Here is a 54,523-nt window from a genome sequence, read left to right as displayed (position 1 = left end):
ACCGTTCGGGTGGGGTCCGGTCAGTTCCGGGTGAGGGACGCGTCGATCAGGACGAGTTCGTCCTCGTGGAGCGGGCGGCGCAGGTGTGAGAGGTTGCGTTCCACCTGGTGCGGGCTGGCCGATCCGATCAACACGGACGTGACCTGGGGCTTCGCGTCGAGCCAGGCCACGGCGAGTTCGGCCAGCGGGCGGTCGAGCTTGCGCGCCAGGGTGAGCAGTTCCTCCACCCGGGTCAGCGCTTCGTCCGTCGCGCCCGCCGCGAAGTACTCGGATCTGTCGAACCGCGAACCCTTCGGGAAGGCCGCATTCCTTCGGTACTTGCCGGTGAGCAGCCCGGCCGCCAGCGGGTAGTAGGGGATCACGCCGAGGCCGTGCTCCTCGCAGGCCGGCACGATCTCGTCCTCGACCTCACGCGCGAGCAGGTTCCACTCGATCTGCGCCGCACTGAACCGCGCGAGCCCGCGTTCGCGCGCGGCGGCGTCCGCCTGCCCGATCTCCTGCGCCGAACCGTTCGAGCACGCGACGTGGCGGACCTTGCCGGCCCGCACGAGTTCGTCGAGGGCTTCCAGGGTGTCCTCGATCGGGACGCCCGGGTCGGGGGCGTGCTGGTAGTAGAGGTCGATGTGGTCGACGCCGAGCCGTCGAAGACTGGCCTCGCACGCACGCCGGATGTACGCCGGTGACGAGCCCCGGTCGTCGGCACTCATCGGCGCACCGAATTTGGTCGCGACGACGGCGCGGTCCCGGCGACCGGCAAGCGCCGCGCCGAGGATCCGCTCGGACTCTCCGGCGGAGTAGACGTCGGCGGTGTCGAAGAACGTGATGCCGTTCTCGAATGCCGCATCGACCACCTCGCGCGACGCGGCGGCGTCGATGCGGGAGCCGAAGTTGTTGCAGCCCAGGGACACCTTCGAAACGACCAGATCGGTGCCGGGAAGAGGCGAGTACTGCATGGCGGTGGACATCGAACTCCTGACGGTGGCACGTGTGCGGGTCCGGTGGGGGACCCCGAATCCGGACAGTACGCCGCGCACGGCGCGGCCCCGAGGCCGAATTCCGCTGTGTGGTAGCAGAAGACGGGCTCGGGGCCGGGTCGTGCACAGTGCTGCCGGATGCGTGCCGGCGACCGTCAGCGGTTCAGCGTCGTGTGCAGGAGCAGAACGTTGTAGTTCGAGTGGACGGTGGTCAGGAAGTAGAGGTCCGGCCCGGTCGACCACGGGTGCATGTAGGCGCCGTACGCGGTCGGCAGCTCCCGCGCGTCCAGCAGTACCTCCGGCGGCCCCCACGGACCGGTCGGGCTCGGCGACCGCCGCATCACCACGGAGTTGAAGTTGTCGGTGGTGAGCATCAGGTACTGGCCGAGGAACTGGTTGTACTGCACCGACAGCTCGCCCACGCCACCGAACACGATCGGCGCGGCCGCGTTGACGTCACCCTTCTTCCACTCGGTGCCGTTCCAGTACTCGTACGCGCCGAGGTCGCGGATCTGCTTCTCCGGTACCCGTGCGATGTACGCGAGCCCGCCGCGTCCGGGCGGGGTGCCGTACTGGTACACGAAGCCGCCGTCCTTGAGGAAAGCGCTCATCTGGAAGTTTCGGTTGCCGCCGTCGCTGGGGCGGATGGTCTCGGGCGCCATCGCCCAGTTCTCGCCGTTGTCGGTGGAGAACGCGAGCCCGGAGTTGTTGGTCTCCCAGTGTCCCGGTTCGCCCCAGTGGTTGACCGACATCATCGACATGTACTGCACCCCGTCCACCGCGACGCCTGCGGTGGGGATGTGGCTGATCTCCACGTAGGGGATCTTCGGGCTGGGGATGAGCTCCTTGGACTGGCCGAGGAAGTCACGCGGGGAACTGTCGAAGGTCATCCCGTCGGCCAGCGTGTGGTCCGCGCTGCGGAAGAGTGTGTTGCTGCGCCACGACCACAGGCTGCCCGCCAGCAGGTTCGGAATGCCGAGGCCGGCGGAGTCGCCGAACGCGGTAAGGATCTGGCCGTTGCCGTTGTCCCACATGATGCCGAGATCGGTGCCGAGCACGTTGTCGTCCTGGGTGCGATTGGCGCTGAGCAGCCCGGTCATCTGCGCCACCGCATTGGTGCGTCCACGCAGGTCGGGCAGGCCGTTCGTGCCGTTGAGCCCGGGAATGGGATTGACTGTGTTCGGATCCGCTGCGGCAGGGCCGGCGAGCGCGACCAGCGCCGCCATGCTGACGATCGAAGCCTGTACGACTGACTTGGTACGTCCAACCATTACACGTATCCCCTCGACGGCTGTCGTGTTGTGCCGTGTCTTGTTGCCCCGTGCGTCCTGCATCGAGCCCACTTCTATGGCCGGCCGCAATGCGGCCGACCCTTGTCGATATTAGTGATTTCGTACATAGAACGACAGTATTTTTTGATATCGGTGTGTACGTGTGGGGCGGATGGGGTAATTGCGAGGGTTGACGCGACCGATTCGTGCCGGTTTCGCCACGCCGGAGCGTCGGCGGGTGATAGGAACCGGACCGCAAGGTCTGCTGCGGACGGCGTCATCGCGCGGGGACGCGCACAGTACGGTGTCGGGTGAGGAGTTCGTGTGTTTCACCCGAGCATCCGACGAGAGAGATATAGAGGAGAAACAAGCAAATGGGTGCAGTGATCGCGAACTCCACGGAGCTTCGTCATTCCGCGATCCTCGGTCTCGGCGTGTACCGGCCCGAGCGGGTCGTGACCAACGACGAGATCTGTGAACTCATCGATTCGAACGACGAGTGGATCCAGTCTCGATCGGGAATCAAGAACCGGCGGTTCGCCGGACCCGACGAGAGTGTGCTCGCGATGGCGATCGAGTCCGGCCGCCGCGCGCTGGCCGCGGCCGATCTCACCGGCGAGCAGATCGGCGCCGTGATCGTCGCCACCTCGACGTACCCGGTCCAGACCCCGGCCGCCTCCGCTCTGGTCGCGGATGCGCTGGGCACGCGCGGCGCCGGCGCGATCGACGTCGCCGCAGGCTGCGCCGGCTTCTGCTACGCGCTGGGCCTGGCCTCCGACATGGTGCGCGGGGGGACCGAGGAGCACGTGCTGGTCATCGGTGTCGAGCGGATGAGCGACTCCACCGAGCCCACGGACCGGTCCGTTCGCTTCATCTTCGGCGACGGCGCGGGTGCTGTCGTGGTCGGTCGCGGCGACGAGGCCGGCATCGGCCCGGTCACCTGGGGTTCGGACGGCGCGCAGGGGCGGGCCATCCGGCAGGAGCCGGACTGGGTGGACTTCGCCGAGAACCCGACCCAGAAGCGGCCGTGGATCAAGATGGAGGGCACCTCGGTGTTCCGCTGGGCGGCGTTCGAGATGGGCAAGATCGCACAGCGGGCGCTCGACCGCACCGGCCTCACGGTCGACGATCTCGACGTCTTCATCCCGCACCAGGCCAACGCCCGCATCACCGAGGTGATCGTGCGGAGCATCAACCTGCCGGAGACGGTCGCTGTGTCCAACGACATCGCCGAGACCGGCAACACCTCCGCGGCATCGATTCCGCTCGCGATGGAGGAGATGCTGCGCAGCGGCAAGGCGAAGCCGGGCGACACCGCGCTGCTGCTCGCGTTCGGTGCCGGACTGGCCTACGCGGGCCAGGTCGTGAAGATGCCGGTCCTCGCCGAGAGCTGAGTTCGACCCGTACAACGGCTGAAGGTGCCGCTCCGAGACTCGGAGCGGCACCTTCAGTGCTGTGTGGGGTGGTTCGCCGCGGTCAGCGACCGAACAGGTTGCCCAGCGACCCGGTGCCGCCACCGGTGCCCGGCGTCGACGGCTCGGACACGTTGACCACCCGGGCGTCCGAGGACGAGCCGAGGAAGCCCGGCGCACCGCTGTAGACCGCCGTGACCCCGTGCGCGCCGACGGTGGCGAAGGAGTGCGAAAGGGTCGCGACCCCGCCGGTGACCGGGACGGCGCCACCGATCGCGGTGGTGCCGTCGAAGAACTGGACCGTTCCGCCCGCCTGACCCGGAGCGACGGTTGCGGTCAACGTCGTGGCCTGGCCGGGTGCCGCGGTGTCCGGGGCTGTCAACGAGGTGGTGGTGACGACCTCGTTCGGTGCGGGCACCGACACCTCGACCGTCTTCGCCGCAGCAGTGGAGGAACCGAATCCCCGTGCACCACTGAAGGTTGCGGTGATCGAGTGCGAGCCGGCGGAGTCGAAGGTGTGGGCGAGGACGGCCACCGAGCCCGCCACTGCGACCGGCGCGCCGACGGGTGTGCCGCCGTCGAGGAACTGCACGGTACCGCCGGCCGGAGCAGGCGACACGGTGGCGGCGATGCTCACGGCAACCCCGGTCTTGGCGTGGGTGGGCGTGGTCAGCGCGAGCGTGGTGGCCGCCTCGACCGTGGACACCGCTACGGTGCGGGCCTGCGACGTGGACCCGGCGAAGCCGGGCGCACCGCCGAAGACCGCGGTGACGACGTGGGCACCGTCGGTGTCGAATGCGTGCGAGAGTGTCGCCGACGCGCCGGTCAGTGCGACGGGGTTGCCGATGTTGGCGTCACCGTCCTTGAACTGCACGGTGCCACCCGCGGGAGCGGGACTGATCGTGGCCGTGAGATCCACGGCGGCACCGTTGTTCGCGGTCGCCGGGGCGGTCAGCGTGGTGGAGGTGGTGGCGTCCGGCGGGGCGGTGACGTTGATCGTTGCGAGCGCGCCGCCACCGGCGTTCAGCGGGACACCGCTGCCCGGGGCGGTCCCGTTCTTCGGCACGCACCGCGTCGCCGACCAGTAGGAGACCCCGGCGACGGGATCCTTCTCACGGACGAGCGAGGTGTAGAAGTTCTCGTCGGCCTTGTAGTTCGCCGCGTTGCCGGTGGTGCGAACCTTCGGGGTCACGGCGGTGCCCGCGGCGCCGGCGACCGCCGTCACCTCCACGGCGGGGAGCTGGAAGTTGCTGTCCCCGGTGCCTCCGGTCGAGCTGCCGTCGAGGTTCAGGTGGGCGGCGTTGACGACGATGCCCGCCTCGGATCCGTCGCCGGTGCTCGGACCGTTTCCGATGGTCTCGTTGTTGCCGGACAGTCGCAGGAACGGTCCGTTCTGGTCCGGACTGCCGTTCTCGGCGATCCGGGTGATGGTCGGCACCGCACCGGCCAGGTTGATTCCCGTGCCGGGAACAACTGTGGCGGAGACGAACTGGGCGCCTGCGGGAATCTCGTAGTCGAACTTGATCCGCGAGAGACTCGAGCGGGTGCGCAGGTTCTCACCCTTGTGCGGCAACGCCATAGGCCTCGGCTGCAGCCGGTAGGTGAAGGTCTGCCCGGTGACGACGGTGGCCGGGGCGTCAACGGTGACGCCGGTGGCGATGGACTTGTCGGTGGTGTCGAGCAGGCTCTTGAACTTGCCCCAGCAGGCGGCGTCGAAGGCTGTGGTGGTCGGTGCTGCAACCGCGGGAGCGGCGAGCAGCAGCCCGCCGGCGGTCAGTGCGGCGGCCGCGAGGGCCGCCGTTGCGCGCGTGGACGCGTGCGTCATGGGAACTCCTGGATCGATGGTGCTGCGGTAACGAGTGATCACGAGCCGGAGGGGAACCCTCCGGCGCTACCGGTGCCGCCGGTCTCGGCCGCGTTCGCGGTGACGGTGAAGGCCGGAGACGTCGAGGCGACGAAGCCGGTCGCACCGCTGTAGACGGCGGTGATCGAATGCGCGCCGGCCGTGGTGAACGTGTGCGGGGCGATCGCCACGCCGTTGACCACCGGGACGGCAGTTCCGATCGCGGTGGTGCCGTCCTTGAACTGGACGGTGCCGGTCGCCGCAGCGGGGGAGACGGTCGCCGAGAGGTCGATCTTGCTGCCGACGGTCGCAGTGGTCAGGGCGGTCACCTTGGTGACGGTGGCGACGTCGGACGGGGCCGGGGCGGTGACGTCGACGGTGGTGGATGCCGACCCGGACGGCGCGAATCCGATCGTGCCGGAGTACGACGCGGTGATGTTGTGATGACCGGCGGTCGTGAAGGTGTGCGCCAGCGTGGCCACACCGCCGACGACCTCCACCGGCGCACCGATCGGGGTGCTGTCGTCGAGGAACTGGACGGTGCCACCCGCCGGCGCCGGTGCGACCGTCGCGGACAGGCCGACCGCGGAGCCGGTGGTCGCGGTCGCGGGCAGGGTCAGCGTGGTGGCGGTGGGTGCCGGGACCACGGTCGCCGGCTGCACGTCGACGGTCTGCGGCGCGGATGCGGAGCCGGTGAAGCCGGGGGCACCGCTGTAGACGGCGGTCACGGTGTGCGGGCCGGTGGTGCTGAAGGTCTGCGACAGCGTCGCGGTGCCTGCGGTCACGGCGACCGGTGCGCCGAGGTTGGTGTTGCCGTCCTTGAACTGGACGGTGCCGCCGGAGGGCGCGGGGGCCACGCTCGCAGACAGGATGACCGCGGCGCCGGCGGTGGCAGTTGCGGGCACGGTCAGGGTGGTTCCGGTGGCGACGTCGGCCGCGGTGACCGCGACGGTGGCCAGCGCCCCGCCGCCCGCGTTGAGGCCGGCGGCGTCCTTGCTGTCCTTCGGGGCGCAGTTCGTCGGCGCCCAGACCGTCCCGACGAAGGGCGCGTTGGCCTTGGCCAGCGAGGTGCTGTAGTTCTCGGCGTTGTTGTAGTTGGCGGCGTTGCCGCTGACCCGCAGCTTCGGCGTGATGGTGCCCGCGTTGCCCGCGACCACCGTGACGTCGACGGCGGGCAGTTGGAAGACGCTGTTGCCGCCGGAGTTGGCGGTGCCGTCGAGGTTCTTCTTCAGCTTGGGTGCGCGGATGCCGCCCTCGCTGTTGCCGCTGGAGGCCGGGCTGTTGCCGATCACCTCGTTGTTGCCGGACAGGCGCAGGAACGGGCCGGCCGCATCGACGCTGCCAGCACCGTTGATGCGCAGCACGTTCGGCGCCACGTTGTCGATGTTCTTACCGGAGCCCGCGACCACCGAGGCGTTGACGAAGGTGGAGTTGGCGGGGATCTCGAAGTCGAACTTGAGGCGAGAAAGGTTCGTCGTCGTACCGCCGGACTCGGAGTCCGGGTAGGAGCCGGGGCCGGGCTGGATCCGGTAGGTGAAGGTCTGTCCGGGGGTGACCGTCGCCGGGGCGGTGACGGTCGCGGACGCGGCCACGACCTTGTGCTGGGGACCGGCCAGCGAGGTGGAGGGGGTGGCCTGGCAGGCGGTCTGGAAATTGACGGTGTCCGCGGTGGCGGGGGAACCGATCAGGGCGAGCCCCGCGGTCAGGGCGACGACGCCGATGGGCGCCGCGCAACCGCGCAGGGTGGATCGAGGCATGGATGAACCGGGTCTCTCATGAGGAAAATGGGCACAGATCGCCGGTAGTAGAGCACGTGAACGTGGGATGAACGGGGTAAATCGGTCAGATATATTGGACGATGGTCCAGGGGGGACGGTCTCGACCGGCGGGGCCGTCGTGACCTGGGGTTTCCGGATACGCCGAAGGGCGCCTCCGCGAACGGAGACGCCCTTCGGTTGTCAGGTGGAGACGCCGATTCGGCGCGCTCCGACGAGACTAAGTCGCTCAGATGGTGCGAACGCCGGTGGCCTGGGGGCCCTTCTGGCCCTGGCCGATCTCGAACTCGACGCGCGCGCCCTCGTCGAGGGTCTTGAAGCCGCTGCCCTGGATCTCGGAGTAGTGCACGAACACGTCGGGTCCGTCACCGTCCTGCTCGATGAATCCGAATCCCTTTTCGCCGTTGAACCACTTGACGGTGCCCTGTGCCACGTTATTACTCCTGTTACTGCGAGCGGGTCCTCAGGTCGAGAACCCTGGTCTCGGGTGTACAGCCTGCCAGCTCATGGTCGCAATGTCGACAGCGGGGTCTACACTAGGCGGTTCTCCGGCCCTAATCGCGGCGCCACGCGGGTGTTGCATCGGTCCTCGCAGCGGCGAAGGATTGAACCCGCAGTGGTCGCGGTCGTGGGCCGCCCGGTGTCGTCGCGGCGGTGGACCGCGATGCGTCGACCGCCGAAGGTTGCTCGCCGCGGGTGCGCCCGCGGCAGGAGGCGACACGATGTTCATTCAGCTCATTCAGGGGAAGGTCGCCGACGAGGCAGGCCTACGTCAGTGCATGGATCGCTGGCAGGACGAACTGCAGCTGGGGGCGACGGGCTACCTGGGTACGACCAGCGGCATGTGCTCGGACGGCACGTTCATCGCGCTGGCGCGGTTCGAGTCCGCCGAGGCGGCGGCGCGGAACAGTCAGCGTCCCGAACAGGCAGCCTGGTGGTCCCAGACCGAACGATGCTTCGACGGCCCGGTGACGTTCATGGACTGCGCCGACGTCAGCGAGTGGATGGGCGGCGGATCGGACGCCGCCGGATTCGTCCAGGTGATGGAGGGCCACAGCCGGGACACCGGACGGATGCGCGAGCTGCTGACCCAGGTCGAGGGCGAGGTGCAGAAGGTTCGCCCGGAAATTCTCGGCGGGACACTCGCCACCGACGGCAAGGACGGGTACGTCGAGGCCGTGTACTTCACCTCCGAGGCCGAGGCTCGGGCGCACGAGCGGATCGAGATTCCCGACGACCTGCGGTCGCTGTTCGAGGAGGAGAACGAACTGATGGGGGAGGTGTCCTACTACGACATTCGCGAGCCGATGATGACGTCCGCGCGGAAGTGAGGCGAACACACGGGCGCCATCGCCCTTCGGGGCCGATCGACAAGTCGGCCGAATTCGCGTGCCCGGCTGTGGGGTGCGGGGCGGTCGGCTTCGCCTCGGCACAGTGCGGCGGCGTCCTTCGCTGCTCGGGCTCGGCACGCGCGCCACGGTGGGGTTGACACCGACTGGAGGCGCACCTAGCGTCGAATTCATCGATTGATGAATTGTTGCGGGTCCGTCCACCCGCCGGCCACCGGGGAGTCCCCATGCGCGCCATGATCGTCAAGGAGTTCCGCGAACTGGGTCGGGATCGCCGAACCCTCGCCATGCTCGTCGCGTTGCCGCTGCTGTTGCTGATCGTCTTCGGATTCGCGGCGAACTTCACCGTCTCCTCGCTGCACGTCACGGTCGTCGGACCGGGCGCGGCAGCGGTGGCCGAGCAGCTCACCACCGCCCCGCAGGTGACGCAGGTCTTCCACATCGACGCCGTCGACCCGACGGGAACCGACGCGACCGCCCGCGACTCCCTCCGAGACGACGTGTCCGACCTGGCGATCGTCACCGGAGCGGGGAAGCCGATGGTGTACATCGACGGATCCAACCTCTTCGCCGCCCAGTCCGCCAAGATCGCCGTCGCGAAGATGGGATCCGCGGTCGACTCCGAGGTGCTCTACAACCCCGACCTGAAGACCTCCTGGGTGATGGTGCCCGCGATCATCGGCCTGATCATGACGTTCATCGGCACCATCATCACCAGCATCGGACTGGTCAAGGAGCGCGAGGCGGGAACGCTGGAACAGCTTGCCGTGATGCCGTTCTCGTCGGCCGAGGTGATCCTCGGGAAGATCACGCCCTACTTCCTGCTGGCCGCGATCGACATGATCGCCGTGACCGTGCTCGGCATGTGGATCTTCTCGGTACCGTTCAACGGAAACGTGTTGATCTTCGCGCTCGGGGCGGCGATCTTCCTCTTCGTCGTGCTCGGCCTGGGCGTGTTCATCTCGACGATCTCCAAGACCACCGGTCAGGCGATCCAGGCGGCGATGATGGTGCTCCTGCCCCAGGTCCTGCTGTCGGGCATGATCTTTCCGCTCAGCGCGATGGCCGCGGGAGTCCGCTGGATCGGGTACCTGCTGCCACTGACCTACTTCACCAAGATCTCGCAGGGCGTGATGCTGCGGGGGGCCGGGCTGAGCACCCTGTGGGTCCCGATCGTGGTGCTCCTCGCGATGGCGGTGGTCATCTTCGGTGCGGCGGTCATCCGACTGAAGCGGTCCATCTCGCCGGCCGGGCGAGCGGTGGTGCGCAGTGCGAGCGAGTGAGGGCGCATGGGGCGCCGATGCGCTGACCGTGCACCTCGGGGGGCGTCGCGCGCTGGACGCGGTCACCGTCGACATACCCCGTGGGGAGGTCACGGCGGTCGTCGGTGGCGACGGCGCCGGCAAGACCAGCCTGCTCGGGGCACTGGCCGGGCGGGTACCGATCGCCGACGGAACCGCCACGATGCCGGCGAAGACCGACGTGGGATTCCAGCCGAGCACCTCGGGCGTGTGGCGGGACCTGACCGTCGACGAGAACGTCGAATTCGTCGGCAGTGCCTACGGAATGAGTTCGGCATTGCTCGCCGACCGGAGGGAGCGACTGCTCGGGCCCGCTGGGCTCGGGGATGTCGGTGGCAGGCTCGGCGGCCAGTTGTCCGGCGGCATGCGGCAGAAACTCGGCTTCTGCCTGGCGATGCTGCACGAGCCCCGGATCCTGCTGCTCGACGAACCGAGCACCGGCGTCGACCCGGTGAGCCGGGTCGAGTTGTGGCGGATGGTCGCCGAGGCGGCGGCGACGGGCACCGCGGTGCTGCTGTCGACGACCTACCTCGACGAGGCCGAACGGGCCCACCGCGTGCTGGTCCTCGAGGACGGCGGCGTCCTCGGGCTGGGGACGCCCGACGAGGTGATCGAGTCGGTGCCGGGCACGATCGCGGCGATGCCGATTCGTCCCCGGGATTCGCGATCGAGTCGGACCTGGCGGCGGGGCAACACTTTTCGGGTGTGGGATCCGGACGGGCAGCGAGAGAACGGCGAAGCGCCCGACCTGGAGGACGCGGTGATCGCACTCATGCTGGCCCGCGACGAGCGGCGGGAACGGAGCGGGGAGGTTCGGCATGGCTGAGCGGGCAGCAATCGACGCGCGCGGGGTCTGGCGGAACTTCGGGTCGTTCACCGCGGTCCGGGACATGTCGCTGCAGGTGCATCCGGGCGAGATCGTCGGCCTGATCGGCGCCAACGGGGCAGGCAAGACGACCCTGATCCGGATGATCCTCGGACTGGAACCGGTGGACCGGGGGACCGTCGAGGTGTTCGGCGAGCCGCCGTCGCGGGGTACTCGCCGTCGGCTGGGATACATGCCGCAGGGGCTGGGGCTGTACCAGGAGCTCTCGGTCCGGCAGAACGTGGAGTTCGTGGCCGAGGCGTTCGGGACGACCGCCGCGACTCTGCCCGCTGCGCTGGAAGCCGTTGCCACACGGCAGGTCCGGGCGATCGGGTTGGGCCTGCAACGACGACTCGCATTCTACTGCGCACTGCTGCACCGGCCGGAGGTGCTGGTGCTGGACGAGCCGACGTCGGGAGTGGACCCGCTGGCCCGAACCCGCCTGTGGGACACCATCCACGACCAGGCCGACTCCGGATGCGGGGTACTGGTCACCACGCACTACCTGCAGGAGGCGCAGCAGTGCACCAGATTGGTCATCATGGCCCACGGTCGACTCGTCGCGTACGGGAGCCTCGAGGACATCATCGGCGGGCAGAGCGCGGTGGCGGTACGAGCACCGCAGTGGGCACGCGCCTTCGACGCGCTGGTCTCGGCGGGTCTGCCGGTGACGCTCGCCGGACGGCAGGTGCGGGTGGCGGGAGTCGGCGGCGGGCAGGTGCGGGCCGCACTCGACTCGGCGGGTGTTGCGGCGACGGTGACGGAGGTGCCCGCCACCCTCGAGGAGACGATGGTGCTCATCGACCGAGGCGCGAAGATCTCGTCGTGATGGTGGCGGGACGACGCAGCGGGCGACGGCCGGGCAAGCAGGGCACCCGGGACGAAATCCTCGGTGCAGCACGGCGTGCATTCGCCCAGTCGGGATACGACGCCGCGACGATTCGCGCCGTCGCCGAGTCGGCCGGCGTGGACCCGGCGTTGGTGCACCACTACTTCGGCACCAAGGAGAAGTTGTTCCTCGCCACGATGGACGCCCCGGTCGACCCGAGGCGATACGTGGACAGGATCATCGACGGTCCCCGCGAGCACCTGGCCGAGCGGCTGCTGCGCACCGTCCTGGCGCTGTGGGACTCACCGAGGGGATCGGCCGTTATCGCGTTGCTGCGCAGTTCGATCGCGCACGAATGGAGTGCCAAGCTGCTCCGCGAGTTCCTGCTCGAGCGGGCCCTGCGTCCGATCGTCGAGTCCGTCGAGCAGGACCCCGACCTGGCCAGGTGGCGCGCGAACCTGGTTGCCGCCCAGCTGATGGGCCTCGCGTCGATGCGGTATCTGCTCGTCCTCGAACCGATCGCGTCGGCGCCGCACGAGCGGATCGTCGAGCTGATCGGGCCGAATCTGCAGCGCTACCTCACCGGTGGGCTGGGGTATTCCTGACGGCCTCCCGGTCTGTGGGAGAACCTGGGCCCGGTTCGAAACCTCGACCAGGGGGGCCGACAACGTCGCCGGCCCGGAAGCGATCACTGGCGCCGAGCGGAAGATGACCAAGAGACTGGTGTTCGACTTCGGCTCGCTCGGGATGGATCCGCAGTGTGTCGAGGGAATGACCTGGGGCCCGAGGCTGCCCAACGGCGATCGGTCTCTGGTGCTGGTGTCGGACAACAACTTCGGTCTCGCCGGCCGGACCAGCTTCCATCTGCTGGCGGTGGCCGGAGGGTAGGAGTCTGGTTGCCCCGTCGGCACCTACGGGAGGGAGAGGGTGTGGGTGTGCGATCGGACCGCGTGCTGTAGGTCCCGACGCGACAGGGTCCGCGCGCCGCACGCACATCGGACGGGCATGGCGTCGTCCTCGAACTCGGAGGCTTCGAGCAGGTCGACGAACTCGGAGCCGAGGCTGTCGCCGTGGTGCGCGGTGTCGACGAAATCGCGCGAGCCGTGGGTGTGGGGTCCTCCGGACACGACCGCGGGACCCTCGGCGGTTCGGTAGACGGTCGCCACATGATGACTTGCCGGACAGGTGACCCGCACCAGAGCGTGATCGCTGCGTTGGCGGCCCAGGGCATCGACAGCGGTCCGCGCGATCCGACGGCGTTCGGACGGAGGGAGTGTCTTGGTGTTCATCACTTCATTCCACACCCGGAACGGCCGCGGCAGAAGGGTGGATTCTGGGTGCGCCGGTTCAGATCGGGCCGACGTCGGCAGGGGGCGGATTGCCCTCCGGGTCGTGCCACACGTACAGCGCCGCGTCCTGCTCGTGAGTGGTCCATGCGCGGGTGGGTGTCGGGCGGGGAGATCCGCCGGCGCTTCTGCCGTTTCCGTCCCAGCGCCAGCGGTGGATCGGGCAGTCGATGGTGTCACCGACCACGGCACCGTAGCTGAGGTCGCCGCGCATGTGCGGACAGTAGGCGTCGAGGATCTTGACTTCGCCGTTGCGCACCGCGAACGCCACGAGCTTGGTGCCGAACGCCTCGATCGCGTGCGGCTTGCCGTCGCGGAAGTTCTCGGCCGGACCGAGGTAGTGCCATCCGGGGGACGAGTGCCCCTGGCCGGAGGTCCGGATCTCGTCGATGTCGTCGCGGGGACCCACGGTCACGGCGGTCCTCTCGTTTCTGGTGGGCAACCTGGGGTTGTCGGGCCACGTCACTGTGCCAGTGCGGAGGACACGCGTCCATCGTGAGATCCGCTCAGCGGAACACGCGGTCGCTCCGGTGGCCGCGCGTCACGACCGCTGTGCCGGGCCTGCCGCGTGCAGGTTCCTGGCCGTGGGCGAGGTCGCGACCGAGTCGGGGTCCGGGTCGGTGCCCAGCATCCGATCGGCGGTGCCCGAGGTGGTGACGGTGAACCAGTAGTGCTCGTTCTTGAAGTGGTGATGCCGGTGGTTTCGCCACACCGCGCGGTAGAAGCGGGATCGTGGTCGGTAGTCGGTGTGGATGAGGTAGTGCGTCCACTCGTAGACGAGGCCGAAGGCGCTCACCGTCATGAGGAATGTCAGCCCCAGGCCCAGCCGTGGGAAGGCGAGCAGGCCGGCGAGGATCAGGACGGGAAGCAGCCACGTCAGCGTCTGCCACGGAATGAAGATCAGCGGCACGTCGCGCGGATCGGCATGGTGCTCACGGTGTTTGCGTGCGAGCAGCGAGTCGGCGGTGACGCCGAGTACTCGCCGGGGCCGCCAGTGCAGGACACAGACGTGAATCACCCACTCGACGAATGGGAACACGGCGAGCGCCACCAGTGGCACCACGAGGTCGGTCGGCTGCCAGTCGCCGACGACGGTCCTCGCGAGGGTCGACGCCACGAGTGCACCGCCGATCATCCACGGCGAGGGGTGGCGCACGAACTCGGCCGCCGCGTCGCGCAGGTCGATCGTCTTGCGGCGGGGATGCTGCGCGCCGGATCTGGTGGTCATGCGGGGTCCTCCTGACGCTGCAGTTGGTCGATGACGGCGCTCAAGGCCGCCGAACCGAGGTCCAGGAGCGCGGCGGCGGCACCTTCGGCGGCGTCCTCGTCGTGGGAGGTGATCGCGTCCGCGAGTTCGCGGTACCGGTCGGTGCTGCCGACCTCGGCGACCATCACCGCGGCGACCGCCTTCATCGTCGGTTCGTAGGCATTGCGCAGGCTGTTGAAGACGAGCCGGAACGCGATCGAGTCCGCGGTGTCGACCACGTGTTCCCAGAACGCGAGCGCCGCGACCTGCATGTCGACCGGGTCCGCGGCGTCCGCGAGGGAGTCGACCGCGCTGAGCAGCACGGGCGTGGTCTCCGCGGTGGCCCGGGCGGCGGCGAGGCGTGCGACCTGGGCGCCGATGAGCCGGCGGGCCTCGAGGACGCTCCGGGCGACGGTCCAGTCGGGTCGTCCGTCGCGCACGAGGAGTTGGGAGAGCAGTTCCGGCCCCGCCTGGCGCCGGAAGTCCCGCACGGACGTCGCGTCGCCCTGGCGAACCTCGACGAGCCCCGCCTGCGCGAGCTTCTGAATCGCTTCCCGCACAGCAGGTCTCGAAACGCCGAACGCCTCCGCCAGACGCCGCTCGCTGGGCAGGTCCGCCCCGGACGCCAGCTCCCCACCCAGCACTCTGGCGCTGATCTGGTCGAAGACCTCGCCGGAAGCGGACTTACGCGCGATCGGCTCGAACATCATGATGTCGACCGTAGGCCCGGGGAAGGTAAGAGGTCAAGTGGTAAGACCAGTTACTGCGGGCCCTTCGGGAGCGGCTGTGCCCGTCACGCCAACTCCCGTCGAACGAGTGGATCGCCGGCCGCGTCGGCCGCCGCGTCCTCACCAGTTCCAGCGGGGTACCTCCTGGCAGGGGTGCAGTTCGACGTCGTCGGTGGCATGGGAGTTCTGCACCGCCACCTCGGTGCCGAATCGAAGGTAGTCGAGCAGTGCCGTGCGAAACCGGGCGTCGGTGGGCAGCCCGGCGTCGTCGGCCGCGGCGAGGAACAGGTCGACGAATCGTTGGCGCTGGTCCTCGCTGATCCGCTTCCCTCGGTGAGCCTCGAGCAGGGCCGGAAACCCTCCCAGCTGGTCGGTGTAGACGGTCGGCCCGCCGAACACCTCGCCGAGGAAGTCCGTGAGGTGGTCGATGTGGCTGGGGCTGCCCGCGCCGAACAGGGGTTGCAGGAGCGGATCGGCGAGGACCCGCGGATACCAGGTCGCGACGAGTCGGTGCAGTCCTGCTCGGCCCCCGACGTGTTCGAACAGCGATTCGGTGGAGTTACCGCTTGTTGTCATGACGCTCCTCCCCATACGAATTACTCGATTACATGATTACAACCGTAGTCCGCCGGCGGAGTGCGCGTCGGACTACTCGTGGTGCTCGCGGTCGGGATGGCCTCCGGCGTCGAGGATCTGCCCGGCGAGTTCGCGCGCGGCGGCCGCGGGATCGGTGTCGGGCCGGGTGACTCCTGCTGCCAGTGTGCCGTCGATGAGCAGGAGAAACTGATCGGCCGCCTGCGCGGGCCGCGGGTGCCCGAGCTGGACGAACTCGTCCTCGAGGAGTGAGTGCACGCGGCGACGGTAGTCGCGGGTCACGGCGTGCGCGGGATGGTTCGGGTCGGCGAGCGCGAGGTCGGCGGCAAGGTAGCGGCAACCTCGGAAGCCCGGTTGGGCGATGACCTCGGCGAGCCTGTCGAGGACGGCCGTCAGGCGCGCGCGCGGGTCGTCGCCAGCTTCCTGCATCGTGCGCCGGTAGTCGGCCTCGTCCTCGGCGGTGCTGCGCTCGAGCACCGCCGCGATCAGCCCGTCCTTCCCGCCGAAGTGCTCGTACAGCGACCGCCGCGCCACGCTCGCCGTCTTGAGGAGGGCGTCGACGCCGACGCCCATGCCCTGGCTGTAGGTCAGCTCCTGGGCGGCGTCCAGCAGCCGCTCTCGTGGCCCGGAGGTGGTGCGGGTGCTCATGGGGCCAGCCTTCCAGGCGTTGACGAGTAGATCAACCGTTCTATATATTCCCCTAGACCGAACGTTCTATCTACTGATGGGATTGTGATCATGTCGCTCCGCACCACCACCGATGTCGTCGACCTCTTCAACCGAGCCTTCATCGACTCCGACCCCGGGCTCCTCACCGATCTGATCGGCGAGGACTGCGTGATGGAGTCGGTCCAGCCCGCCCCGGCCGGAGAGCGCGTCGAGGGCCGCGCGGCCTGCCTGGCCTGGTGGGGCGCGCTCGTCGCGGACCGCGCCACGCAGTTCCGGCCCCAGGAGGTGGTGGTCGCCGGGGACCGGGTGACGATCCGCTGGCGGTACCGCTTCGGCGACGGCCCCGCCGACTGGGTGGAAGGGGTGAACCTCATGCGGGTCCGGGACGGACTGATCGTCGAGGCCCTCGGCTACAGCAAGACCGCCGGCGAGGTTCCGCTGGCCGCCGATGCGGGAAGCCGGCGGGAGAACGCCGATGCGTAGCTACCACGTCGACGAGGGGGCCGGGATCGACGGCCTGACGATCCGCTCGCACGAGGTCCCGGTTCCCGGCCCGGGACAGGTCCTGGTCGCGGTGCGTGCCGTCTCGCTCAGCTACCGCGAGCTGCTGGTGCTCCGCGGCGACTACGTGCTGCCCGTGAAGCCGGACGTGGTGCCGGTCTCGGACGGGGCGGGCGAGATCGTCGCGGTCGGCCCGGGGGTCCGCGCGGCGCGGGTCGGCGACCGCGTGGCGGCCACCCTGTTCCCCAGCTGGCAGGACGGGCCGTTCGGCGTCGAGCACCTGCCCCAGCGGGGCGGCTCGCTGGACGGCATGCTCACCGAGTTCGTGGTGCTCGGCGAGGACGAGTTCGTGCCCGTCCCCGATCACCTGTCCTTCGAGGAGGCGGCGACGCTGCCCTGCGTCGCGGTCACCGCGTGGAACGCCCTGACCGGAGACGGGATCGGCCTGCGGCCCGGGCAGACCGTGGTCGTGCAGGGATCGGGCGGGGTGTCGCTGTTCGCGCTCCAGTTCGCGAAGGCGCTCGGGGCCCGGGTGATCGCCACCACCAGCGGCCCGGCCAAGGCCGCCCGCCTGGTCGGGTTCGGGGCCGACGCGGTCGTCGACTACCGGGCCACGCCCGACTGGGCCAGCGAGGTCCGGGACCTGACCGGCGGGCGAGGCGCCGACCGCATCGTCGACGTCACCGGTTTCCTGGAGCAGTCGCTGAGGGCGGTGGCGATCGCCGGCCACGTCGCCTGCGTTGGCTTCGTTTCCGGGGATGCACCGCCGCCCCTCGACGCCCGGGTGTTGTTCGCCTCCGGTGCTACGGTGCGCGCCGTCGCGGTCGGCAGTCGCGCGCAGTTTCTCGCGATGAACCGCGTCGTCGAGGCGTACCGGATCCGCCCGGTCATCGACCGCGTGTTCGCCTTCGACGACGCCCCCGACGCCTATCGCCACTACGCCTCGGGCGCGGCGCTGGGAAAGGTCGTGGTCACTCTGTGAGCGGCGGCTCCGGGGATCAGGATGCCTCGCCGGGCTCCCGGGTACCGGGCCCGACCTCCCGCACCACCGTGTAGGTGGGGATCCCGCTCATGCGGGGCTCGGCCTTGCCGGTAATCCCCTCCAGGGCTGCCCGGATCGCCGACATCCTGCCCTCGGTGTCGGAGGTCGCGACGAAGTTGCGGTAGTCCGTCTCACTCGCCCAGTGCACGATGTTGTACACCCGGGTTCCGTCGGTGCTCACGTGGAATCGGGCGGAGACGAAACCGGGATAGAAGCTCACCCAACGGATCTGGAGCTCGGCGAAGGCATCGACGAGTTCTGTCTGGGTTCGGGTTCCGTCGACGGTGTAGTCGATGATCGAGTAGAAGCCGGTGTCGGTACCCATGGCGGTTCTCCTTGTCGAGGGTGGTGGCTGCGGCGAGGTCAGGCCGTGATCGGCGTGGTCTGCGCGGAGTCGATCAGCCAGCGGTCGCCGTCCTCGACCATCACGTAGGTGAGTTGCCCGGAGGTGGCGGGCAGAGCTGGTGCGGCGGAATCCCTTCCGTCGAAGACGTGCTTGACGCAGGCCACGATCGCCACGTCGTTGCGGAGGAATCGGATGTCCTCGATGTCGACCGTGGTGGTCACCTCGGACAGGGGAGTCGCCAGGGCCTGCTGCATGGCCCCGGCCAGCGCGCCCCGGCCCGAGACCCGGCGTCCGCCGAAGTTGACGATGTTCACCTCGGCGGTGTGCAGCGGGATGAATCGCTCCACGTCGTTCTGGAACTCCACGGCGTCGGCGACGACGCGGCGGATGGCGGTGAGTGCGGGTGAATCGGTGCTCATGTCGGTACTCCTCGTGTCGGTAGTCGGTAGTCGGTAGTCGGTAGTCGGTAGTCAGGGTCAGGGCAGGTCGGTGCGACCGTCCAGGTTGGCGACCATGCGCCGCAGGACGTTGACGGTCGCGACATAGTCGGCGGTCGGCACCTCCTCGCGCATCTGCCGGTGTGCCTGAGCGTTCCGATCGTGGGCGCGCTGCCTCCCGGCCTCACCGTCGTCGGTCAGGGTCATGGTGCCGGCGTCCTGGTCGACGCGGAGCCATCCCCGGCCGACAAGGTCGTCGAATACGGCGTCGAAATCGGTTCCCGCATCGGCGAATTCGGTGAGACGTTCGGCCAGCGTCGTACGGGTCCAGGTGTCGGGGGAGCCGCTCACGTGGTTGAGGGTCCACCAATGCGGCTGGGTGAGCTGTTCGACCGCGAGCTGTCCGCGCAGGGCACCGATGATCGTGCGGGCGGCCAGGTCGGTCCAGTAGCCCATCGGCTGGGCGGCGATCACGTCGTCGGGGTAGTCGGTCATCGTCATGTCGCGGTCCTCTCGGTGCGTTCGTGGGGATCAGTAGGCGGCGGTGAACCGGGCGCGGTGATGCATCGGCCGCTCCGCCTCGTCGAGCAGCGCGACCGCGAGGTCCTCGACGGAGATGACGGAGGCACCGTCGGCGTCGACCAGCAGATCGTCCGCGCCGAGCCGGAACCGGCCGGTGCGCGTGCCGGGCTCGAGCAGGGCGGGCGGGCTCAGGTAGGTCCATTCCGCGGCCGTGTCGGCGCGGCATACCGCGAGCTGATCGGCGCAGGCCCGGGCGATGCCCCGAAGTTCGGCGGGGAAGTCGGGCTCGTCCATCACCGTCACACCAGCCGTGCCGGGCACGGTCAGGGTCGCGGCGCCGCCGACGACGAGCAGTCGCACCCGGGTGCGGGCCAGACCCGCGAGCAGCACCTGCGTGGTCGCGACCAGATCGTCTTCCCTGCCCGGCACCGGCCGGGTCGCGCTGATGACGAGGTCCTGGCCGACACTCAGGTCGACGACGTCGTCGATGTTTCCCGCGTCGCCGATGCGGACCTCGGCCCCGGCCGGCACCTCGTGGGTCCGGGACGGGCTCCGCAGCACGGCAGTCACCTCGTGACCGCGGTGCAGGGCCTCGGCCACCGCACGGCTGCCCACCTGTCCCGCTGCTCCGAAAACTGTGATGCGCATGGTTGTTTCGCTCCTGTCGGATTGGTTCGTACGGTGGTATCGCGCGATCGGGTCGCGCGGGTCAGGCGGTGCGAGCGCTGCTCACGCGTTCGGCGAGCCACACCAGGAAGGTGGCGAGGGCCAGCGCTCCGCCGGCGGCGCTCACTCCGGCCCAGCCGCCGTGCACCCAGGCCATGGCGGTCAGTGCAGAGCCGGCGACCCCGCCGACGAAGAAGGCCGTCATGAAGGCGGAGTTCAGTCGATTGCGGATCTCCGGCGCGAGGGCGTAGATGACGTTCTGGTTGCTGTTGAGTACGGACTGCTGCGCGACGGTCAGCGCGATCGCACCCGCGAGCAGCCACCCCAGTGACGTCCCGCCCGCGCCGATCGCCAACCAGGACACCGCCAGCAGTGCGGTGCCGATTCCCGCTACCCAGTGCACATAGCCGCGGTCGGCGAGCCGGCCGGCCACCGGGGTGGCGATCGTCCCGGCGACACCGACGAGGCCGAAGAGCCCGATGACCGCCTCCGACCACTGGTAGTGGGGGCCGACGAGCAGGAAGGTGACCGACGTCCAGAACACGTTGAACGAGGCGAACGACAGCGCGGCGATGGCCGAGCGCCAACGCAGCACGGGTTCGGTTCGCAACAGGACGACGGTCGACCGCAGCAAGGCGGGGTAGGACATTCCGGCGGGGGTGTGCAGCCGCGGCAGGACCCGCCACAGCAGCACTGCGACCGCGGCAAGCAGGACCGCGTTCACCCAGTAGGCCGTTCGCCAGCCACCGAACTCTGACAACGCACCCGAGACCGTCCGCGCCAGTAGCCCTCCCAGGAGGAGCCCGCTCATCACGGTTCCGACCACCCGGCCGCGGTGCTCGGGCGAGGCGAGGGCGACCGCGAAGGTCACCAGCACCTGCGCGGACACGGAGGTCAGCGCCGCGAGAGCGGTACCCACCAGCAGCACGGTGCCGTTGGGCGCGGCCGCCGACATCAGCAGGAACGCGGCGGTGGCCCCGAACAGCGCCACCGTGAGGCGCCTGCGCTCGAGCAGATCCCCCAGCGGGAGCAGCAGGATCAGACCCACGGCGTAGCCGGCTTGGGCGGCGGTGACGACCATCGCCGCGGTCGACGTGCTGAGGTCGAGGTCCCGGCGGATCACGTCCAGCAGCGGCTGCGCAAAGTAGTTGCCCGCCACCACGAGTCCGGTCGCGACCGACATGAGAAGCAGCAGCCCTCGGCTGAGCCCGGCGTCGGCGGCCGGGGCGCGCTCCGCGGTTCGGGTCATCACGTTTGTCATGCCTGAAAGCTTGGCCAATCAGGATCAATGAGTCCAACACATGTTTGTCACTCCAACAATCGTGATTCAAGATAGATGGATGGAGCTGCAGCAGATGCGTTACGTCATCGCCGTCGCGGAGACGATGAACTTCACCCGCGCCGCCGAACGGTGCCTGGTGGTCCAGTCCGCGCTGAGTCACCAGATCGCCCGCCTGGAACGCGAACTCGGCGCGAAGCTCTTCGATCGGACCAGCCGGAGAGTTCAGCTCACACCCGCCGGCGAGGCGTTTCTCCCTGCCGCCCGGCAGAGCGTGGAGGCGGCCGAGCGGGCTCGCGCGGAGGTCACCGCCGCCGCGGGGGAGATCGGGGGAACGCTGGCGATCGGCGCCATCCCGACCGTCGGCGCGATCGACCTCGCCGGGTCCCTGAAGGAATTCCGCGCACGCCATCCACAGGTGCAGATCAGCCTGCGCATGGGTGCGAGCGGTGACCTGGTCGACCAGGTCCGACAGGGCGCACTGGACGTCGCCTTCCTCGGGTTGCGGCCAGGCGTGGAGCCAACGGGGGTCCGCGGGATCGAGTTGGGGCGTGGCGAACTGGTCGCGTTGGTGCCGGTCGGGCACCCACTGGCCGAGGAGCGTGCGGTGGACCTGCGCAGGCTCTCCGACGAGACCTTCGTCGACTTCCCGGCCGGATCCGGTGGCCGCGCTCAGTCCGACGAGGCCTTCATGGCGGCAGGCGTGCGGCGCAGGGTCGCGTTCGAGGTGATGGCCGTGGACTTCTTTGCGCGACTGATCCGGCAGGGTCTGTGCATCGGCCTGCTGCCAGCCGCCGTCGTGGCGGAGTTTCCCGACCTACGCGTCGTCGAACTGCTCGACCCGCCGACCCGGGTCGAGCACCTGGTGTGGAGCCGACTGCGACCGGCGCCCGCCGCAGCGGCGTTCCTCGCGGGCCTGGGGGTCGGGTCGGACGGATCGCCCTCGCCTCGAACGTGACCGGGCCGCAGGGAGACCCGCGGGTCCTCGGTGGGTCCTCTCCGGCGTCAGACGAGTCGACGTTCGAACGCCACAGTCGCCTTCGAGGTGGCGACGTCCACCGTGTACACCCGGGCGGTGACGGAGTCCGACGCGAGGTCCATCACCATGAACCCGACGTCGGTGAAGTTCTGGAACAGGCTCCGGCGGTTGACCTCGGGACCTGCCTTGCCGTGGCTGTCCTTCGCCGCGGCGCCGGAGACGATCTGCCGGGTTCCCTTGGACGCCACGGTCGGTTCGAGGATCTGCAGCGAATGGTCGTGTCCGGAGAGGATGAACTGGCACCTCCCGACGACGTGGTCCTCGAAGAACCGCTTCGCGTGTACGCCGTTCATGGGCTCGAGCGGGATCCCGTCGTATGCGCCGGCATCGCCGTGGGAACCGTTGTTCAGGTACGGGTGATGGGTACACGCGACCTTCCACTTCGCCGTCGACGAGGAGATCGCCGCGTCGAGCCAGGCGCGTTGCTCGTTCATGAACTGTCCGTCGGGTGCCCAGTACGGCGCGAGCAGCGGCGGCAGGTACGCGGCGAGCGGATTGAGGTCGAGGACGAAGAACTCGACGATCGGGTTCTTCTCCGGCACGCGCACCGAGTAGTACCGGCTGGGCATCCACCACCGCTTCGATCGGCGGTGGTAGTCGACCTCGTCGTTGCCGCGCAGCAGCCAGCCGCCGTCGCCGGGAAAGATCGAGCTGGTGTCGTGGTTGCCCAGGGCCATCACCCACGGAAAGTCGAGTCCGCGGTTCGGATCCTCGAACTTGGTGGTGAACTGGACGTCCTGGTCGCCGTTGGGGCCGAGTTCGTAGATGTTGTCGCCGAGGCCGAGCGCCATGGAGAGGGGTTCGCGGCGATGAAGGTCGCGGATGGCGTCGGCCACCGCCCACTGAGCCGGAGTGCCTGTTCCCGCGTCGCCGGTGACGAGCACACGCAGGGTGGATCCGGTGGGGAAGGCGAACTTGTCCGTGGTGGCGGGGGCCGCCGCTGCGCCGGCCAGCGCGGGCGTCAATGCGGCGAGCGGAACCGCGGCACCAGCGGCCGCTGCGCCGGCCAGGAATCGGCGTCGATCGATTCCGTCGAACTCCGTCATCGTGTCCTCGTTCGTTCGGGTGGGCGGGCAACGACAAGGAGCAAACCCGAATATGGACAATCGTTCAACTGGGCGCGCGGAATGTCGCCACCTGTTCACGCAGATTTCGGCCGGGTGGGATGCGGTGAATCCTGCGTGAACACCCGCCGTGACCTGGCCCCTCGGGTTGAACGACCGTCCAGATTCCGCTGCGATCGGATTCGGTGTTCGGGCCTCGCCCGCGACGGACCTCGAGTCGGCACCCGCGGGCGTCGCGCTCGTGACGCGATCACCACGAAGACGAGTTGGGGCCACGGCATGGGCTGGACACTGAGAATCGGAATTCGCTCGAGCGCGGTCGCCGCGGCCTTGGCCGTGGCGCTGGTCGGCGGGACGGCCACCGCCCGCGCCGAACCCGCGCCGATCGATTCCGTTCGAGCCGGGGGCACGACCTGCGTGGGGTCGAATCACGCAACGCTGGGCGCCGTCTTCGATGCAGTGCTGCAGGCCTCGAAACCGATTCTGCCGCAACCCTTCCTCGACAGCTACGACGAGATCCGTGCCGAGGGGCACCGGCGCCTCAGCTCCACGGGTATCAGCACCCTGACGGTCTCCAACCCCGCGGCGACGCAGTCCGCGGATCCGAACGCGGGCATCAACAAGTACGGCGACCCGATCACCCGCTACCTCGTCACCCAGTTGACGAACGTCAAGAACGGCCAGGAGTCGGCGGTCATTCGTGCCGAGAACCTCACCCTCGGGCAGGCAGTCGAGACCGCGTACTTCCTGATCTACACGACCGCCCTGGTGCCGGCGAACATCATCGCCGGGATGATCCCCTCGATGGTCACCCTCGGTCCGGTCAGCGCGGGGATGCTCATCAGCCTCCCGATCAAGCTGGGGGCGAAGGGATTCGCCCTCATCTACGACGCCGCGCAGGGCCAGCTCGAGCGCAGTTGCCTGGTGTGGGCGGATCGAGACGCGATCGCGGCGGCCGGCCGGCCGGACCCGGAGGTGGACCTCGGATTCGAGGCGCCCGCGTTCGTGCGGGAGATCGCCGCTGGCCTCTCGGTCGCAGGCGCGGGCTGCCCGCCCGTCGCCGATCTGACCCTCGCGCAGGTGCTGGCGCGGACCGGGGACTACCTGCGCGCGACGAATCCCGGTCCCGACAGCGTGCGGCAGGTCGAGGACCAGCAGGCGCGGCTGGCGTGGATCCTCGAGCACGCGATGGTCCCGGTGGGGCTGATCCCCGCCCATCCGGACGACTTCTCCACCATCGAGACGCTCCTGTCGACCGGGCTCGGTCTGGTGCCCACCGTCGGTGGTGCGGCGACGGAGGCTCTGGTCGGCCTCGTCCACGACGGCTTCGCGGGCAGGGACTTCGCCGAGGTTCAGCCGCTCGGCGCGGTGCGGGTCGGTGACGCACTCACGGCCTCGTACTTCGCGTACGCGCTGACGACGCAGGTCATGGAGATCGGATACACCGCAGCCACCGACGCGCTGTCCGCGGCGTGGATTGCGGGGTCGGGCGGGGCCGGCGCCGCGGTCAACCCCTTCGACTGGATCCCGTCGCCCTTCCCGCTGATCAACGCGCCCAACACGTATGGGCTGCTGACCTACCGGCACGTCCTGAGTTCGGTGTGCCTCACCGACGGGGCTGCGGCGCAGGGGTGACGGCGTTTTTCCGTACACATAGTTCAATCAAGTGATTGAACTATGTGATAGACACGAGCGGAGGTTTGCCGCCGGCTGACCCGGGCCGGAACCGATCCGAGGAGATGACAATGACGTGGACCGCCGACTCGTTGAAGTTCGGAGCGTTCCTCGCTCCGTTCCACCCGCTGAACGCCGATCCCGCGCTGCAACTGCGCCGCGACATCGATCTCATGCAGCACCTCGACCACCTCGGCTTCGACGAGGCGTGGATGGGCGAGCACCATTCGACCGGCGCCGAGATCGTGCCCGCCCCCGACGTGTTCATCGCCGCGGCGGCCGAGCGCACCGAACGCATCCGGTTCGGCACCGGCGTCGCCTCACTGCCCTACCACCACCCGCTGGTCACCGCGGACCGCATCACCCAGCTGGACCTGCAGACCCGCGGCCGGCTGATCTTCGGCACCGGCCCCGGCAAGATCCCGCTGGACGCGCACATGATGGGCATCGACCCCTCGGACCAGCGTCGCATGCAGGGTGAGGCGCTCGAGGCGATCCTGGCGCTGCTGCGCGGCGAGGTGGTGAACATGGAGACGGACTGGTTCACCCTGCGCGACGCCCGCGCCCAGCTGCCGACGTACAACCCGGCCGGCATCGAGATCGCGACCGCGTCGACGATGTCGCCGAACGGCTCGGTGCTCGCCGGCACCCACGGCCTCTCGCTGCTGTCGCTGGCCGCCAGCTCCCCCAGCGGATTCGAGGTCCTCGACCGCAACTGGGGCGTCTACGAGACGGTCTGCGCCGAGCACGGACACGTCGCCGACCGCTCGCGCTGGCGCCTGGTCAACCCGATGTTCCTCGCCGAGAGCCAGGCCGAGGCCGAGAAGGCCGTGAGCCGACGGATCCAGTCCATGTCGTACTACGCCAACCGGCAGAACGGCCGCTACCCGGACTGGGGGCAGACGCCGCAGGGCGTGATCGATCACTGGCGCAACGACACCCTCGGCGAGTTCGGGCAGGCCATCATCGGCACCCCCGATCAGGCGATCGCGCAGATCGAGCGACTGATCGAGAAGACCGGCGGGTTCGGCACCATGCTGATCCTGCACGTCGACATGGCGAACTGGGAGGACACCAAGCGCAGCTACGAGCTGTTCGCGTCCGAGGTGATCCCGCACTTCAAGAACCGCAACCGTGGCCGCGAGGCGAGCCTGCAGTTCGCCGAGGACAACCGCGACTACCTCATCGGCGGCCTGGTGGGCGCGATCACCAAGGCGCACACCGACTACTACGGCCAGCCCACCCAGGCGGGGGTGTAAGCATGCGCGCGGTGCAGTACCACGAGGGTGAGTTCATCCTCACCGACGTACCCGAGCTCCCGGCGTTGGGCGAGGGGCAACTGCGCATCGAGGTCGTCGCCTGCGGCATCTGTGGCAGCGACCTGTCGATGTCGAAGGACCCGTGCCGGTTCGTCGAGGTGATGGACGCGGCCCGGTACCCGTTGGCCCAGTTCGACACCGAGCGCCCGGTGGTGCTCGGGCACGAGTACGCCGGACTCGTCGCCGAAATCGGCTCCGGTGTAGACGATTTCGCCGTCGGTGATCGGGTCTCGGGACTCGGCATCGTCACCGACACCGCGACCGGCATCCCGAAGATCATCGGGTACTCGAACGAGTATCACGGAGGCTACGGCGAGTACGTCGTCGTCGACAGCGTCTGGGTCCGCCACGTCCCGGACGGGCTCTCGCTCGAGCACGCCGCGCTCGCCGAGCCGCTGCACGTGGGTGAGCTGCACATGCAGCGCTCGGGGCTCACCTCTGCAGACTCGGCTCTGGTGATCGGTTGCGGCACCATCGGTCTCGGTGCGATCGTGGCTGCGAAGGCGCGGGGTGCACACACGGTCGTCGCCTCCGAGCCCTCGCCGAAGCGGCGCGAGCTGGCCAGGCTGATGGGCGCCGACATCGTCGTCGACCCGGCCGAGCAGGACCCGATCGCGGTGTGGGAGGAGCGGGTCGAGCAGGGTGGGGGCGGCGAGGGAATCCTGATCGCGTACGAGTGCAGCGGCCGCGCCGGCACCATCGACATGCTGCTGCGTTCGCTGCCGTCGGGGTCCCGGATCCAGGTTCTCGCCGCGCCGTTCGGCGACGAGTCCATCATCCCGGCGATCGGCCAGCTGCGCCGGATCGCGATCAACTTCGGCCACGGTCCGACCGAGCGCGGCTACGAGATCGTCCTGCAGCGCCTCGCGGACGGCGAGATCGACGCCGACGCGATCATCACCGGCCGGGTCGGGTTGGAGGGGGTCGGTGACGCGATCGCCGCTCTGCGCAACCCGGACGAGCACGTGAAGATCATGGTGCTGCCGAAGGGAACCCGGGACGCGTAACGCGCCCCCGTCCAACCGGGGCGTGTGCCCAGGCAGCGGGGTCGCTGCCGGGGCACACGCCTCGGGTCGGACGTTGTGGGACAACCTGTCCCGTCGGTCCGGTGCGATCAGAAGTGCCGGGTCAGCCAGTCGACCATGATCTCGGTGGTGCCGTGCGGGTCCTCGAGCTGAGTCCAGTGCCCGGTGTCGATGATCCGCCGTTCGAAGTCGTCGAAGTACTGCAGCAGGTTGTCGGTGAGCTGCGGGGCACAGATCGGGTCCCCGCTCGCGGCGATCAGCAACGCCGGCACGAAGGCCCGTGGCACCACCCCGTCCGCGAACCGTTCGGTGTGTACCTCCCAGTTGCGCAGGATGCTGCGATACCAGCTCAGGCCACCGCCAAATCCGCGGCGTGCGTAGGCAGCTGCGTAGTACTGAAGCTCCTCGGAGTCCATCACGACCTCGCCCGGCCACGTCGACTCGTCGTCCCTGAGCCAGTGGATGTACGCCATCGACTCCGGATCGTGTCGGCCGGTCCGAGACAGGTTCGTGCCGGAGCCGGTGTCGCGACGCATGAAGAAGCGGAAGGTGCGCGCGGGATCCTTGTCCAGCAGCTCCTCGCACTCCTGGGTCTGGAAGTAGGCGACGTAGTTCTCGGGACCGTACGCCTGCTCGTACTTGTCGAGTGGGTTCTCCGCCGAGTACCCGAACGGCGTGTTCAGGGTGATGACGCCCGCGACCGAATCGGGCTGCAGGTACGGCATGTTCCACGACACCATCCCGCCGAAGTCGTGGCCCACGACCACGCCCTTCTCGTAGCCGGCGTCGGCGATCACGGCGGCGACGTCGGCGGTCGTCTCGGCGATGCTGTACCTGGTCGGGTCGGCCGGCCCGTCGGATAGTCCGTAGCCGCGCATGTCGGGGGCCATCACGTGAAAGCCCGCGTCGGCGATCGGCTGCAGCTGGTGGCGCCACGAAGCGGCGAGTTCGGGGAATCCGTGGCACAGCACGACGCACACGTCGCGCTCGCGCCGCTCGGGCTTCGCCTCGAAGACGGCGAGGCGGGCGCCGTCGGTGTCGACGTAACGGGGTTCTGGCAACACGGTCATCGATCCTTCCGAAAGGGAGAATTCTATCGACTGATTGGATCAGGTGATTGATCCTATCGGTCCCTTCCCGGGTCGGCTGGAATACCGCGGATCGAATCCCGAACGGCCGTCAGGTGCTTCGCGGGTGTTCGGATACGCTCCCTCCCATGGCCCGGACAACACAGACCAGACAGGGCGATGCCACCCGCAACCGGCTGGTCAAGACCGCCGAACGGATGTTCGCCGCTCAGGGGGTCGACGCGGTGTCGATTCGAGCGGTCAATGCAGCGGCCGGTCAAGGTCCGGCGGCCGTGCACTACCACTTCGGCTCCAAGGAAGATCTCTTGGCGGCCGTCCTGCTCGACCTCGGTGCCGACCTGTCGCGGCAGATCGGGGCGAACATCGATCGCCTCGCCGCGGCGACGGAGGCCCCCGCACTGGGCGAGGTGGTCCGCGCCCTGACCGATCCGTATCTCGACCTCCTCCGCACGCATCGAGTCCGGGGGATTCGCTGGGTGAAGATCGTCGTCCAGGTTTCACGTGAGGGCCGACCCGCGGTCACTTCCACCGGCCAGGACGAACTTTCGCTTCGGCTCCGCGAACAGGTGCGTCGGGCGCTGCCGGACACCGCCGCGGATCGAATCGATCGGCGATGGCCGATCGCCGTGATGAGCTTCCTGCAGTCGCTCAGCCGCGTCGACGACTGGGCGGCCGGCGGAGGCAAGGTCACCGAGGACGAACTCGTCGAGTACTACGAGGATCTCGTCACCTTCGTCACCGGCGGGGCCGAGCACATGTTGTCCTGAACCCGTCGGGCCGACGGCTTCCGGTCGACCGGGTGATCCGCGGGCGTCAGACCTCGGATTCGCCCAGCGCCGCCCGCAGTGCGTGGTGCATGTCGTCACGCGTGCGGTCCGAGACCGTGGGACCGGGGATGGCGTTGGAACCGTGGAAGGTCCCTGGCCGGTGGTGCAATTCGACCGGTACCCCGGCACGGATCAAGCGAAGGGCGTAGTCGAGGGCCTCGTCGCGCAGGGGGTCCAGTTCGCAGGCGGAGATCCACGCGGGAGGCAGGCCGATGAGGTTCTCGGCGCGGGCCGGGGCCGCGTACGGGGAAGCCTCGGATCGTGCGTCCCCCAGGTAGAAATCCCACGCGAGGGCCGCCTGGGCGGTGGTCCACAGGGGCGTGTCCGTGAACTCCCGGATCGAGTCGGTCTGCATCCGGTCGTCAAGCATCGGATTGTCCAGAACCTGACAGGCCAGGGCCGGGCCCATCTCGTCGCGTACCCGCAGCGCGAGGCCCGCCGCGAGTCCTGCCCCGGCGCTGACGCCCCCGATCGCGATGCGAGCGGGATCGACCGCCAGGTCGTTCGCGTGCTCGACGACCCACATCAGGGCGGTGTGGCCGTCGTCGAGGCCGGCGGGGTACGGATTCTCCGGTGCGAGTCGATACTCGACGCTCACGACGAGGCAGCCGACGCTCTCGGCGATGGCGACGCAGGATCGCTCGCTGCTCGCGATGTCGCCGAACACGTACCCACCGCCGTGGAACCACACGAGAGCGCCCATCGGACGGGTCGGGCCGGTCGGGGTGTACAGGCGGATCGGGATGTCGGCTCCGCCGTCGCGGGCGGGAACCTGGCCGTCGGTGACCGCCACACCGTCGGGGCGTTCGACCGCAGCCGCCAGCATGGCGGCACGCAGGCGCTGGCTCTCCCGGAAGGTGGCAGGGTCCGCGATGTCCACGTGGGGCAGTGCCGGCAGCAGCGCTCGCAATTGCGGATCGATTCGATTCTGCACGGCAATCCTCGGGGAATCAGGTGGTCGGTGTCCGAATTCCCGAAGCGTAGAAGCCGTGGAGGCGCCCATGAAATGCGTTCTCCCGCATAACGGGAGGGTGTCAGCCGACCGGCTCGGCGTGCGCGGGGCGTCCTAGAGGTCGATCGGATCCCGGTCCCTCGCCTCGCGGAGACGCTGGCCCGTGCGGTACAGCTCGATCAGAAGTGGACGAAGTGCTTCACCGCGTGGGGTCAGACGGTAGACGGTGCGCGACGGAAATCCGGAATGGATCCCGCGTTCGACTATGCCTTCGTTCACCAGGTGGGTGAGTCGGTCGGTGAGCACCTTGTCGCTCAGCGCCGGAAGGGAGTTCGAGAGTTCGGAGAACGAGGCCGGCCCGTGCATCACATTGCGCAACACCAGGGTGGTCCAGCGGCCCGCGATGGCGTGCAGAGCGATCTCGACCGAACATGCCGGGTCCGGGACAGCCGTCCGCCCGTTCGGGGTCGGGACGAGCTCCTCGTCCCACTGCGTTCGACTAACCGTTTGGTGAGCCGCGGAACCGCCTGGTGTGCTCGTCCTCATGCCGACATCAAACACGCACGGCCAGGCCGGTGTTCCCCTGACGCGTGATCCTCACGATCACCCGCACGTCTTCGCGGCGGCGTTCAATACCGGTGACGCCGACATCGTGGACAGCGTCTACGAGCAGGACGGGCTGCTCGTCGACAGACCCGGGCACGTGACGAGCGGTGCCGAACGGCGTGCGGCGAATGCTCGGCTGCTGGCGCTCGGCCTGCCGATCGAGGTCTTTCCGAGGCACGTCTACGTCATGGGGGACATCGCGTTGATGATCGTGGACTGGGTGATCGCGGGGACGTCGGCTGCCGGTGACTCGGTCGATGTCCGCGGGACGGCGACCGATGTCGCGCGCCGTGGACCGGACGGCCACTGGCGCTACGTGATCGACAATCCTTTCGGGACGGCGACGCCGTAGTCGGGTACGCCGCGGCGCTTCGCCCGGTGAGACTTCCGCGACCGTCCCCGACGGCAGCGTGACGTCGCGGACCTCACGCCAGGAGGATCATGCCGGCGTCAACGCTCGGGCGGCCCACCGTCCGCGGTGCATGCTGATCTCGATGCTGTGCTCGAAACAGTCGCTGACCTGGTCACTGGTGAGGACCGCCTCGATCGGTCCCTGCGCGAGGACCTCGCCACGGCGAATGAGGATCGCATGGGTGGTGGACGCGGGGATCTCCTCGATGTGATGCGTAACGAGAATGCTGGCCAGCCAAGGATTCTCGCGCCGGACCTGGTCGAGGGCCGTCAGCAACTGCTCCCGTGCCGCGAGGTCGAGACCCGTGGACGGCTCGTCCAGGAGGAGGAGTTGCGGCTCCGGCATCAGCGCCCGGGCGATCAGCACTCGCCCCCGCTCGCCCTGGGACAGGTTCGGCCACCGAGCGTCGGAACGCTCGGCCACCCCGAACGCCGCGATCAGGGCGTCGGCTCGGTCGAGCTGCTGGGGCGTCGGTGTCCAGCGCTGAACCAGTTCCGTGGTGTTGGTGAGACCCGTGAGCACGACTTCGCGCACGGTGAGCGGGGACTGCAGGGGATGCCTCGGGTTCACGTGCCCGATCGCGGCACGCAGGCTGCGCATGTCCACGCGGCCGAGCCGATGGCCGAGCACCCGCACGATCCCGCGCGTCGGATGCGTCTGCGCCCCGAGCAGGCTGAGCAGGGTGCTCTTCCCCGCCCCGTTGGATCCCAGCAGCACCCAGTGCTGACCGCGTTCGACGGTCGCCGAGACATCCGAGATGAGGGCTCGCCCGTCACGGACGACCGTGACGGCGTCGGTGGCAACGATCGGCGACATCAGGCGTCTTCCTCCATCTGCAGGGTGGCGATCACGGAGTCGATGTTTGCGGCCACCGCGGCCATGGCCGCGGCGGCGTCCTGCGCTTCGATCGCGCGCAGGAGGTCGTCGTGTGCGTCCGAGGTGTCGGGGTGCTCGGGTTCGTCCCGCTCGAGCTCGACAAGTGCGTCGTGGAGCAACGGACGGACCGAGGTGAACAGAGCTGCCAGGACGGCGTTTCCGGCGAGGTCCACGACGGCGGCGTGGAAGTCGAGATCGGCGCTCACGAACTCCTCGATGCCGGTCCCGTGCAGCGAGTGCCGGGCCTCGAGTCCGATTCGCAGGGCGGCGAGGTCGTGCGGTCGGGCGCGTGTCGCGGCGAGCCGGGCGGCCTCGACCTCCAGCGCGCGCCGCACCTCGAACACCTCGAGCAGTCGGGCGCGGCGCAACAGGCGGGGGAGGTCGGAGGCGCTCGACGGCGTGGCTGCGGATTCGCTGACGAAGGTGCCGACGCCGTGACGCACCGTCAGCCGGCCGTCCTGCGCCAAGAGTCGGACCGCCTCCCGGATCGATGATCGGCCGACGCCGAGTTCGGCGGCCAGGTCCGCCTCGCGGGGCAATCGTTGACCCGGCGCCCAGTGTCCGCTCGAAATACGTTCGCGCAGTATCCGTTCCAGCTGTGGAACGAGCGGACCGCTTCTCAGTTCGGGGCTCACGGCTGTCCTTTCGGCGACTGCGGCCAGGCTACCAGAGAGATCAGACCTCTGATCTCTCTGTGGCTCACCTCGTCGCGCGCAGTGGCACCACCTCGCTGGTCGCACGGCGGTCCTGATCTTCGGTGCGGTGATGCTGATCATTCGGCTGTTCCGGACCGACCGTCGGAGCGGCAGGTGTCCATCCGCCCATGCGATCCGGCGTCGCCGGAAAGAAGTTCGGCAGGCGTGTCGATCCGCGACCTTCCCCGTTCGACCTGTGGATGAGAGGGTTCCAGAGAGAGGACCCGGACAACCAGGGAGACGACAGTAATGAAGTACATGCTGGTCATGCGCGCCACCGACGAGGCCTACGCGGGGATGATGAACACCGACTTCGACGAGATGCTCGAGACCATCGGAAAGTACAACGACGAGATGATCCGGGCCGGGGTGCTGCTCGCCGCGGAGGGACTCGACGACGCCGCCGGGGGCGTGGTCGTCGACCATTCCTCCGAGCAGCCGGTGGTCACCGACGGCCCGTACGGCGAGACCAAGGAGCTGTTCGGGGGGTTCTACCTCCTCAACGTGGCGTCGAAGGAGGAGGCCGTCGAGTGGGCGAAGCGGTCGCCGGTCACCGGCCCCGGGTTCAAGACCGAGATCCGTCGGGTCACCACGATCGACGAGTTCCCGCAAGACAACGAGTGGATCAAGAAGGAGCGGGCGTGGCGCGAAGCCACCGGCCAGCTCTGATCTGATCGACGGGCGATGGCGGATCCCACCGGCCGAGAGGCCGTCGCCGCGGTCTGGCGGATCGAGTCCGCGCGGATCGTCGGTGCCCTCGCGCGGTACACCGGCGAGTTCGCGCTGGCCGAGGACCTTGCTCAGGAGGCGTTGGCCGAGGCGCTCGTGACCTGGCCCCGTGAGGGCGTGCCCCGCAACCCCGCGGGGTGGCTGCTGACCGTCGGCCGGCGCCGCGCGATCGATGCGTTCCGCCGGCGCTCCGCACTCGACGAGCGGTACACCGCCCTCGCCCACGACCTGGGCGAGGGCGGCGCCGTGACGGGGAGCGCACCTGTCGATCCGGCGCGGGACGCCGGGGACGTGCTGTGGGATCCGGACCGGATCGACGACGACGTGCTCGCGCTGATGTTCATCTCCTGCCACCCCGTGCTGTCGCGGGAGGCGAGGGTCGCACTCACCCTGCGGGTGGTCGGCGGTCTGACCAGCGACGAGATCGCCAGCGGGTTCCTCGTTCCCACCGCGACCGTGCAGGCCCGGATCACCCGGGCGAAGAAGACCCTCGGCGCGGCCCGCGTGCCGTTCGAGGTGCCGTCGGCGCCGGAGCGGAAGGAGCGGCTCGGCTCGGTGCTCAGCGTTGTCTACCTGATCTTCACCGAGGGCTCCTCCGCCAGCTCCGGCGACGACCTGATCCGGCTCGACCTCGCGAGCGAGGCGCAGCGCCTCGCGCGGGTGCTGGCCCGGCTGGTGCCGGACGAGCCCGAGGTGCACGGCCTGCTGGCGCTGCTCGAGCTGACCTCCGCGCGCTTCCCGGCGCGCACCGGGCCGGACGGCGAGCCGGTGCTGCTCGAGCACCAGGACCGCCGCCGCTGGGACGTCGCCGCGATCGGGCGGGGACGAGCCGCACTGGCGCGCGCGGAGCACGTCGGCCGGGGCCTGGGCGCCTACGGACTGCAGGCGGTCATCGCCGAATGTCATGCCCTCGCACCGTCGGTCGCCGAGACCAACTGGGAACGCGTCGTGCTCGTCTACGAGGCGCTCGGCCGGCTCGCGCCGTCACCGGTGGTGGACCTCAATCGCGCGGTGGCGGTCTCCATGGCGCAGGGACCGGCTGCGGCGTTGCCGATCGTCGACGGTCTGATCGCTTCCGGAGCGCTGTCGCACTCGCACCTGCTGCCGAGTGTTCGCGGTGAGTTGCTCACCCGACTGGGCCGCGCCGAGGAGGCTCGCGCCGAACTGGAGAGCGCAGTTCGCTTGTGCCGCAACGAGCGTGAGCGAGGGGTGTTGCAGCGAAAGATCGCCGATCTGCCCGCGCCAGGCTCCTGAACTCTTGACCGAATCCAGAAAGATGAGTCATTGTATTCGTGTGCCCTCGACGAGGGAATATGCCGAGCAGATGCGCACGGCTGAGCTGCGCGCGACCCGGACTCGGGTCGCGGCGCTGGAGGCTGCGCACGACGTGCTGACGGCGCTGAATCCCGAAGGTCTGGTCCGGCGTTCCGTCCGAGTGAGCCCCGACCGCTCGACAGCACCGGTCTCGCGACCACATCCGCGGTCGCGCTCCGTCACATCCACACCCGGAAGGAATGGCCGACGTGTCCAACAGTGAAAGTGAAAGCCCGGCAATTGGCTGCCCGGTTCCTCATGCACATCGACCGATGACCAACCAGGACTGGTGGCCGAATCAGCTGAACCTGCAGGTTCTCCATCAACACTCGCCCCTGTCCGATCCCATGGGCGAGGACTTCGACTACGCGGCGGAGTTCCGGACGCTCGACGTGGACGCGCTGAAACGCGACGTCATCGAGCTGATGACGACGTCGCAGGACTGGTGGCCGGCCGACTTCGGTCACTACGGGCCGCTGTTCATCCGGATGAGCTGGCATTCGGCGGGGACGTACCGCATCGCCGACGGCCGTGGTGGTGGTGGCGAGGGCGCCCAGCGTTTCGCCCCCGTCAACAGCTGGCCCGACAACGCGAGCCTCGACAAGGCACGCCGGCTGCTCTGGCCGGTCAAGCAGAAGTACGGCCGGAAGATCTCCTGGGCGGATCTGCTGATCTTCGCCGGCAACTGCGCCTACGAATCGATGGGGTTCGAGACGTTCGGCTTCGGTTTCGGCCGCGAGGACATCTGGGAGCCCGACGAGGTGTTCTGGGGGCCGGAGGACACCTGGCTCGGCGACGAGCGCTACAGCGGCGACCGGGAACTCACCGGCCCGTTCGGCGCCGTGCAGATGGGCCTGATCTACGTGAATCCGGAAGGGCCCAACGGAAACCCGGACCCGCTCGCCGCGGCCGTCGACATCCGTGAGACCTTCCGCCGGATGGCGATGAACGACGTCGAGACCGCCGCGCTGATCGTGGGCGGCCACACCGTCGGCAAGACCCACGGCGCGGGACCTGCCGACCTGGTCGGGCCCGAGCCCGAGGCCGCGCCGATCGAGCAGCAGGGCCTCGGCTGGAAGAGCTCCTTCGGCACCGGCGTCGGTGGGGACGCGATCACCAGCGGCCTCGAGGGCACCTGGACGCCCACCCCGACCAGGTGGGACAACAGCTTCCTCGAGACGCTGTACGGCTACGAGTGGGAGAAGACCAAGAGCCCGGCCGGGGCGTGGCAGTACATCCCGAGGGACGGCGCCGGGGCGGGCACCGTCGGTGACGCCCACGATCCGTCGAAGTCCCACAGTCCGGTGATGCTGACGACGGACCTCTCGCTGCGGTTCGACCCGGTGTACGGGCCCATCACCCGTCGTTGGCTGGACCACCCGGAGGAGCTCGCGGAGGAGTTCGCCAAGGCCTGGTACAAGCTGCTGCACCGCGACATGGGGCCGGTCTCGCGCTACCTCGGGCCGTGGGTTGCGGAGCCGCAGCTGTGGCAGGACCCGGTCCCGGCGGTCGACCACGCCCTGGTCGGGGCGGGCGACGTCGCGGCGCTCAAGTCCGCGGTCCTGGCGTCGGGGCTGCCGATCTCCCGGTTGGTCGGGGCCGCCTGGTCCGCGGCTGCATCCTTCCGTGGCACCGACAAGCGTGGTGGTGCCAACGGGGCGCGAATTCGGCTCGAGCCGCAGAAGGACTGGGAGTCGAACGAGCCGGACGGGCTGGCGGAGGTGCTGTCGACCCTCGGGCGGATTCAGCGCGAGTTCAACGAGGTGCGCTCCGACGACACGCGGATCTCGCTGGCCGACCTGATCGTGCTCGCCGGATGTGCGGCGGTCGAGCAGGCAGCGCGCGATGGCGGCTACGACGTCACTGTGCCGTTCACGCCGGGTCGCACCGACGCCTCGCAGGAGCAGACCGACGTGGAGGCGTTCGCCGTCCTCGAACCCCGGGCCGACGGGTTCCGCAACTACCTGCGAGACGGGGAGAAGCTGCCCGCGGAGCGGCTACTGCTGGACAAGGCGAACCTGTTGACCCTGACCGCTCCGGAGATGACGGTTCTCGTCGGTGGCATGCGGGCCCTGAACGCCAATGTCGGTCAGTCCGGGCACGGGGTTCTCACCGACCGACCCGGGACCCTGACGAACGACTTCTTCGTGAACCTGCTCGACATGGGCACACAATGGAAGCCGTCCGAGGCGTCCGAGAACGTGTACGAGGGCCGCGATCGCGCCACGGACGGGGTCAAGTGGACCGCCACCGCCGTCGACCTCGTCTTCGGCTCGAACTCGCAGTTGCGCGCACTCGTCGAGGTCTACGGCAGCGACGACGGTGCGCAGAAGTTCGTGCAGGACTTCGTGTCTGCGTGGGACAAGGTGATGAACCTCGACCGCTTCGACCTCGCCTGACGACCCGGTGGCCGGTGCCCGAAGGACTGACCGCCCGAACCCTGGCGGTCAGTCCACGGCCGGTGCTCCTCGGGATCGGTGGGTGGTCACCGCGACCGCGACCCCCGCGGCGACGCCGAGGAGGGTGCCGATCACGCGGTCGCGAATCAGCGTCATCGGCTCGGTCGGGTAGGCGAGTTCGGTCATCAACATGATCAGCGGTGTGAAGAAGCCGATGGCGAGTCCGTAATTGCGGGTCATGAACAGCTCTGTCGGAAAGAGCAGGGCGATCACGAACACCGCCAGCACGGTCGCCGACAGGTCGGGCAGGAGCAGCGCGGCGGTGGCGGCGAGGCCGGCAAGTGTGCCCAGCACGCGATGGATCCCGCGGTACACGCGGCTGCGCGCGTCCGTGGCGGCCAACGGCACCGCGGCGCCGGCCAGTGCCCAGTTGAGGTGGCCGATCCCGAGCAGCAAACCGATCACACCTGCGATCGAGAGGGCCAGCGCGTAGCGCGCCGCCTGGATGAGCACCTCCGACGTGTCCGGTTGCCCGTCCGCACGGACCGGTCGGGCGGCCGTGCCGCGACCGAGTGCCCGGCCGCGAATCGAACGGGACTGGCCCACAACGATGCTGAGCAGTGCGGTGCCGGCGTAGATCGCCAACGCAGCCCACGGCGCGACGTGCCCGGCAGGGCCGACGGCGATGGCGCCGAGGGCGAAGATTCCGAAGAAGGGGCCCGCCGGACGGAGTCCGCACCGGTCCGTCACCACCGATCCAACCGCGGCGAAGCCGACCTCGGTGACCACCAGCATCCACGGTCGAGCCTGGATGCCGGACAGGAGAACACCGATGGCCACACCGGTCAGCAGCACCCCGCTCGCCTGCAGTTGATGTCTGAGGCGTTCGCGGTGACACTCGGACCGCCCGTACATCCCGGTGAACGACCCGAAGACGGCGTAGACGATGAGGTCGGGACGGCCGGCAATCACCAGCGCCAGCCCGGGAACGACCAGTCCGATCGCAACCCTGCTCGCGTGCAGGTGCTCGTTCGTGTCCGCGGGGGTCTCCGGTATCGGAGACGGCGCGCACCGGATGTCGGACATCGTCACCCCTCGTCGAGAGCGGACCCGTGGCCGCCGAATTCGTCGCCGTCCGTCGCGTGCGGAAGGCGATTTCAGTCTCACGGCACGATGCCGAGGGTGTCCAAGACGGGATTCCGACCGGTCGATAGGCCGGACCGATCGAGGATGCCGAGGTCAGTCGGTGGCAGGCACCGACGACCCGGCGAGCGCGCCGTCGGCACCGGCGCCCCGCGCGGACCGGATCAGTGCGCGGGTGAGCACCGAGCCGGGCTCGACCGCATCGGTCACGAGCGCGATCCGCGCGGCGACGGCCGGGCCGTCCAATCGCAGCACACTCGCGCCGGGAGGCGGCCGCAGGCTGCGGAGCCAGGTCTGCGGCACGATACTCGCCCAGCGTCCGGTCTCGATGTGAGCGAGAAGCGTTGCGATGGAATCGGTTTCCAGCTGTGGTGTCGCCTCGAGGCCGTGCGTGGCCAGCGCATCGTCGATGAGTTGGCGCCCGCGCATACCCTTGTTCAGCAGGCACATCGGCAGTTCCAGCGCGTCGGGCCAGTCGATGCTGCCCGATCGGCCCGCGAGTAGGTCCCGGCCCGCGACGAGCACGTGCCGCTCCTCGTACAGCGGTGTGACGAGCAGGCCGGCGGTGTCCTGCCCGTCCGGGTAGACGATCCCGGCGTCGAGTTCGAATCGGCGGACGCGTTCGACGATGTCCGCCGAACGCAGACTCGTCTCGAGCTGTACCCGGACCAGCGGGTGCTCGGCGCAGAACGCATCGGTGATCACGGCGACAGTGGTCGAGGCGGCCGGGATCACCCCGAGCCGGAGCTCACCGGTCAGGCCCGTCTGCAGCGCCGCGACCTCGTGCTCGAGTGCATCGCGGTCGGCCAGGATGCGCCGCGCCCACAACACGAGCCGCTCGCCCTCCGGGGTGAGGCCTTCGAAGGCACGTCCGCGCCGGACCAGCGGAACCTTCAACTCCTGTTCGAGCTTGCGGATCGCCTCGGACAGCGCCGGTTGAGACACGTAGCAGGCGGCTGCGGCGCGAGCGAAGTGCCGCTCCCGAGCGAGCGCCACGAAGTACTCGAGTTGGCGGAACAGCATGGTCTATTCGACCACGCCAACTACGGTGGGCAGCGTGACGTCGAAGCGATCGTGGCCACGCCGCGTCCTCCGGGTTGCTGGTCAGGTCTTCGTCGGTGTGGTCGTCCTGGTCGTCGTCGCCGTTGCAGTCTCGGCCGGCGTCCACCGGTGGCACACTCCCCGCGACAAGGCGGCCGTCGAGCAGGCGATCGGTTCCCACCACCGCTACGTCGACGTGGACGGGCGCCGGATGAGTGTCGCCGTCCAAGGTTCGGGACCCCGCACCATCGTCCTGCTGCCCGGCCTGGGCACACCGGAACCGATCCTCGACCTCGATCCGCTGGCTCGGCGCCTCGCGGAGGAGAACACGGTCGTCACCGTCGAGTACTTCGGGCTGGGTCTGAGCGACGGCACCGATGCCCCACGCACCAGTGCGGCGATAGTCGACGAGACCCGGGCCGCGCTTCGGGGCCTGGGACTGAACGGCCCCTACGTCCTGATGCCCCATTCGATTTCGGGTCTCTATGCGACGTGGTGGGCCACGCACCGGCCGGACGAGGTGGCCGCCGTGGTCGGCCTGGACGACGAGCGCTACACCGCCCGCGCGGCCCAGGACTCCCCGGACTGGCCGGGCTGGATGTCGGCCGTGACCGCGGTCGGCGGCATACGGGACCTGATCGCCCTGGACGAGCGGACCGACTACCTGGGCCTGGTGGACGACTACAGGCAGAGCCTCGGCGACGCCGACGAGTACAGCCGCGAGCAGCAGGACCTGTATCTGCGGTCGTACGCATGGGTCTTGAACGCCACCATGCTCGACGAGGCCGCCAGCGAAGCGGACAACGTGCGGGCGGTCGAAGGGGCGGTGTTCCCAGCGACCATGCCGGTCATGTCGATACTGGCGTCCACCTCGCTCGAGGCGGAGCCGGAGTGGGAGGCCTCGCACCGTGCGGCGATCAGCAATCCGTCGATCCAACAGGTCGTGATCCTCGACGGTCACCACTACCTGTTCCACGCGCACGCCGCGGCGATTGCCGAGCTGGCGGGCCGCTTCCTCGACGACCACGTCACGGCGTCCTGACGTCGATCGGGGTGTTCACGGTCCGATGGGATCTGGCGCCGACGGGGATACGATTGTTGGACTTGCTTCTGTGTGGACCACGGGAAGAAGAATGACGGCCTCTCGGTGACGGGAATTCGCGCCACCGGAGTGGACGCCCCGGGTTCGGCGAAAGGAATTCCAATGTTCACCCGCAAGGCTTTTGGTCGAATCGCCGCGCTGACCGCGGTGGTCGGCGCGGCGATCCTGGCGGTACCGGCGGCCGCGTCGGCAGCCCCCGTCGCCTTCGTGCCGTTCTCGATATCGAGTTGCGCGCCCGGCGAGTGGCTCACGTTCACCGCCGAGCGGGTGGCACCCGACCGAATCAGCTACACGACCACTGCGCCCCTGTCCAAGTGGAACGGCGCCGTTGTCCAATGGACGAACCTCACCACCGGGTTCCGGGGCTTCGCGTTCGTCAACGCACCGCCGGCGAGTGTCGGCTCGGGCCCGGTCGTGAGCATGTTGGCCGGCCTGCTGCCCTGCTCGGTGTCCTCGGCAGTGGTGATTTCCTGATCGGGTGCCGCGCCCGTGCCGACTATCCGCCGGCGAACTTCTCGGCGGTGCCGAGGTCCACGGGCAGTGCGATTCCGGTGATGCCGCGCCCGGTGTCGCCGACCAGGTACAGCACGGCGTCGGCGATCGCCTCGGCCTCGACCCAGGGCTGGGGGAGCAGGTTGAGCTTCTGCATGATCTCGGCGGTGTCGTCGAGTACCGGATTCTCGAGGTCGGGGCGGAACCCGCGCACCATGGCCTCGTTGTCGATCATGGTCGTCCGGACATTGCCGGGATGAACCGAGTTCACCCGAATGTTCGCCCATGCCAATTCGTTTGCCAGAGACTTCGCCATACCTCGGACCGCGTGCTTGGCGGTGGAGTAGTGCACGATGCCCGGGACGCCGCGCAGTCCCGCCATGGAACTGATCAGCACGACGGAGCCACCGCGGTTACCCGCCATCATGTGCGGGATGGCGACCTTGGTGGTCTGCCAGACGCCCGTGACGTTGATGTCCATCATCTCGCGGAACTCGTCGGGGGTGAGGTCCCAGGACAGTTTCGGCGATGCGGCGATACCGGCGTTGGCCACGACTATGTCGAGGCGACCGAAGCGTTCGACGCCGGCGTCCACGGCCTTCTGCAGCGAATCGAGGTCGCGGGTGTCGGCCACCGTCGCCACGATGCTCCGGCCCTCGGCCTCCACCAGTGCCACCGTCTCGGCGAGGTCGGCCTCCGTCGCCATGTCGTATCCCGCGGTCGTCACGGGCGCGCAGCGGTCGACCGCGATGATGTCGGCCCCCTCCGAGGCCATCTTCACCGCGTGCGCGCGTCCCTGACCGCGCGCGGCGCCGGTGATGAACGCGACCTGGCCGGTGAGCTTGTCCATCGTTCTCCTCAACTCGTTGAAACTGAAACACGTTCATCATCTATCGCCGGCGGCGTCCGGGGGGTCGTTTCGCGGTACAGACGCCGTTGCTCCCGGGGCTAACATGGCAAGGAGGTCTGCCGGGCGGGAACCGTTCGGCGGCGCGACACCGAACACGTCGCTGGGGCGGTGATGTCGGCCATGTGCGACACCCGAGCGGAACGCGTGCCGGGCCCGCGCACCGGGAGGCGTCGTTCTGGCGTGGCGCGCGCCGCCCGCATCGGAATGGTCGCGGCATGCGCTGCGCTCCTCGTCGGGGGATGCTCCCGCGCGGCCGGTCCGACGACCACCGACGCGTCGAGTGGTTCACCGTCCGCCGCGGCGACCGTGAGCGGCGCCGTACCGGCGGGAACGGCGCTGAACCGGATCGATCCGGCCGCGTTCCAGGCCGCCGTGAACGCCGCGGCCGCGGAGATGCTCGTCCCGGGAGCGGTGGTCCGGCTCCGCACCCCGCAGGGAGACTTCGAGGCGGTGGTCGGCACCACCGACCTGGGCACGCACACACCGCCGGACGTGCACACGCATTTCCGCATGGCCTCGAACACCAAGACCATGACCTCTGCGCTGATCCTGCTCCTGGCCCAGGACGGCAAGGTCCGGCTCGGTGATCCGGTGTCCGACTACGTCCCGGATGTGCCGGGCGGCGAGAGCATCACCATCGAACAGCTGTTGTCAATGCGCAGCGGGCTGTACAACTACACCAGCGCACCCGAATTGGCGGTCACTCTGGACGCCGAACCGGCGAAGGTGTGGACCCCCCGGGAGGTGTTGGATCTCGCGTTCGCGCACCCGCCGGACTTCCCGCCCGGCACCTCCTACGAGTACAACAACACCAACTACGCATTGCTGGGCCTGATCGCCGAGAAGGTCGGCGGGCGCTCCCTGGCCGCGCAATTCCAGGATCGGCTGCTCGGGCCGCTCGGACTGCGGCAGACCTCGCTTCCGGCCGCCGAGGACGCCACCATCCCGGATCGCTACTCGCACGGCTACATGTACGGCGGGTCGTCCTACGCCCTCGTCGACGAGCCGTACCCCGCCGAGATACAGGTCGCGGCACGGGCCGGGACGCTCCAACCCCGGGACTACACCAATCAGAACCCCTCCTACGCCACCGCCGCCGGTGGCGCTATTTCCACGGCGGACGACCTGGCCGGGTGGATCCGAGCGCTGGTGTCGGGCAAGGTGTTCGATCCGGATTTCCAGCAGCAGTGGCTGCACAGCCTGCGGCCCGAGGATCCTAACGCGCCAGACGGGCAGCAATACGGGTACGGGATCAGCTATCAGCGCTTCGGGCCGAACGCTGCGATGTACTACCACGGCGGCGAACTGCCGGGCTTCAACTCGTTCATCGGGTACGACCCCGACAACGACGTGACGCTCGTGATCTGGACGAGTCTGACCCTGTCGCCCGAAGGCCAGACCACGGCGAACGCTTTGCTGCCAACGGTTCTCGACGAGATCTACGCGGGGTTGTCGCTGGTGCCCGCACCGACCCCTGTCCCCACCAGCTAGTGGGTCTCGACCGTCTGGGCGAAGTGGATTGTCTCCCGGATTGGCGGGATGGCCTCGGTTGTCATGCGCGACCACCCCGCCGGTGGCGCCGGGAGTGTCTAGCTACCGAACAGTGAGCCCCCGGGGCTGGAGCTTCCACCGCTCGAACCCCCGCCCGACGTGGACTGCAGGAAGGCGGGGTTCTCGATGTCTTGTGGTTTGCAGCTGGTGGGCGCGTTCACCGGGTTGCACCGGGCGGGGGTTCCGCCGGGAACCTGGACGGCGTAGCCGTTGTTCAGTCTCGGGTCCGGTTCCGGGTAGTCGGTACTGACGAACTGGGCGCCGGATGCGAATGCCGCGTCGCGGGCGGCCGTGTTTCCGGTGCGGGCCTCGATGGTGTTGATGTCGGAGCGGGTGCGGACCATGTAACCGGCTTCGACCAACTCGCGGATCCGGGCGGCGTTCGGGATCGACTCGTCGGCCAGGACCACGGCTGCATCCGGATTGCCCGGTTGTGAGGTGGGAAACATGACGCGGCCGGTCAGGCTGCCGTCCGGTCGGAGGTAGTCGACGCGGTGCCGGTCGCCGGCCAGGCAGTTGCAGTTCACAAACATGAACTTTCCGCGCGACTCGGCGAGGGTCGGCCAGTGCTTGTCGAGGACGGCCGCCTCCACGGTGGGGTAGCTGCCCTTGACGTCGTCCGGGGTGATGAGTTGGTCGTCGGTGAGGACGGACCGAATCTCGGCGTCCACGCGGTCGTAGTCGGCGGGCCCCCACTGCGCCATAGGAGGTTTCGGATCGGTCTGCAGGATGTCGATGTCCTTGAACTCGACGAAGACCATCAGCGGAACGTGGCCGGGGTTCTTGTCCGACCACTGCTCGAGTTCGCCGAGGCAGGAAGTGAATTTCACGCAGTTGGTCTGCTGGTCGACCTGGGGGATGTGGAAGACCTTGAGGCCGGGGTCAGCCCACGCGGGGTCCGCCATGTGAGTGGGGGCACCCACCTCGGCGAGCAGCGGGGCTTCCGCGAATCGGCCGCCCTGGGGGTCGGCGTTGACGTCGAGCTCGACATGGCGCACTCCCAGCCGGCTGAGTTGCTCGGTCAGAGGCTTGTGCCGGTAGTCGAGACCCGCCTTGATCTGCTCGACCGGATAGTGGGCGCCCAGTGACGGCGGAATTCCTTGCGGGATCAGTCCGGCGTGATAGCTGTTGTGCGTACCCATCGTCTGAATCTGGTTCAGGCGCAGCGTGTCGTCGAGGGGGTACGGCCCGCCGGCATTCGCCGCGGGGATCGCGGTGGATGCGATGACCGAGGACATGGCCGCGAGGACCGCGGCTCGCGCGGCCCAGCGCAGCCGCGACTGGTGCTTGGGGGTTCTCATGGATGGCTCTCCGTTTCCAATCGGGACGTATAACCGCAGGCCAGGGTCGGCCTGTATGGGCTTGGAGCGACTCTCGAGCGCAAATGCTAAGTCATTACTAAGCATTTGTGAATAGCGCATGGCGCTGTGCGGCGGGTGCAGGCGGGGCGAGCCGTTGGGCGGGCGCGGGCGAAGCCAATAAGCTCGGCTGCCAGTAGTCGCTCGCTCGGTCAAGGGAAGGGTCCGCAATGACGCCCGCACGGACGGACCCGCCGGACGGCACCACTCAGTCCCGGCGCAGACCTCGACCGCGCCGCCGGTACGCGCCGGGCGACGACACGCACGAGAGGATCCTGACGGCTGCCGTCGATCACTTTTCCCGCTTCGGCTACGCGAGCGCGTCCATCGCCCGGATCGCGGCCGACGCGGGCATCAGCGATGCGGCCGTGATCCATCACTTCGGGACCAAGCGGGAACTGTTCCTTACCGCCGTCGATGCGCGCGAGCAGGCCTTCGTGCCGGTCTTCTCGCAGTCCGGTTCGGCGCGGGATCTGTTCCGGCAGTTCGTCTCGTCGGTCCAGGCCAGCATGCAACACCCCGAGCTCGTGCGTTTCCGCGCCGTGCTCAGTGGGGAGGCGCTTCTCGAATCGAATCCCGCGAGCGAGCGACTGAGGAGCAACCTGGGCAGGATTCTCGAGGCCCTCGTTCCGGTTGTCGAGCGTGGCATCTCCAGTGGTGAGCTCAAGCCGGAAACCGATGCGCGGCAGGTGGTTCTCGAACTTCTGGCGCTCAACGAAGGGGTGCGATCGCAATGGGCGAGCCTGCCGGACGAGATCGATCTCCCTCGCGTCTTCGAGGCCGCGGCGGACGCTCTTCTGATGCGCATTTCCGCCGACGGGACCGGTCTCCGCTGACGCCGGTGAGTTCCCCGTCGCCTCCGAGTGCATCTCGGAGGCGGCTGCCTGTCCCGGGCAGGTGCTTGCGATCTGGCACGTCTGATCGCCCGCACAGTTCTTCCACGGCAGGGCATTCATGGGAAGAGGCGACAGGACACGGGCCGGGCAGGTCACTCCCGGGCTCAGGGGCGGTCACCCGACCGGGGCCGGCTTCCGTGCCGTCTCCGTCGGCCAGCGCGGGTGCTCGGCGTCGATGACGAACGGGTGGGTGTGCCGGTAGAGGCGAGCACCCACGCGGTCGGCGTCGGCCAGTGTGGCGGGGTCGATCGACCCGACCTCGTGCAGGTGTGTGATCTCGGCGGGGTCGTGGCGGGGCCACATCCGCACGGCCACAGCGATTCCGACGGTCGCGATTACGGCCAGTGTCACCCAGGTGGTGGTGAGGCCGGCGGCCGACAGCCACCCGGCGATCGGGTAGGTGAGCAGCCAGGCGAGGTGGGACAGCGAGAACTGGGCGGCGAAGAGCGCGGGCCGGTCGGCAGGTTGCGACGAGCGTCGCAGCACCTGCCCTGTCGGGGTGAGCACCGCCGCGGTACCCGCGCCGACCACGGCCCACACGGCGATCGCTGCGCCCCAGCGCCAGTCGCCGGAGTCGGCGAGGGACAGGGCGATGGCCGATCCGAGTCCGGTGATCAGGGTCGCGGCACCGGCCAGCATCACCGGCCGGGTGCCGAACCGGTCCAGGACCCGTGGCAGCGACAGCGCGACGAGCATCGTGCCGAAACCGTTCGCGGCCAACAGTATCGCCACTCCCGACTGGGTGCCGCCGAGCGTGTCGCGGACGTAGTTGACGGTGTTGACCATGATCACCGAGCCCGCGGCCGCGACCACCAGGTTCAGGCCGAGCAGTCCGCGTAGCCGCGGCGTGGCGGCGAAGATCCGCATGCCCACCGTGATCCGGTCCCGGAAGGTGCCCTCGGTGGTGGCGCGGGCGTCGGGAACGCGGGTGGCGATCACCAGGGCAGCCGAGACCACGAATCCGATTGCGGTGCCGACGAACAGCCGTTGGAAGCTGATCATGGTCAGTGCCACCGCGGCCAGCATCGGGCTCAGCAGGGTTTCCATCGTCGCGGCGAGCTGGGCGGCCGAGAGCGCCCGGGTGTACTCGCGTTCGTCCGACAGGATGTCGGGGATGATCGCCTGGTAGGTGGGGGTGTACGCAGCGGAAGCGGTCTGCAGGACCGCGATCAGCAGGTAGATCTGCCAGATCTGGCCGATGAACGGCAGCGCCAGCACGACGGCGGCCCGAATCACGTTGAGCACGAACAGGAAGAGCCGGCGGGGGAAGCGGTCGGCGTAGGCGGCCACGATCGGTGCGACCGTGACGTACACGATCATCTTGATCGTCAGCGCGGTGCCGAGCACCGCGGCGGCGGTGGCGCCGGCGAGCTCGTAGGCGAGCAGTCCCAGTGCGACTGTGGTCAAACCGGTGCCGAACAGTGACGACACCTGTGCGGTGAACAGCCGCAGATAGTCGGGGTGGGCGAAGAGCGAGGTGATCATCGGCTTTCGCATCGCGAATGCATCCTTCGGGGTATGCGGGGAGGGGTGGGTCACGGGTGCGGGGACAGCAGCAGTCGCACATGGGTTCTCCTTGGGTCGGGGCGGCGTCAGTGCCGGTGGTCGGTGGCGTCGAGGGTGAACGCGGCAGTGCGGACGGTGTCTCCGTGCTTGAAATCGAGGAAGAGCCGGTAGGTTCCGCGGCCGGGCACCGCGGTGTGGAAGGTGATGTCGGGGCCGGGCGCGGTGACGCCGTCGCCGGGTTCGCCGTTCGGGTGAACGTGGACGTAGGCCAGGTCGCCGGCCCGGAGGATCACCAGGTGGCCGAACGCGGCCAGGTAGGGCTGCAGGTCGGCGACGGGCCGGCCGTCCTTGCGCACGGTCAGGGTCAGGAGGTCGCCGCTGTCGGTGACGAGATCCCCGTCGAGGACTACCTCGTAGTCGTCGACGACCGCGGTGCGATTCTGGCCCGGCGTCGGCTGCGGGTCGTAGCTGCCGGCCACTGCGAGATCGGCGCCGAGGGTGATCGTGCGCCCGAGCTGCGTCGGCGCGATATCGGTGAACACGCGGTAGGTGCCGGCGGCGGGCAGGTTCAGCCGCACCGACCAGGTGCCGTCGGTCGCGAGTTCGGGGTGCACGTGCCAGAACCCGGTCAGTTCGCGCTGCACCACGATCAGGTGCAGGGCGCGGTCGTGGATCGGGGCGTAGTCGGTGACCGGCCGGCCGTCCGGGCCGAGGATGCGGAACCGGAAGTCGACGTCGCCCGGGCGGACGATGGTCTCGGCGAGATCCAGCGTGTAGCCGTCCTGGGTGATCTGGAGGCCTCCCGGAGCGCCGGCGCTGTGTGCGTGGTGGCCTGCCGGGGCGGTGTGGGCGTGGGCGGTGTGGGCATGCCCGCCGCGGCCGCCGTGGCCCGCGGCCGCGTGGTCCGTGTGCTGGTGGTCGGTGTGGGCCGCGTGGTCGGCGTGCGTGTGGTTGCTCATTGCGGTGCCTCTCGTCGTGTCGTCGGTCTGACACACCGAACATACATACCCCTAGGGGGTATGTGCAACCTCTTTGCGTATACGCCGTGGGTCACGCCGCCGGTGGCGTTCGAAGGATCGCCGCGCGCACCCGTCCGGCCCGTTCTAGGCTCTTGCCGTGACCGGCACGGAGAGCGCGACCGATGCGGAAGGGGGACAGGTCAGAGCGTCGACCCTGGAGCTCTTCTTCGACCTCGTCTTCGTCTTCACCATCACCCAGTTGACCCACGTCTTCACCCACCAGCCGAGCTGGCAGGCGGTGGGCCAGGTGGCCCTGCTCTTCGGGGTGATCTGGTGGATGTACAGCGGTTACGTCTGGCTCACCAACGAGGTCGCACCGAACAGTTCGGCGCGGCGAACCTTCCTGCTGATCGGCATGTTCGGATTCTTCGTGCTGGCGCTGGCCATCCCGGATGCCTTCCACGGCACCGGAATCGCGTTCGGGCTCGGCTACGTGCTGGTCAACGTGGTGCACACGGCGATGTTCTACGCCAACGGCGGCCCGTCGGCGACGCGGGCCATCACGCGGCTCGCGCCGCTCAACGCGCTGGCGGCCGCACTGGTGCTGGCTGGTGGATTCACCCACGGCTGGATCCAATACCTCTGCTGGGCGTTGGCATTCGCGGTTCAGGTGCTCAGTCCGTACCTGGTCGACACCGGCGATTTCGTGGTTCGGACCAGTCACTTCTGCGAGCGGCACGGCCTGGTGGTCATCGTCGCGGTCGGCGAGTCCGTCGTTTCGATCGGCGCGGGGCTGGCGGGGGAGAAGCTGACGGTCGGCCTGGTGACGAACGTGGCACTCGGGCTGGCGCTGGCATACGTGCTGTGGTGGGCGTACTTCGGCATCGACGACGAGCGGGGCGAACACGCGCTGTCCACCGTGCCGGATCGGCAGCGATCGACGGTCGCGGTCCTCGCCTACGGTTACGCCCTTTATCCGCTGCTGGTCGGCATCATCATCACCGCCGCCGGCATCAAGATGAGCATCGCGCACGGCAACGAGGCCGCCTCGGTAGCCGCGGCCGCCGCGCTCTCCGGCGGTGTCACCCTGTACTTCCTCGGCCAGTTCTTCTTCCGCGTCGCGCTGCGCCTACCGCGCGCGTGGTACCGCCTGGTTGCTGCGGCGGCCGTCGCCGCGACGATCCCTATCGGCGTCGCGTGGGTTGCCTGGGCGCAACTCGCGGCCCTCGTCGGCGTCGCCTACGTCGCCGTGATCGCCGACGACCTGATCACTCTGCGCACCGGCCAGCACAGCGCGTACGTGTAGCCGGGCGCCTCCGCCGAGCCGGGCCGGGTCGACCCGGCTGGCGCAGGTCGCTGCGCCAACCGGGACCGATCCGAGTCAGCGCCCGGGTACTACGGAGATCGTTCCCTTGCAGACGGCGTTCTGCGGATTGACGAACCACCACCCGCCGCCGGTCTGGACGGTGACGGTGAAGTCCACCGTTCCGGTGCCGGTCCAGGTGCGGTTGATCGGGATCCCGGGCTTCTGCTGCAGTGCGGCCTCGTCGCTGACGCTGTGGCCGGTGGCCCCCGTCGTCGTGTTGTGCCAGTCGACCAGCACCCGCGTGCCGTACCAGTTGATTCCGATGCTCGGCAGGAGGCCACCGGGCGGCGCGGGCAGTTCGTTTCCGCCGCTCAGCAAGATGGCGGGCTCGAGCCCGGATCCGCCGGGGCGGAGCGACTCGCCCGAGGCGGCATTGACGTTCCAGGTGAACGACGGTGCCCAGAAGAGCGGATTAGCGCTCGAGCACGTCATCGTCGTCGAGGTCGGCGGCGCCGGCTGAGCACTCGCGACGGCGCCTCCTCCAGTCGCCACCGCCGTCCCCAGTCCGACGGTGGCCAGTGCCGCAGCGCTCACACGGCGCAGCATCAGTTTGCTCATCATCACTCCCCTGTTATCCGATACCACGAGAATCGAGATGTTCGCTATATCTTCTTACTCGGCGATACTAAACAAACTGTTACAAATCGTGCGATCTGGACGGCGCACTCGCGCAGCGACTCTCGGCGATTCCCGCCGCGTCGGAGGCGCATCGAGTCCTTCTCGCGCTCGTCTTCGGTGCGACCGGCCTGGCGGGCACCGCACAGGGGGACGTGCCCGCCAGGCCTGGTGAGCTACGCGATCGCGGGGAGCCGGACGACCTGTCCTGCGTAGGCCAGTCCGGCGCCGAAGCCGAGCAGCAACGCGGTGTCGCCGGGCTTGGCGCCGCCGGATCGGATGAGCTGTTCCATCGCCATCGGGATCGAGGCCGCGCTGGTGTTGCCGGACTCGACGATGTCGCGGGCGACCGCGACGGTCTCCGGCAGTCCCAGCGTCCGGATCAGCGCGTCGGTGATGCGGCTGTTGGCCTGGTGCGGCACGAAGGCGTCCAGGTCGTCGGTCGTGACCCCGGCCTTCTCCAGGGCGTCGCGGCACGCCTTCTCGAGGAAGGTGACGGCCCACCGGAACACGGCCTGACCGTTCATCCGGATGTACGGCCGTTCCGTGCTGCCGCCGCTGGCCTCGGCGGCTGCGACCTCGGCGAAGTACTGTTTGAAGTCCTTGTCCTGCTTGATCGCTGCGGTCTGGCTTCCGTCGGAGCCCCACGCGACCGGGCCGATCCCCTCGGCGTCGGCGGGGCCCACCACGACCGCGCCCGCACCGTCGGCGAAGATGAACGCACAGGTCCGGTCGGTCGGATCGAGAAGGTCGGACAGTCGTTCCACGCCGATCACCAGGACGTGCCGAGCCTGCCCCGCGCGAACGAGACTCGCGGCGTTGCCGAGCGCATAACAGAAGCCCGCGCACCCGGCGGAGATGTCGTACGCGGCGGTGTCGTGCATGCCGAGTTCGGTGGCCACGATCGCGCCTGCCGACGGGCCCAGCACCATCTGAGACGAGGTGGCCAGCACGACCGCGTCGATCTGCTCGGCCGCGAGGCCCGCGGCGGTGAGCGCGTCGCGGGCGGCGGCGACGCTCATGGAGACGATGGTCTCGTCGGGGTCGGCCCAGTGGCGTGACGTGATGCCGGAACGGGTCCTGATCCATTCGTCGGTGGAGTCGATCTGGTCGACGATTTCGGCGTTGGGGACGACGCGGCGGGGTCGGTACGCCCCGAGGCCCAGCAGGGCAGCATGGGCGATGGGACTGGCGGTGGCGATTGGGGCGGGCACAGCATCCTCCTCATGTGGACCGATCAGTCCATATGGGGTAGATCTAACATGAACTGATCGGTCCACACAAGGTTTCGGAGGGGACTCGCATGACCACGGCACGCCCGCGCGCTCGACTCCTCGCGAGCACGATTGCCATCGTCCAGGAGCTCGGGGTGAACGCGGCAGGAGTGACTGAGCTGCTCAAACGCAGCAACGCGTCGCGGAACTCCCTGTACCAGCACTTCCCGTCCGGCAAGGGCCAGCTCGTCGAGACGGCCACCCGGATCGTGTCGAGATTGGTGTACTCACACCTGAACGCGATGTCCGAGAAGCTGGCGAACGAGCCGTCGGTGGAGCAGTGGTTGGACGAGCTGTTCGCATTCTGGCGTGAGCCGCTCGAGTCCAGCGAGTACCGGCTGGGCTCGTTCATGATGGCCGCCGCCCTGGACGAGCTCGATCCCGCGGTGCAGTCCGCCGCCGGCCAGGCGTTCACCGACTGGACCGCCCGGCTCGCCGACGGCATGGTCGCGGCGGGAATCGAGGAAGAGACCGCGCGCTCGATGGCGGGACTGCTGTTGTCGGTGATCGAGGGCGCCATCGTGCAGAGCCGCGCGCTCGAGTCGAGCCAGCCCTTCGTCGATGCGCGCATCCAGCTCGGGGTCCTGCTGGGTCATCACCTCTCGCACAGCTGACGACACACCCCGCCGGAATCGCGAACTCCGGCGGGGTGTGCGGTCTGCTGCTCCAGCAGTGTGTGCCTGAAATCGACTCAGGCTCAGGAATTTTCCCATGAAAAGCCGTCCGGGTCGGTGAACGATCCGGCGGCGCTGCCGAGGACGATCCGGTGCGACCCGCTTCCGTCCGGAGCGACACCGGCGTCCTTGGCCAGGGCGCGGCGTCCGTACAGGGCCAGCTTGACCTTCGCGGGCGCGGCCTCGAACTCGACGTACTTGCGGCCGAAGCTCTTCGCCACCGTCAGCCCACGATCGACGTAGAACTGCTTGGTCGCCTTGACGTCCTCGACGCCCAGCAACAGCACGAGGTCGTCGAACCGCCGGGTGGCGGGTCCGGTGTTCTTCTTCGACGACGACGCCACCTTCCAGATCGCACCGTCCGGGGCCTGCACGACGCCGCCGTACCCCCAGAAGCTCTTCTTGGCCGGCTTGATCGTGGTGGCGCCGCCGTCGAGGGCGGCCTCGATGAAGGCATCGACGTTGTTCGGCTGGGACACCACGAGCGAGAGGGTGTAGCCGCGGAAGCCGGTCGTCGGAGACTCGGCGGCACGCACCTGGACGTGGTCGCCGACGCCGAAGGCGGCGTAGAAGGCCCCGGCGGCCGCGGCATCGGGGACCTCGAGGGTGATGGACTCGACGGTGAGGGATTCGATGGTGGTCATGGTCAGTTCACCTCGTTGATGCGGATCAGGTTGCCTGCGGGATCGCGGACGGCGCAGTCGCGGATGCCGTACGGCTGTTCGATCGGTTCCTGGACGATCTCGGCGCCGCTGGATTCGAGCTGCGCGAAGGTCGCGTCGAGGTCCGGGGTGGCCAGGGTGAGGATCGCGTACGTCCCCTTCGCCATCATCTCGGCGATCGTGCGACGCTCGTCGTCGGTGATCCCGGGATCGGCGGCCGGCGGATGCAGCACCAGCGAGGTGCCGGGCTGGTCCGGGTGGCCGACGGTGATCCAGTACATCCCGTTGTAGCCGACCTCCTTGCGGACCTCGAACCCGAGAATGTCGCGGTAGAACGCCAGCGAGGCCTGGTGGTCGGTGTGCGGAAGAAAGGCTGAGTGAATGGTGATGTCCATGACGATCACGCTAGGCGCGGCGCGATGTCGACGCTTCTCGATTCCTGATCGGTCTGGCCGTGTCCCGGTCTGTTCCCGGAAAGCAGGCATGTATCCAGGTATTCCTCCCCTGTCGCGCGGCCGCGCCGGAGGGCACTGTGGCTTGCACGGCAAGGCGCTGAGGTGACGCTTTCGCAGTATGTGCGCCGTGTCGGAAAGACGAGTCCTGGCCGCATGGACAGGGCTGCTGACCAGGGCAGAAAGGTCCCGACAATGTCGAACCCCTGCGAGTACGAGCGACGTTGGCCAGAGTTGTGGGCACCATTGAGTGAATCGGATCGGTGGGTGCTGTCGCAGACGCTGGCAGACGACCCGTCCGAGGACGTGAGCCGCGACCAGGTCGCGGATCTGGCCGAGTACCTGGCCGGGAGCATTTCAGCCGACGAGTACGAACAGCGCGCGGAGTGGCGGATGGTGGACGCGGATCCTGTGCCGGCTGATCACGGCACACTCGTCCCTGCATATCTCGATGCCGCGGCCTGAGTAGCGGGCGCCGGTCAGCGCGGCGTCGAAGCGCCTCTCGCCGAGGGAGTTGCGGGCCTGAGCGAACTCGTCGTGGCCCCCCAGCGCGGAGTAGTCCTCGGAGTCGACGAACTGTCCGACCAGAACCGCGATCGTGGCGATCATCAACGAGATGTCGCGGCTACGCGGAAGGTGATGCTCGAGCGTCCGGCGGTACTTTTCGAGGACGCTCACGGGCTCGAGAATGCAAAGTTCCGGTCGACGCTTGGCCGAGTTCACCTCGTCACCAGCGCCTACCAGGCCCGACCGTCATCAGAGACCACTGCGCCGGCGGTACTCTTGATCTACTCGAGCGCCGTCCTCGATCCTCTACCTCCGGCACGTCCCGAAGCCATCGAATACAAGACCTGGAGTCGGCCAATGACTCTGCCCCCGAAGGCTGTTTCCCCTTTACGAGGACCGGCGACCTCATGGCGCGGAGCCCGCGTCGTCGACACAACCGCGGTCGCCGCCACCTCGGCGTTCGCAGGTGGCGCCCTGCTCACCCAGACCGTGATCGTCCCGTCGTGGCGTGCCATGGAACCGGCGGCGTTTCTGCGCCACTTCGCGGTCTACGGGCCGGTCACCGGAGCGACTGTGTTCCCCTTCGAGGTCGCCTCGATCCTCCTGCTGGCGGTCACCACGCGCTCCGCCGTCAGGAGCCACCGACCGGGGCGCCTCGCCTGGGCACTGGCGACATCCGGCATGGTCGGGACCCTGTTGCCCCTCCCGATCTATTTCGTGGGCGCGAACCTTGCCATGCTCGACCCCACTTTCCCGCCCGCGGCGGTGCAGGCAGAGTTGACCGCCTGGTATCGCTGGAACTGGGTACGTACGGGCCTGGGCCTCGCCTCGGCGGTGCTGGCCTGCGGCGCGCTCACTGCCGGTCGTAGGGAGAACGGCCCCACCCGGGGGTGAGGCCGGCGCGGACGTCGTCGCGAGTACGCGTTGAACCCGCCGTCGACGGCGTTCGTGACGTCCACCTCGAACGCCTCGGCGCGTCCGCCGTCGAGACGGATCTGCTC

The 54,523-nt window shown here is 68.9% G+C and carries 58 protein-coding genes; 25 read left to right on the top strand and 33 right to left on the bottom strand.

The features are described 5' to 3' along the window. Nucleotides 1-20: 20 nt before the first annotated feature. On the bottom strand, nt 21-965 hold the full coding sequence (locus tag ACFXGJ_RS07340; RefSeq protein WP_378617686.1) for an aldo/keto reductase: 945 nt from the start codon (nt 963-965) through the stop codon (nt 21-23). A 164-nt stretch (nt 966-1,129) separates the two neighbouring features. Beyond that, on the bottom strand, nt 1,130-2,200 hold the full coding sequence (locus tag ACFXGJ_RS07335; RefSeq protein ID WP_378617685.1) for a DUF4185 domain-containing protein: 1,071 nt from the start codon (nt 2,198-2,200) through the stop codon (nt 1,130-1,132). A gap of 419 nt (nt 2,201-2,619) precedes the next feature. Between ACFXGJ_RS07335 and ACFXGJ_RS07330 the strand changes: the two genes are divergently transcribed. Continuing rightward, a complete protein-coding gene (locus ACFXGJ_RS07330) occupies nt 2,620-3,639 on the top strand; it encodes a beta-ketoacyl-ACP synthase III (protein WP_378617684.1) in 1,020 nt (339 codons plus the stop codon). 82 nt (nt 3,640-3,721) lie between these two features. Here ACFXGJ_RS07330 and ACFXGJ_RS07325 read toward each other — a convergent pair whose 3' ends face one another. From ACFXGJ_RS07325 to ACFXGJ_RS07315, 3 genes are all read right to left on the bottom strand, one after another. Beyond that, nucleotides 3,722-5,482: an Ig-like domain-containing protein gene (locus tag ACFXGJ_RS07325; protein WP_378617683.1), complete on the bottom strand. Its 1,761-nt coding sequence runs from the start codon at nt 5,480-5,482 to the stop codon at nt 3,722-3,724. Nucleotides 5,483-5,520: 38 nt separating this feature from the next. Continuing rightward, nucleotides 5,521-7,257, bottom strand: coding sequence for an Ig-like domain-containing protein (locus tag ACFXGJ_RS07320; protein WP_378617682.1), 1,737 nt, complete (start codon nt 7,255-7,257; stop codon nt 5,521-5,523). Nucleotides 7,258-7,504: 247 nt separating this feature from the next. Next, nucleotides 7,505-7,708: a cold-shock protein gene (locus tag ACFXGJ_RS07315; protein ID WP_142098898.1), complete on the bottom strand. Its 204-nt coding sequence runs from the start codon at nt 7,706-7,708 to the stop codon at nt 7,505-7,507. 289 nt (nt 7,709-7,997) lie between these two features. Between ACFXGJ_RS07315 and ACFXGJ_RS07310 the strand changes: the two genes are divergently transcribed. The 6 genes from ACFXGJ_RS07310 (at nt 7,998) to ACFXGJ_RS07285 (ending at nt 12,507) form a co-directional block, all read left to right on the top strand. Then, the gene (locus ACFXGJ_RS07310) at nt 7,998-8,606 is read left to right on the top strand and encodes a hypothetical protein (protein WP_378617681.1); all 609 of its coding nucleotides are present in this window, start codon (nt 7,998-8,000) and stop codon (nt 8,604-8,606) included. Between the two features lie 254 nt (nt 8,607-8,860). After that, nucleotides 8,861-9,907: an ABC transporter permease gene (locus ACFXGJ_RS07305; RefSeq protein ID WP_378617692.1), complete on the top strand. Its 1,047-nt coding sequence runs from the start codon at nt 8,861-8,863 to the stop codon at nt 9,905-9,907. A gap of 28 nt (nt 9,908-9,935) precedes the next feature. Next, nucleotides 9,936-10,751 carry an ABC transporter ATP-binding protein gene (locus ACFXGJ_RS07300; RefSeq protein WP_378617691.1) on the top strand — a complete coding sequence of 272 codons (816 nt, stop codon included), beginning with the start codon at nt 9,936-9,938 and terminating at the stop codon, nt 10,749-10,751. Further along, the gene (locus ACFXGJ_RS07295; RefSeq protein ID WP_378617680.1) at nt 10,744-11,619 is read left to right on the top strand and encodes an ABC transporter ATP-binding protein; all 876 of its coding nucleotides are present in this window, start codon (nt 10,744-10,746) and stop codon (nt 11,617-11,619) included. Before ACFXGJ_RS07300 ends, ACFXGJ_RS07295 begins: the two co-directional genes overlap by 8 nt. Further along, on the top strand, nt 11,619-12,224 hold the full coding sequence (locus ACFXGJ_RS07290) for a TetR family transcriptional regulator (protein ID WP_378617690.1): 606 nt from the start codon (nt 11,619-11,621) through the stop codon (nt 12,222-12,224). Before ACFXGJ_RS07295 ends, ACFXGJ_RS07290 begins: the two co-directional genes overlap by 1 nt. Continuing rightward, nucleotides 12,205-12,507: an esterase-like activity of phytase family protein gene (locus ACFXGJ_RS07285; RefSeq protein ID WP_378617679.1), complete on the top strand. Its 303-nt coding sequence runs from the start codon at nt 12,205-12,207 to the stop codon at nt 12,505-12,507. Before ACFXGJ_RS07290 ends, ACFXGJ_RS07285 begins: the two co-directional genes overlap by 20 nt. 23 nt (nt 12,508-12,530) lie before the next feature. Here ACFXGJ_RS07285 and ACFXGJ_RS07280 read toward each other — a convergent pair whose 3' ends face one another. The 6 genes from ACFXGJ_RS07280 to ACFXGJ_RS07255 form a co-directional block, all read right to left on the bottom strand. Next, on the bottom strand, nt 12,531-12,746 hold the full coding sequence (locus ACFXGJ_RS07280; RefSeq protein ID WP_378617678.1) for a hypothetical protein: 216 nt from the start codon (nt 12,744-12,746) through the stop codon (nt 12,531-12,533). Between the two features lie 220 nt (nt 12,747-12,966). Continuing rightward, a complete protein-coding gene (locus ACFXGJ_RS07275) occupies nt 12,967-13,380 on the bottom strand; it encodes a Rieske 2Fe-2S domain-containing protein (protein ID WP_378617677.1) in 414 nt (137 codons plus the stop codon). A gap of 126 nt (nt 13,381-13,506) precedes the next feature. Continuing rightward, nucleotides 13,507-14,193, bottom strand: a complete 687-nt coding sequence (locus ACFXGJ_RS07270) for a sterol desaturase family protein (RefSeq protein ID WP_378617676.1) — start codon at nt 14,191-14,193, stop codon at nt 13,507-13,509. Beyond that, complete coding sequence (locus tag ACFXGJ_RS07265; protein ID WP_378617675.1) at nt 14,190-14,921, bottom strand: FadR/GntR family transcriptional regulator; 732 nt, start codon at nt 14,919-14,921, stop codon at nt 14,190-14,192. Before ACFXGJ_RS07265 ends, ACFXGJ_RS07270 begins: the two co-directional genes overlap by 4 nt. Nucleotides 14,922-15,059: 138 nt before the next feature. Continuing rightward, complete coding sequence (locus tag ACFXGJ_RS07260) at nt 15,060-15,515, bottom strand: group II truncated hemoglobin (RefSeq protein ID WP_378617674.1); 456 nt, start codon at nt 15,513-15,515, stop codon at nt 15,060-15,062. Nucleotides 15,516-15,587: 72 nt separating this feature from the next. Then, complete coding sequence (locus tag ACFXGJ_RS07255) at nt 15,588-16,181, bottom strand: TetR/AcrR family transcriptional regulator (protein ID WP_378617673.1); 594 nt, start codon at nt 16,179-16,181, stop codon at nt 15,588-15,590. A 90-nt stretch (nt 16,182-16,271) separates the two neighbouring features. Between ACFXGJ_RS07255 and ACFXGJ_RS07250 the strand changes: the two genes are divergently transcribed. After that, nucleotides 16,272-16,685, top strand: a complete 414-nt coding sequence (locus tag ACFXGJ_RS07250; protein WP_378617672.1) for a nuclear transport factor 2 family protein — start codon at nt 16,272-16,274, stop codon at nt 16,683-16,685. Next, nucleotides 16,678-17,685 (top strand): NAD(P)-dependent alcohol dehydrogenase, encoded by a 1,008-nt coding sequence (locus tag ACFXGJ_RS07245; RefSeq protein ID WP_378617671.1) that lies wholly within the window; start codon nt 16,678-16,680, stop codon nt 17,683-17,685. Before ACFXGJ_RS07250 ends, ACFXGJ_RS07245 begins: the two co-directional genes overlap by 8 nt. A 16-nt stretch (nt 17,686-17,701) precedes the next feature. Here the strand turns inward: ACFXGJ_RS07245 and ACFXGJ_RS07240 are convergent, their stop codons facing one another. The 5 genes from ACFXGJ_RS07240 to ACFXGJ_RS07220 all read right to left on the bottom strand — a co-directional run bounded on the left by ACFXGJ_RS07240 (nt 17,702) and on the right by ACFXGJ_RS07220 (nt 20,977). Next, nucleotides 17,702-18,070, bottom strand: a complete 369-nt coding sequence (locus ACFXGJ_RS07240) for an antibiotic biosynthesis monooxygenase (RefSeq protein ID WP_378617670.1) — start codon at nt 18,068-18,070, stop codon at nt 17,702-17,704. A gap of 38 nt (nt 18,071-18,108) precedes the next feature. Next, on the bottom strand, nt 18,109-18,510 hold the full coding sequence (locus tag ACFXGJ_RS07235; protein ID WP_378617669.1) for an SgcJ/EcaC family oxidoreductase: 402 nt from the start codon (nt 18,508-18,510) through the stop codon (nt 18,109-18,111). A gap of 57 nt (nt 18,511-18,567) precedes the next feature. After that, nucleotides 18,568-19,029 (bottom strand): hypothetical protein, encoded by a 462-nt coding sequence (locus tag ACFXGJ_RS07230; protein ID WP_378617668.1) that lies wholly within the window; start codon nt 19,027-19,029, stop codon nt 18,568-18,570. A gap of 30 nt (nt 19,030-19,059) precedes the next feature. Beyond that, on the bottom strand, nt 19,060-19,698 hold the full coding sequence (locus ACFXGJ_RS07225; RefSeq protein ID WP_378617667.1) for an NAD(P)-dependent oxidoreductase: 639 nt from the start codon (nt 19,696-19,698) through the stop codon (nt 19,060-19,062). Between the two features lie 61 nt (nt 19,699-19,759). Further along, the gene (locus ACFXGJ_RS07220; RefSeq protein ID WP_378617666.1) at nt 19,760-20,977 is read right to left on the bottom strand and encodes an MFS transporter; all 1,218 of its coding nucleotides are present in this window, start codon (nt 20,975-20,977) and stop codon (nt 19,760-19,762) included. Between the two features lie 79 nt (nt 20,978-21,056). On the opposite strand from ACFXGJ_RS07220, the gene ACFXGJ_RS07215 reads away from it, so the two are divergent. After that, nucleotides 21,057-21,953, top strand: coding sequence for a LysR family transcriptional regulator (locus ACFXGJ_RS07215; protein WP_378617665.1), 897 nt, complete (start codon nt 21,057-21,059; stop codon nt 21,951-21,953). A gap of 47 nt (nt 21,954-22,000) precedes the next feature. Here ACFXGJ_RS07215 and ACFXGJ_RS07210 read toward each other — a convergent pair whose 3' ends face one another. Continuing rightward, complete coding sequence (locus ACFXGJ_RS07210; RefSeq protein ID WP_378617664.1) at nt 22,001-23,080, bottom strand: metallophosphoesterase; 1,080 nt, start codon at nt 23,078-23,080, stop codon at nt 22,001-22,003. A gap of 297 nt (nt 23,081-23,377) precedes the next feature. On the opposite strand from ACFXGJ_RS07210, the gene ACFXGJ_RS07205 reads away from it, so the two are divergent. The 3 genes from ACFXGJ_RS07205 to ACFXGJ_RS07195 all read left to right on the top strand — a co-directional run bounded on the left by ACFXGJ_RS07205 (nt 23,378) and on the right by ACFXGJ_RS07195 (nt 27,098). Then, entirely contained in the window at nt 23,378-24,733 is a 1,356-nt protein-coding gene (locus tag ACFXGJ_RS07205) for a hypothetical protein (protein WP_378617663.1), read from the top strand. Nucleotides 24,734-24,843: 110 nt separating this feature from the next. After that, nucleotides 24,844-26,031: an LLM class flavin-dependent oxidoreductase gene (locus tag ACFXGJ_RS07200; protein ID WP_378617662.1), complete on the top strand. Its 1,188-nt coding sequence runs from the start codon at nt 24,844-24,846 to the stop codon at nt 26,029-26,031. 2 nt (nt 26,032-26,033) lie between these two features. Then, entirely contained in the window at nt 26,034-27,098 is a 1,065-nt protein-coding gene (locus ACFXGJ_RS07195; protein ID WP_378617661.1) for an alcohol dehydrogenase catalytic domain-containing protein, read from the top strand. 107 nt (nt 27,099-27,205) lie between these two features. Here the strand turns inward: ACFXGJ_RS07195 and ACFXGJ_RS07190 are convergent, their stop codons facing one another. Then, nucleotides 27,206-28,186 carry an alpha/beta hydrolase gene (locus ACFXGJ_RS07190; RefSeq protein ID WP_378617660.1) on the bottom strand — a complete coding sequence of 327 codons (981 nt, stop codon included), beginning with the start codon at nt 28,184-28,186 and terminating at the stop codon, nt 27,206-27,208. Nucleotides 28,187-28,332: 146 nt separating this feature from the next. On the opposite strand from ACFXGJ_RS07190, the gene ACFXGJ_RS07185 reads away from it, so the two are divergent. Further along, entirely contained in the window at nt 28,333-28,971 is a 639-nt protein-coding gene (locus tag ACFXGJ_RS07185) for a TetR/AcrR family transcriptional regulator (protein WP_378617659.1), read from the top strand. A gap of 46 nt (nt 28,972-29,017) precedes the next feature. Here the strand turns inward: ACFXGJ_RS07185 and ACFXGJ_RS07180 are convergent, their stop codons facing one another. Next, nucleotides 29,018-29,965 carry an alpha/beta hydrolase gene (locus ACFXGJ_RS07180; protein WP_378617658.1) on the bottom strand — a complete coding sequence of 316 codons (948 nt, stop codon included), beginning with the start codon at nt 29,963-29,965 and terminating at the stop codon, nt 29,018-29,020. A gap of 132 nt (nt 29,966-30,097) precedes the next feature. Then, nucleotides 30,098-30,529, bottom strand: a complete 432-nt coding sequence (locus ACFXGJ_RS07175) for a winged helix-turn-helix transcriptional regulator (protein WP_378617657.1) — start codon at nt 30,527-30,529, stop codon at nt 30,098-30,100. Between ACFXGJ_RS07175 and ACFXGJ_RS07170 the strand changes: the two genes are divergently transcribed. Next, nucleotides 30,528-30,941, top strand: a complete 414-nt coding sequence (locus ACFXGJ_RS07170; protein WP_378617656.1) for a YybH family protein — start codon at nt 30,528-30,530, stop codon at nt 30,939-30,941. The two genes, ACFXGJ_RS07175 and ACFXGJ_RS07170, sit on opposite strands and share 2 nt — an antisense overlap. Nucleotides 30,942-31,028: 87 nt before the next feature. Here the strand turns inward: ACFXGJ_RS07170 and ACFXGJ_RS07165 are convergent, their stop codons facing one another. Further along, nucleotides 31,029-31,817, bottom strand: a complete 789-nt coding sequence (locus ACFXGJ_RS07165) for an ABC transporter ATP-binding protein (RefSeq protein ID WP_378617655.1) — start codon at nt 31,815-31,817, stop codon at nt 31,029-31,031. Further along, on the bottom strand, nt 31,817-32,512 hold the full coding sequence (locus ACFXGJ_RS07160) for a FadR/GntR family transcriptional regulator (protein ID WP_378617654.1): 696 nt from the start codon (nt 32,510-32,512) through the stop codon (nt 31,817-31,819). The genes ACFXGJ_RS07165 and ACFXGJ_RS07160 overlap by 1 nt, the downstream gene beginning before the upstream one ends. A gap of 309 nt (nt 32,513-32,821) precedes the next feature. Between ACFXGJ_RS07160 and ACFXGJ_RS07155 the strand changes: the two genes are divergently transcribed. The 3 genes from ACFXGJ_RS07155 (at nt 32,822) to katG (ending at nt 37,014) form a co-directional block, all read left to right on the top strand. Beyond that, nucleotides 32,822-33,241, top strand: coding sequence for a YciI family protein (locus ACFXGJ_RS07155; protein WP_378617653.1), 420 nt, complete (start codon nt 32,822-32,824; stop codon nt 33,239-33,241). A gap of 15 nt (nt 33,242-33,256) precedes the next feature. Next, nucleotides 33,257-34,555: an RNA polymerase sigma factor gene (locus ACFXGJ_RS07150; RefSeq protein WP_378617652.1), complete on the top strand. Its 1,299-nt coding sequence runs from the start codon at nt 33,257-33,259 to the stop codon at nt 34,553-34,555. A 260-nt stretch (nt 34,556-34,815) separates the two neighbouring features. Next, complete coding sequence (katG, locus tag ACFXGJ_RS07145; protein ID WP_378617651.1) at nt 34,816-37,014, top strand: catalase/peroxidase HPI; 2,199 nt, start codon at nt 34,816-34,818, stop codon at nt 37,012-37,014. 48 nt (nt 37,015-37,062) lie between these two features. On the opposite strand, the gene ACFXGJ_RS07140 is transcribed toward katG, so the two are convergent. Both ACFXGJ_RS07140 and ACFXGJ_RS07135 read right to left on the bottom strand, forming a co-directional pair. After that, a complete protein-coding gene (locus ACFXGJ_RS07140; RefSeq protein WP_378617650.1) occupies nt 37,063-38,100 on the bottom strand; it encodes an FUSC family protein in 1,038 nt (345 codons plus the stop codon). A gap of 153 nt (nt 38,101-38,253) precedes the next feature. Further along, the gene (locus tag ACFXGJ_RS07135; protein WP_378617649.1) at nt 38,254-39,180 is read right to left on the bottom strand and encodes a LysR family transcriptional regulator; all 927 of its coding nucleotides are present in this window, start codon (nt 39,178-39,180) and stop codon (nt 38,254-38,256) included. 34 nt (nt 39,181-39,214) lie between these two features. Here ACFXGJ_RS07135 and ACFXGJ_RS07130 point away from each other — a divergent pair, with 34 nt between their 5' ends. After that, nucleotides 39,215-40,240: an alpha/beta fold hydrolase gene (locus ACFXGJ_RS07130; protein ID WP_378617648.1), complete on the top strand. Its 1,026-nt coding sequence runs from the start codon at nt 39,215-39,217 to the stop codon at nt 40,238-40,240. Between the two features lie 162 nt (nt 40,241-40,402). Beyond that, nucleotides 40,403-40,774: a hypothetical protein gene (locus ACFXGJ_RS07125; protein WP_378617647.1), complete on the top strand. Its 372-nt coding sequence runs from the start codon at nt 40,403-40,405 to the stop codon at nt 40,772-40,774. A 22-nt stretch (nt 40,775-40,796) separates the two neighbouring features. Here ACFXGJ_RS07125 and ACFXGJ_RS07120 read toward each other — a convergent pair whose 3' ends face one another. Next, complete coding sequence (locus ACFXGJ_RS07120) at nt 40,797-41,642, bottom strand: mycofactocin-coupled SDR family oxidoreductase (RefSeq protein ID WP_378617646.1); 846 nt, start codon at nt 41,640-41,642, stop codon at nt 40,797-40,799. A 264-nt stretch (nt 41,643-41,906) separates the two neighbouring features. Between ACFXGJ_RS07120 and ACFXGJ_RS07115 the strand changes: the two genes are divergently transcribed. Continuing rightward, the gene (locus ACFXGJ_RS07115) at nt 41,907-43,193 is read left to right on the top strand and encodes a serine hydrolase domain-containing protein (RefSeq protein ID WP_378617689.1); all 1,287 of its coding nucleotides are present in this window, start codon (nt 41,907-41,909) and stop codon (nt 43,191-43,193) included. Between the two features lie 98 nt (nt 43,194-43,291). On the opposite strand, the gene ACFXGJ_RS07110 is transcribed toward ACFXGJ_RS07115, so the two are convergent. Continuing rightward, on the bottom strand, nt 43,292-44,554 hold the full coding sequence (locus ACFXGJ_RS07110; RefSeq protein WP_378617645.1) for a Ca2+-dependent phosphoinositide-specific phospholipase C: 1,263 nt from the start codon (nt 44,552-44,554) through the stop codon (nt 43,292-43,294). A 227-nt stretch (nt 44,555-44,781) separates the two neighbouring features. Here ACFXGJ_RS07110 and ACFXGJ_RS07105 point away from each other — a divergent pair, with 227 nt between their 5' ends. Beyond that, nucleotides 44,782-45,447, top strand: a complete 666-nt coding sequence (locus ACFXGJ_RS07105; protein ID WP_378617644.1) for a TetR/AcrR family transcriptional regulator — start codon at nt 44,782-44,784, stop codon at nt 45,445-45,447. A gap of 174 nt (nt 45,448-45,621) precedes the next feature. Here the strand turns inward: ACFXGJ_RS07105 and ACFXGJ_RS07100 are convergent, their stop codons facing one another. Beyond that, nucleotides 45,622-46,992: an MFS transporter gene (locus ACFXGJ_RS07100; protein ID WP_378617688.1), complete on the bottom strand. Its 1,371-nt coding sequence runs from the start codon at nt 46,990-46,992 to the stop codon at nt 45,622-45,624. 107 nt (nt 46,993-47,099) lie between these two features. After that, the gene (locus tag ACFXGJ_RS07095) at nt 47,100-47,972 is read right to left on the bottom strand and encodes a hypothetical protein (RefSeq protein WP_378617643.1); all 873 of its coding nucleotides are present in this window, start codon (nt 47,970-47,972) and stop codon (nt 47,100-47,102) included. Nucleotides 47,973-48,129: 157 nt separating this feature from the next. Here ACFXGJ_RS07095 and ACFXGJ_RS07090 point away from each other — a divergent pair, with 157 nt between their 5' ends. Next, nucleotides 48,130-49,278, top strand: a complete 1,149-nt coding sequence (locus ACFXGJ_RS07090) for a low temperature requirement protein A (protein ID WP_378617642.1) — start codon at nt 48,130-48,132, stop codon at nt 49,276-49,278. A 75-nt stretch (nt 49,279-49,353) separates the two neighbouring features. Here the strand turns inward: ACFXGJ_RS07090 and ACFXGJ_RS07085 are convergent, their stop codons facing one another. Then, complete coding sequence (locus ACFXGJ_RS07085) at nt 49,354-49,896, bottom strand: hypothetical protein (protein ID WP_378617641.1); 543 nt, start codon at nt 49,894-49,896, stop codon at nt 49,354-49,356. A gap of 233 nt (nt 49,897-50,129) precedes the next feature. Next, the gene (locus ACFXGJ_RS07080; protein ID WP_378617640.1) at nt 50,130-51,167 is read right to left on the bottom strand and encodes a beta-ketoacyl-ACP synthase III; all 1,038 of its coding nucleotides are present in this window, start codon (nt 51,165-51,167) and stop codon (nt 50,130-50,132) included. Nucleotides 51,168-51,256: 89 nt separating this feature from the next. Between ACFXGJ_RS07080 and ACFXGJ_RS07075 the strand changes: the two genes are divergently transcribed. Beyond that, the gene (locus ACFXGJ_RS07075) at nt 51,257-51,841 is read left to right on the top strand and encodes a TetR/AcrR family transcriptional regulator (protein ID WP_378617639.1); all 585 of its coding nucleotides are present in this window, start codon (nt 51,257-51,259) and stop codon (nt 51,839-51,841) included. Nucleotides 51,842-51,924: 83 nt separating this feature from the next. Here ACFXGJ_RS07075 and ACFXGJ_RS07070 read toward each other — a convergent pair whose 3' ends face one another. The 3 genes from ACFXGJ_RS07070 to ACFXGJ_RS07060 form a co-directional block, all read right to left on the bottom strand. After that, nucleotides 51,925-52,545 (bottom strand): glyoxalase, encoded by a 621-nt coding sequence (locus ACFXGJ_RS07070; protein ID WP_378617638.1) that lies wholly within the window; start codon nt 52,543-52,545, stop codon nt 51,925-51,927. Nucleotides 52,546-52,547: 2 nt separating this feature from the next. Continuing rightward, nucleotides 52,548-52,958 (bottom strand): VOC family protein, encoded by a 411-nt coding sequence (locus tag ACFXGJ_RS07065; RefSeq protein ID WP_378617637.1) that lies wholly within the window; start codon nt 52,956-52,958, stop codon nt 52,548-52,550. A 414-nt stretch (nt 52,959-53,372) separates the two neighbouring features. Further along, complete coding sequence (locus tag ACFXGJ_RS07060; protein WP_378617636.1) at nt 53,373-53,693, bottom strand: hypothetical protein; 321 nt, start codon at nt 53,691-53,693, stop codon at nt 53,373-53,375. 186 nt (nt 53,694-53,879) lie between these two features. Here ACFXGJ_RS07060 and ACFXGJ_RS07055 point away from each other — a divergent pair, with 186 nt between their 5' ends. Continuing rightward, nucleotides 53,880-54,416 (top strand): hypothetical protein, encoded by a 537-nt coding sequence (locus ACFXGJ_RS07055; RefSeq protein WP_378617635.1) that lies wholly within the window; start codon nt 53,880-53,882, stop codon nt 54,414-54,416. Nucleotides 54,417-54,523 lie beyond the last annotated feature (107 nt).

It is taken from the genome of Rhodococcus sp. NPDC059234 (assembly GCF_042754225.1).
In the GTDB taxonomy this organism is placed as follows: domain Bacteria; phylum Actinomycetota; class Actinomycetes; order Mycobacteriales; family Mycobacteriaceae; genus Rhodococcus_G.
Note: the sequence above shows the minus strand (reverse complement) of the source record. Positions and strands in the feature narration are given on the sequence as shown.

Coding starts and splice junctions, on each gene's coding strand:
- ACFXGJ_RS07340 (WP_378617686.1), bottom strand. CDS start 965: ATGTCCACCGCCATGCAGTACTCGCCTCTTCCCGGCACCGATCTGGTC.
- ACFXGJ_RS07335 (WP_378617685.1), bottom strand. CDS start 2,200: ATGGCGGCGCTGGTCGCGCTCGCCGGCCCTGCCGCAGCGGATCCGAAC.
- ACFXGJ_RS07330 (WP_378617684.1), top strand. CDS start 2,620: ATGGGTGCAGTGATCGCGAACTCCACGGAGCTTCGTCATTCCGCGATC.
- ACFXGJ_RS07325 (WP_378617683.1), bottom strand. CDS start 5,482: ATGACGCACGCGTCCACGCGCGCAACGGCGGCCCTCGCGGCCGCCGCA.
- ACFXGJ_RS07320 (WP_378617682.1), bottom strand. CDS start 7,257: ATGCCTCGATCCACCCTGCGCGGTTGCGCGGCGCCCATCGGCGTCGTC.
- ACFXGJ_RS07310 (WP_378617681.1), top strand. CDS start 7,998: ATGTTCATTCAGCTCATTCAGGGGAAGGTCGCCGACGAGGCAGGCCTA.
- ACFXGJ_RS07305 (WP_378617692.1), top strand. CDS start 8,861: ATGATCGTCAAGGAGTTCCGCGAACTGGGTCGGGATCGCCGAACCCTC.
- ACFXGJ_RS07295 (WP_378617680.1), top strand. CDS start 10,744: ATGGCTGAGCGGGCAGCAATCGACGCGCGCGGGGTCTGGCGGAACTTC.
- ACFXGJ_RS07290 (WP_378617690.1), top strand. CDS start 11,619: ATGGTGGCGGGACGACGCAGCGGGCGACGGCCGGGCAAGCAGGGCACC.
- ACFXGJ_RS07270 (WP_378617676.1), bottom strand. CDS start 14,193: ATGACCACCAGATCCGGCGCGCAGCATCCCCGCCGCAAGACGATCGAC.
- ACFXGJ_RS07265 (WP_378617675.1), bottom strand. CDS start 14,921: ATGATGTTCGAGCCGATCGCGCGTAAGTCCGCTTCCGGCGAGGTCTTC.
- ACFXGJ_RS07260 (WP_378617674.1), bottom strand. CDS start 15,515: ATGACAACAAGCGGTAACTCCACCGAATCGCTGTTCGAACACGTCGGG.
- ACFXGJ_RS07255 (WP_378617673.1), bottom strand. CDS start 16,181: ATGAGCACCCGCACCACCTCCGGGCCACGAGAGCGGCTGCTGGACGCC.
- ACFXGJ_RS07250 (WP_378617672.1), top strand. CDS start 16,272: ATGTCGCTCCGCACCACCACCGATGTCGTCGACCTCTTCAACCGAGCC.
- ACFXGJ_RS07245 (WP_378617671.1), top strand. CDS start 16,678: ATGCGTAGCTACCACGTCGACGAGGGGGCCGGGATCGACGGCCTGACG.
- ACFXGJ_RS07240 (WP_378617670.1), bottom strand. CDS start 18,070: ATGGGTACCGACACCGGCTTCTACTCGATCATCGACTACACCGTCGAC.
- ACFXGJ_RS07235 (WP_378617669.1), bottom strand. CDS start 18,510: ATGAGCACCGATTCACCCGCACTCACCGCCATCCGCCGCGTCGTCGCC.
- ACFXGJ_RS07230 (WP_378617668.1), bottom strand. CDS start 19,029: ATGACGATGACCGACTACCCCGACGACGTGATCGCCGCCCAGCCGATG.
- ACFXGJ_RS07225 (WP_378617667.1), bottom strand. CDS start 19,698: ATGCGCATCACAGTTTTCGGAGCAGCGGGACAGGTGGGCAGCCGTGCG.
- ACFXGJ_RS07220 (WP_378617666.1), bottom strand. CDS start 20,977: ATGACAAACGTGATGACCCGAACCGCGGAGCGCGCCCCGGCCGCCGAC.
- ACFXGJ_RS07215 (WP_378617665.1), top strand. CDS start 21,057: ATGGAGCTGCAGCAGATGCGTTACGTCATCGCCGTCGCGGAGACGATG.
- ACFXGJ_RS07210 (WP_378617664.1), bottom strand. CDS start 23,080: ATGACGGAGTTCGACGGAATCGATCGACGCCGATTCCTGGCCGGCGCA.
- ACFXGJ_RS07205 (WP_378617663.1), top strand. CDS start 23,378: ATGGGCTGGACACTGAGAATCGGAATTCGCTCGAGCGCGGTCGCCGCG.
- ACFXGJ_RS07200 (WP_378617662.1), top strand. CDS start 24,844: ATGACGTGGACCGCCGACTCGTTGAAGTTCGGAGCGTTCCTCGCTCCG.
- ACFXGJ_RS07195 (WP_378617661.1), top strand. CDS start 26,034: ATGCGCGCGGTGCAGTACCACGAGGGTGAGTTCATCCTCACCGACGTA.
- ACFXGJ_RS07190 (WP_378617660.1), bottom strand. CDS start 28,186: ATGACCGTGTTGCCAGAACCCCGTTACGTCGACACCGACGGCGCCCGC.
- ACFXGJ_RS07185 (WP_378617659.1), top strand. CDS start 28,333: ATGGCCCGGACAACACAGACCAGACAGGGCGATGCCACCCGCAACCGG.
- ACFXGJ_RS07170 (WP_378617656.1), top strand. CDS start 30,528: ATGCCGACATCAAACACGCACGGCCAGGCCGGTGTTCCCCTGACGCGT.
- ACFXGJ_RS07175 (WP_378617657.1), bottom strand. CDS start 30,529: ATGAGGACGAGCACACCAGGCGGTTCCGCGGCTCACCAAACGGTTAGT.
- ACFXGJ_RS07165 (WP_378617655.1), bottom strand. CDS start 31,817: ATGTCGCCGATCGTTGCCACCGACGCCGTCACGGTCGTCCGTGACGGG.
- ACFXGJ_RS07155 (WP_378617653.1), top strand. CDS start 32,822: ATGAAGTACATGCTGGTCATGCGCGCCACCGACGAGGCCTACGCGGGG.
- ACFXGJ_RS07150 (WP_378617652.1), top strand. CDS start 33,257: ATGGCGGATCCCACCGGCCGAGAGGCCGTCGCCGCGGTCTGGCGGATC.
- katG (WP_378617651.1), top strand. CDS start 34,816: ATGGCCGACGTGTCCAACAGTGAAAGTGAAAGCCCGGCAATTGGCTGC.
- ACFXGJ_RS07140 (WP_378617650.1), bottom strand. CDS start 38,100: ATGTCCGACATCCGGTGCGCGCCGTCTCCGATACCGGAGACCCCCGCG.
- ACFXGJ_RS07135 (WP_378617649.1), bottom strand. CDS start 39,180: ATGCTGTTCCGCCAACTCGAGTACTTCGTGGCGCTCGCTCGGGAGCGG.
- ACFXGJ_RS07125 (WP_378617647.1), top strand. CDS start 40,403: ATGTTCACCCGCAAGGCTTTTGGTCGAATCGCCGCGCTGACCGCGGTG.
- ACFXGJ_RS07120 (WP_378617646.1), bottom strand. CDS start 41,642: ATGGACAAGCTCACCGGCCAGGTCGCGTTCATCACCGGCGCCGCGCGC.
- ACFXGJ_RS07115 (WP_378617689.1), top strand. CDS start 41,907: ATGGTCGCGGCATGCGCTGCGCTCCTCGTCGGGGGATGCTCCCGCGCG.
- ACFXGJ_RS07110 (WP_378617645.1), bottom strand. CDS start 44,554: ATGAGAACCCCCAAGCACCAGTCGCGGCTGCGCTGGGCCGCGCGAGCC.
- ACFXGJ_RS07105 (WP_378617644.1), top strand. CDS start 44,782: ATGACGCCCGCACGGACGGACCCGCCGGACGGCACCACTCAGTCCCGG.
- ACFXGJ_RS07100 (WP_378617688.1), bottom strand. CDS start 46,992: ATGATCACCTCGCTCTTCGCCCACCCCGACTATCTGCGGCTGTTCACC.
- ACFXGJ_RS07095 (WP_378617643.1), bottom strand. CDS start 47,972: ATGAGCAACCACACGCACGCCGACCACGCGGCCCACACCGACCACCAG.
- ACFXGJ_RS07085 (WP_378617641.1), bottom strand. CDS start 49,896: ATGAGCAAACTGATGCTGCGCCGTGTGAGCGCTGCGGCACTGGCCACC.
- ACFXGJ_RS07075 (WP_378617639.1), top strand. CDS start 51,257: ATGACCACGGCACGCCCGCGCGCTCGACTCCTCGCGAGCACGATTGCC.
- ACFXGJ_RS07070 (WP_378617638.1), bottom strand. CDS start 52,545: ATGACCACCATCGAATCCCTCACCGTCGAGTCCATCACCCTCGAGGTC.
- ACFXGJ_RS07065 (WP_378617637.1), bottom strand. CDS start 52,958: ATGGACATCACCATTCACTCAGCCTTTCTTCCGCACACCGACCACCAG.
- ACFXGJ_RS07055 (WP_378617635.1), top strand. CDS start 53,880: ATGACTCTGCCCCCGAAGGCTGTTTCCCCTTTACGAGGACCGGCGACC.